46 protein-coding genes, 1 riboswitch and 1 other annotated feature (1 of these 48 only partly in view) are annotated in these 57,671 nt (G+C 46.5%); of the genes, 16 read left to right on the plus strand and 30 right to left on the minus strand.

The features are described from left to right. Nucleotides 1–38 precede the first annotated feature (38 nt). Nucleotides 39–260, plus strand: a complete 222-nt coding sequence (locus M3N64_RS03995; RefSeq protein ID WP_249098372.1) for a NifU family protein — start codon at nt 39–41, stop codon at nt 258–260. A gap of 165 nt (nt 261–425) precedes the next feature. Here M3N64_RS03995 and M3N64_RS04000 read toward each other — a convergent pair whose 3' ends face one another. From M3N64_RS04000 to M3N64_RS04010, 3 genes are all read right to left on the minus strand, one after another. After that, complete coding sequence (locus M3N64_RS04000; protein ID WP_249098375.1) at nt 426–1,382, minus strand: YutH/CotS family kinase-like spore coat protein; 957 nt, start codon at nt 1,380–1,382, stop codon at nt 426–428. Between the two features lie 137 nt (nt 1,383–1,519). After that, the gene (locus tag M3N64_RS04005) at nt 1,520–2,287 is read right to left on the minus strand and encodes a TIGR01457 family HAD-type hydrolase (protein WP_283163282.1); all 768 of its coding nucleotides are present in this window, start codon (nt 2,285–2,287) and stop codon (nt 1,520–1,522) included. 253 nt (nt 2,288–2,540) lie between these two features. Next, entirely contained in the window at nt 2,541–2,831 is a 291-nt protein-coding gene (locus M3N64_RS04010; RefSeq protein WP_249098377.1) for a YutD family protein, read from the minus strand. 310 nt (nt 2,832–3,141) lie between these two features. Between M3N64_RS04010 and M3N64_RS04015 the strand changes: the two genes are divergently transcribed. Continuing rightward, nucleotides 3,142–4,122, plus strand: coding sequence for a M23 family metallopeptidase (locus tag M3N64_RS04015; protein WP_249098380.1), 981 nt, complete (start codon nt 3,142–3,144; stop codon nt 4,120–4,122). Between the two features lie 4 nt (nt 4,123–4,126). Here M3N64_RS04015 and yunB read toward each other — a convergent pair whose 3' ends face one another. The 15 genes from yunB to M3N64_RS04090 form a co-directional block, all read right to left on the minus strand. Beyond that, complete coding sequence (yunB, locus tag M3N64_RS04020) at nt 4,127–4,945, minus strand: sporulation protein YunB (RefSeq protein ID WP_249098383.1); 819 nt, start codon at nt 4,943–4,945, stop codon at nt 4,127–4,129. A gap of 103 nt (nt 4,946–5,048) precedes the next feature. After that, nucleotides 5,049–5,351: a YunC family protein gene (locus M3N64_RS04025; RefSeq protein WP_249098386.1), complete on the minus strand. Its 303-nt coding sequence runs from the start codon at nt 5,349–5,351 to the stop codon at nt 5,049–5,051. A 210-nt stretch (nt 5,352–5,561) separates the two neighbouring features. Beyond that, complete coding sequence (locus tag M3N64_RS04030) at nt 5,562–6,929, minus strand: bifunctional metallophosphatase/5'-nucleotidase (protein ID WP_249098390.1); 1,368 nt, start codon at nt 6,927–6,929, stop codon at nt 5,562–5,564. 182 nt (nt 6,930–7,111) lie between these two features. Then, on the minus strand, nt 7,112–8,515 hold the full coding sequence (sufB, locus tag M3N64_RS04035; RefSeq protein WP_249098393.1) for a Fe-S cluster assembly protein SufB: 1,404 nt from the start codon (nt 8,513–8,515) through the stop codon (nt 7,112–7,114). Nucleotides 8,516–8,684: 169 nt separating this feature from the next. Further along, the gene (sufU, locus tag M3N64_RS04040) at nt 8,685–9,137 is read right to left on the minus strand and encodes a Fe-S cluster assembly sulfur transfer protein SufU (protein ID WP_249098396.1); all 453 of its coding nucleotides are present in this window, start codon (nt 9,135–9,137) and stop codon (nt 8,685–8,687) included. After that, nucleotides 9,127–10,347: an aminotransferase class V-fold PLP-dependent enzyme gene (locus M3N64_RS04045; RefSeq protein WP_249098399.1), complete on the minus strand. Its 1,221-nt coding sequence runs from the start codon at nt 10,345–10,347 to the stop codon at nt 9,127–9,129. The genes sufU and M3N64_RS04045 overlap by 11 nt, the downstream gene beginning before the upstream one ends. Further along, nucleotides 10,347–11,648 (minus strand): Fe-S cluster assembly protein SufD, encoded by a 1,302-nt coding sequence (sufD, locus tag M3N64_RS04050; protein WP_249098403.1) that lies wholly within the window; start codon nt 11,646–11,648, stop codon nt 10,347–10,349. The genes M3N64_RS04045 and sufD overlap by 1 nt, the downstream gene beginning before the upstream one ends. 27 nt (nt 11,649–11,675) lie before the next feature. Next, nucleotides 11,676–12,458 carry a Fe-S cluster assembly ATPase SufC gene (gene sufC, locus M3N64_RS04055; protein ID WP_249098406.1) on the minus strand — a complete coding sequence of 261 codons (783 nt, stop codon included), beginning with the start codon at nt 12,456–12,458 and terminating at the stop codon, nt 11,676–11,678. Between the two features lie 729 nt (nt 12,459–13,187). Further along, a complete protein-coding gene (locus tag M3N64_RS04060; protein ID WP_249098410.1) occupies nt 13,188–14,006 on the minus strand; it encodes a MetQ/NlpA family ABC transporter substrate-binding protein in 819 nt (272 codons plus the stop codon). 63 nt (nt 14,007–14,069) lie between these two features. Continuing rightward, entirely contained in the window at nt 14,070–14,735 is a 666-nt protein-coding gene (locus M3N64_RS04065; RefSeq protein ID WP_249098413.1) for a methionine ABC transporter permease, read from the minus strand. Continuing rightward, nucleotides 14,728–15,723 carry a methionine ABC transporter ATP-binding protein gene (locus M3N64_RS04070; RefSeq protein ID WP_368389889.1) on the minus strand — a complete coding sequence of 332 codons (996 nt, stop codon included), beginning with the start codon at nt 15,721–15,723 and terminating at the stop codon, nt 14,728–14,730. Before M3N64_RS04070 ends, M3N64_RS04065 begins: the two co-directional genes overlap by 8 nt. Nucleotides 15,724–15,906: 183 nt before the next feature. Then, nucleotides 15,907–16,018: riboswitch (SAM riboswitch) on the minus strand. 317 nt (nt 16,019–16,335) lie between these two features. Continuing rightward, nucleotides 16,336–17,295: an anti-sigma factor domain-containing protein gene (locus M3N64_RS04075; RefSeq protein WP_438270991.1), complete on the minus strand. Its 960-nt coding sequence runs from the start codon at nt 17,293–17,295 to the stop codon at nt 16,336–16,338. 9 nt (nt 17,296–17,304) lie between these two features. Further along, nucleotides 17,305–18,063: an RNA polymerase sigma-I factor gene (gene sigI, locus M3N64_RS04080; protein WP_249098418.1), complete on the minus strand. Its 759-nt coding sequence runs from the start codon at nt 18,061–18,063 to the stop codon at nt 17,305–17,307. A gap of 564 nt (nt 18,064–18,627) precedes the next feature. After that, on the minus strand, nt 18,628–19,008 hold the full coding sequence (gene gcvH / locus M3N64_RS04085) for a glycine cleavage system protein GcvH (RefSeq protein WP_249098421.1): 381 nt from the start codon (nt 19,006–19,008) through the stop codon (nt 18,628–18,630). 108 nt (nt 19,009–19,116) lie between these two features. Beyond that, complete coding sequence (locus M3N64_RS04090) at nt 19,117–19,476, minus strand: Spx/MgsR family RNA polymerase-binding regulatory protein (RefSeq protein ID WP_249098425.1); 360 nt, start codon at nt 19,474–19,476, stop codon at nt 19,117–19,119. Nucleotides 19,477–19,637: 161 nt separating this feature from the next. Here M3N64_RS04090 and M3N64_RS04095 point away from each other — a divergent pair, with 161 nt between their 5' ends. The 5 genes from M3N64_RS04095 (at nt 19,638) to M3N64_RS04115 (ending at nt 24,419) form a co-directional block, all read left to right on the plus strand. Continuing rightward, nucleotides 19,638–19,916 carry a hypothetical protein gene (locus M3N64_RS04095; protein WP_249098429.1) on the plus strand — a complete coding sequence of 93 codons (279 nt, stop codon included), beginning with the start codon at nt 19,638–19,640 and terminating at the stop codon, nt 19,914–19,916. Continuing rightward, nucleotides 19,916–20,251 (plus strand): spore coat protein, encoded by a 336-nt coding sequence (locus M3N64_RS04100; RefSeq protein ID WP_249098588.1) that lies wholly within the window; start codon nt 19,916–19,918, stop codon nt 20,249–20,251. Before M3N64_RS04095 ends, M3N64_RS04100 begins: the two co-directional genes overlap by 1 nt. Nucleotides 20,252–20,544: 293 nt before the next feature. Beyond that, nucleotides 20,545–22,518, plus strand: a complete 1,974-nt coding sequence (locus M3N64_RS04105; protein WP_249098431.1) for a S9 family peptidase — start codon at nt 20,545–20,547, stop codon at nt 22,516–22,518. A 273-nt stretch (nt 22,519–22,791) separates the two neighbouring features. Beyond that, nucleotides 22,792–23,607: a CAP domain-containing protein gene (locus tag M3N64_RS04110; RefSeq protein ID WP_249098434.1), complete on the plus strand. Its 816-nt coding sequence runs from the start codon at nt 22,792–22,794 to the stop codon at nt 23,605–23,607. Between the two features lie 152 nt (nt 23,608–23,759). Next, nucleotides 23,760–24,419, plus strand: coding sequence for a GDSL-type esterase/lipase family protein (locus M3N64_RS04115; protein ID WP_438270995.1), 660 nt, complete (start codon nt 23,760–23,762; stop codon nt 24,417–24,419). Nucleotides 24,420–24,628: 209 nt separating this feature from the next. Here the strand turns inward: M3N64_RS04115 and nrdF are convergent, their stop codons facing one another. From nrdF to gltB, 7 genes are all read right to left on the minus strand, one after another. Next, the gene (gene nrdF, locus M3N64_RS04120; protein ID WP_249098441.1) at nt 24,629–25,609 is read right to left on the minus strand and encodes a class 1b ribonucleoside-diphosphate reductase subunit beta; all 981 of its coding nucleotides are present in this window, start codon (nt 25,607–25,609) and stop codon (nt 24,629–24,631) included. Between the two features lie 103 nt (nt 25,610–25,712). Further along, the gene (gene nrdE / locus M3N64_RS04125) at nt 25,713–27,818 is read right to left on the minus strand and encodes a class 1b ribonucleoside-diphosphate reductase subunit alpha (RefSeq protein ID WP_249098444.1); all 2,106 of its coding nucleotides are present in this window, start codon (nt 27,816–27,818) and stop codon (nt 25,713–25,715) included. Continuing rightward, nucleotides 27,781–28,164 carry a class Ib ribonucleoside-diphosphate reductase assembly flavoprotein NrdI gene (gene nrdI, locus M3N64_RS04130; RefSeq protein WP_249098448.1) on the minus strand — a complete coding sequence of 128 codons (384 nt, stop codon included), beginning with the start codon at nt 28,162–28,164 and terminating at the stop codon, nt 27,781–27,783. The genes nrdE and nrdI overlap by 38 nt, the downstream gene beginning before the upstream one ends. Before the next feature lie 518 nt (nt 28,165–28,682). Next, the gene (locus M3N64_RS04135; RefSeq protein ID WP_249098451.1) at nt 28,683–30,836 is read right to left on the minus strand and encodes an RNA degradosome polyphosphate kinase; all 2,154 of its coding nucleotides are present in this window, start codon (nt 30,834–30,836) and stop codon (nt 28,683–28,685) included. Nucleotides 30,837–30,847: 11 nt separating this feature from the next. Further along, nucleotides 30,848–32,365, minus strand: a complete 1,518-nt coding sequence (locus M3N64_RS04140; protein WP_249098454.1) for a Ppx/GppA phosphatase family protein — start codon at nt 32,363–32,365, stop codon at nt 30,848–30,850. 442 nt (nt 32,366–32,807) lie between these two features. After that, the gene (locus M3N64_RS04145) at nt 32,808–34,247 is read right to left on the minus strand and encodes a glutamate synthase subunit beta (RefSeq protein ID WP_249098456.1); all 1,440 of its coding nucleotides are present in this window, start codon (nt 34,245–34,247) and stop codon (nt 32,808–32,810) included. A 55-nt stretch (nt 34,248–34,302) separates the two neighbouring features. Continuing rightward, the gene (gene gltB, locus M3N64_RS04150) at nt 34,303–38,850 is read right to left on the minus strand and encodes a glutamate synthase large subunit (protein WP_438270992.1); all 4,548 of its coding nucleotides are present in this window, start codon (nt 38,848–38,850) and stop codon (nt 34,303–34,305) included. Between the two features lie 193 nt (nt 38,851–39,043). Between gltB and gltC the strand changes: the two genes are divergently transcribed. Beyond that, nucleotides 39,044–39,949, plus strand: coding sequence for a glutamate biosynthesis transcriptional regulator GltC (gltC, locus tag M3N64_RS04155; RefSeq protein WP_249098460.1), 906 nt, complete (start codon nt 39,044–39,046; stop codon nt 39,947–39,949). Nucleotides 39,950–40,221: 272 nt separating this feature from the next. On the opposite strand, the gene lipA is transcribed toward gltC, so the two are convergent. Together lipA and M3N64_RS04165 are read right to left on the minus strand one after the other, a co-directional pair. Further along, the gene (gene lipA, locus M3N64_RS04160; protein ID WP_249098463.1) at nt 40,222–41,151 is read right to left on the minus strand and encodes a lipoyl synthase; all 930 of its coding nucleotides are present in this window, start codon (nt 41,149–41,151) and stop codon (nt 40,222–40,224) included. 36 nt (nt 41,152–41,187) lie between these two features. After that, nucleotides 41,188–42,006 (minus strand): lipoate--protein ligase family protein, encoded by an 819-nt coding sequence (locus M3N64_RS04165; protein ID WP_249098591.1) that lies wholly within the window; start codon nt 42,004–42,006, stop codon nt 41,188–41,190. Between the two features lie 447 nt (nt 42,007–42,453). Between M3N64_RS04165 and M3N64_RS04170 the strand changes: the two genes are divergently transcribed. The 5 genes from M3N64_RS04170 to thrB all read left to right on the plus strand — a co-directional run bounded on the left by M3N64_RS04170 (nt 42,454) and on the right by thrB (nt 49,645). Further along, complete coding sequence (locus tag M3N64_RS04170; protein ID WP_249098467.1) at nt 42,454–45,519, plus strand: DEAD/DEAH box helicase; 3,066 nt, start codon at nt 42,454–42,456, stop codon at nt 45,517–45,519. Between the two features lie 3 nt (nt 45,520–45,522). Beyond that, a complete protein-coding gene (locus M3N64_RS04175) occupies nt 45,523–46,089 on the plus strand; it encodes an SWIM zinc finger family protein (RefSeq protein WP_249098471.1) in 567 nt (188 codons plus the stop codon). Between the two features lie 301 nt (nt 46,090–46,390). After that, entirely contained in the window at nt 46,391–47,677 is a 1,287-nt protein-coding gene (locus M3N64_RS04180; protein WP_249098475.1) for a homoserine dehydrogenase, read from the plus strand. Nucleotides 47,678–47,681: 4 nt separating this feature from the next. Then, entirely contained in the window at nt 47,682–48,740 is a 1,059-nt protein-coding gene (gene thrC / locus M3N64_RS04185; protein WP_249098478.1) for a threonine synthase, read from the plus strand. Next, on the plus strand, nt 48,737–49,645 hold the full coding sequence (thrB, locus tag M3N64_RS04190) for a homoserine kinase (RefSeq protein ID WP_249098480.1): 909 nt from the start codon (nt 48,737–48,739) through the stop codon (nt 49,643–49,645). The genes thrC and thrB overlap by 4 nt, the downstream gene beginning before the upstream one ends. 178 nt (nt 49,646–49,823) lie before the next feature. On the opposite strand, the gene M3N64_RS04195 is transcribed toward thrB, so the two are convergent. Further along, nucleotides 49,824–50,663, minus strand: coding sequence for a MurR/RpiR family transcriptional regulator (locus tag M3N64_RS04195; protein ID WP_249098484.1), 840 nt, complete (start codon nt 50,661–50,663; stop codon nt 49,824–49,826). A 352-nt stretch (nt 50,664–51,015) separates the two neighbouring features. Here M3N64_RS04195 and hisC point away from each other — a divergent pair, with 352 nt between their 5' ends. The 3 genes from hisC to serA all read left to right on the plus strand — a co-directional run bounded on the left by hisC (nt 51,016) and on the right by serA (nt 55,333). Further along, entirely contained in the window at nt 51,016–52,113 is a 1,098-nt protein-coding gene (hisC, locus tag M3N64_RS04200; RefSeq protein ID WP_249098594.1) for a histidinol-phosphate transaminase, read from the plus strand. A 143-nt stretch (nt 52,114–52,256) separates the two neighbouring features. Next, nucleotides 52,257–52,494, plus strand: a binding site (T-box leader). Nucleotides 52,495–52,575: 81 nt separating this feature from the next. Further along, on the plus strand, nt 52,576–53,736 hold the full coding sequence (locus M3N64_RS04205; RefSeq protein WP_249098487.1) for a pyridoxal-phosphate-dependent aminotransferase family protein: 1,161 nt from the start codon (nt 52,576–52,578) through the stop codon (nt 53,734–53,736). Beyond that, a complete protein-coding gene (gene serA / locus M3N64_RS04210) occupies nt 53,729–55,333 on the plus strand; it encodes a phosphoglycerate dehydrogenase (RefSeq protein ID WP_249098490.1) in 1,605 nt (534 codons plus the stop codon). Before M3N64_RS04205 ends, serA begins: the two co-directional genes overlap by 8 nt. 363 nt (nt 55,334–55,696) lie before the next feature. Here the strand turns inward: serA and coaW are convergent, their stop codons facing one another. Together coaW and M3N64_RS04220 are read right to left on the minus strand one after the other, a co-directional pair. Further along, nucleotides 55,697–56,512, minus strand: a complete 816-nt coding sequence (gene coaW / locus M3N64_RS04215) for a type II pantothenate kinase (protein ID WP_249098494.1) — start codon at nt 56,510–56,512, stop codon at nt 55,697–55,699. A 534-nt stretch (nt 56,513–57,046) separates the two neighbouring features. Continuing rightward, on the minus strand, nt 57,047–57,671 hold the 3' portion of the coding sequence (locus M3N64_RS04220) for an HAD family hydrolase (protein ID WP_249098498.1). 524 nt of this gene lie beyond the right edge of the window; only the last 625 of its 1,149 coding nucleotides appear in the window; its start codon lies off the right edge, out of view; the stop codon is at nt 57,047–57,049.

Below are 57,671 nucleotides of genomic sequence, written 5' to 3' on the forward strand. Positions count from 1 at the left end.
TATAATAACATTAAATGCAACAGTTAGGGAGTGTCTTTATGTATCAGCAGGTTGAAGAAGTATTGGAAAAACTCCGTCCTTTTCTGCTGCGCGATGGCGGTGATGTTGAGCTGCTCGATGTTGCGGATGGCATTGTTCGCGTCCGTCTGCTCGGTGCATGCGGCAATTGTCCAAGTTCAACGCTCACATTGAAGGCAGGGATTGAACGGGCACTCGTTGAAAATGTACCCGGTATTAAAGAACTGGAACAGGTTTTTTGAAAATAGCCGACGAAATCAAACCACGCCTGATGCATGTGCAGGCGTGGTTGTGTATTTGTGCAGCCTTTTTCACAGAAACTGTTCAATTTACTGTTTACATTTCGGCCTTCAGCCAATCCATGTGCATAACACTCTGATTATTTAACCTGGACTTTCAAAAAATAATCATTTTTTCAGCCATTCTGGTGCATACAAATTCCCTTCATAGCGTTCAGAAAGGAGACGCAACAGCTGTTCATAATCCTCTGCCTTTTCCTCGTTTTTCAGTAAGATCAGATCAAGCCGCTGGGTCTCCATTGATTCCGCCTGATAAAAATAGCGCTCACAGCATTCCATATAAGAGAGAGGAAAAAGCAGCCGTCCATACATTTTGCGCACGACCGATTCAGAAAGCGGAAATCGAGCTTCATAATCATCCAGAAACGCTTCGGCCTGTGCCTGCAGATCGCGTGAAGCATTGCTCCACGCGATGTTACGCAACCATTCTGCCACATCTCTTGACCGATCGTCGACAACCCATAAAGCCGGATTTTCCGGCGTATCGGGCGCATAATCGATAAAGCGATAATGCCCGATGCTAAGCGGATCCGGATCTGGAAAATCAATTGAAGCATCGACCTGCATCTGTATCGCATTTTCAGCGCACCCTAGAAAATAAGGGAAACTGTCGATAAATATTTTTTCAAAACGTGACTGTTCCGATTGTTTCTGACAGGTGTCATAACTTTTTTCCAAGGCTGCCAGCCGTTTTTCAAAATCTTCGATTCGAGAAGCGGCTGGTGTTTCCGGAAAGGCGTGCGGATCTATTCCGGAGGTTTGCAGATGCATTTCTGCCAGCCGGGTGGCTGCAGTTGATGGCGCATCCGTTCGGACTTCATTCGGAATGCGCATCAAAACCCATGACGCACCGTTCAGTTCTGTGTCAAAACGGCCTTCATGATTGCGAATCGGCTGGCAGACCGGCAGATGGCTGCTTTCTGAGAGATAGTCTGCCCATTGTGCCAACCCTTCCAGATTGTGATGATAAAATCCGTTCAGAGGATGAAAAAAGAAACTTGTGCCGAGATCGCGATCTTCTAAATCGTAGTAGTGAGCTGCAACGGATTGCCAGTCTGTACGCACACGTAACCGCCTCTCTCCACCTTATTCTATCCTCTTAGGATCTTACTCCCGCACCCCGCTTTTCATGACTTTTCTTTTCCCGGCCCGGACTTGCTTCGATTCCCGCTGATGCCTTAAACGCCGGACACTTTTGGAGGTCAGAGTACCCATTCACTGAGCGATTCTAAAGCATAGGTTGGTTGAACACGCTTCGTCTTCAAAGCTGCCTGCGAAGTCACGCCAGTGTGCACGAGCAGCGTATCAAGCCCTGCATTTATTCCGGCCATGATATCTGTATCGTAATTGTCACCGATCATTAAAGTGTGTGCCTTCGTTGTACCCAGTTTTTCAAGTGCCATTTCAATGATAATCGGTTCCGGTTTACCGATGAAAATTGGCCGGACACCCGTGGATACGCTGATTACCGAAGTCAGCGCACCGTTTCCGGGGACAAGTCCGCGCTCATTCGGGAGCGCAACGTCAGGGTTGGTGGATACCAGAACTGCTCCGGAGCGTACGGCAAGACAAGCTTTTGCATATTTCTCATAAGTAATTTGGCGATCCATTCCGAAAGCGACAAAATCCGGATGCTCTTCATCATAGGAAAAACCTGCTGTTTCCATTGCCTGCTTCAGTCCCTGTTCGCCTATGTACAGGACATGCGCATCCGGTTTCCGGCTTTTAATATAGCTCGCCGTCGCGATACTTGTGGTCAAAACATCATCCGGAGTGCATGGGATACCGAATCCACTTAACTGATCAGCAACCATTTCTTTTGTCCGTGTAGAATTGTTCGTTACAAACAGATAGCGCAATCCTTTATTTTTTAATTTCTTGATAAAGTCGACGGCTTCGGGTATTTCTTTTTGTCCCCAATAGACTGTGCCGTCCAGATCAAGCAAAAATGCGTCGTAGTTTCGCAACATGTCTTCCTCCGTTTATGAAGTCATCATTAACAGATAAATCACTATAATGAATTGGCTGATTTTGCGCACACTAACTGACAGTACCTGTCAAAACACATGCTGATGAGAAAAACCGGCATATCCAGCCCGTTTCACGTTCTCTAGCATGATTTAATGGTCTATGTTTGCATCGGCACTGTGGCTGCTTGCCTGCCGCGGGCATGAGCTCCCTTGTGTTTTCCTTATGCAGGCAATGACAGGACTGCTTCTTCATTTAATGATTTTCGATTTTTTTCAAAACAAAATAAGCACAGCCAAAGCTGCAATATTCAATAATATAGTCAACAAGTGTGCCTATTTTTGTATCAAACGTTGACTTGGGGTTTTGATTTTCATAAAATCCGCGAAGCCTTAACTGCTCATAGCCCCAATCGCCAACGATGTAATCAAATTTGTTCAGAATATCGCTGTAACGCTTTAAAAAAGCTTCTTCATTCCAGCCATTCCGGACATTCTCGACAACTTCATATTTATGGTGGTCAACTGTTACAATCGGACTGGTCAATCAAACTTCCTCCTTCTTTGTTACAGGCGACAGAGCTTGCGGGTTCCTCGCTGGCCGACAGAATGGCGCGTGGCAGAATATCACCGTCCGCATACCCTCCATTATAGCAGATCATATAAATTTCGTGAAAAGAGGTTGGAAAAACCAGTCCATCCAGACTACCGAGTTAGATTGTCTCTGCTTCTTTTTACAAGCATGGACCTTCTCAAAAATACGTGACTGGTTTATTCAGCGAACCGAAAAATGAACGATAAAGTTTAAATGGCACCACAAATAAAAAAATCAAAAGTGAAAGGATCGTTATTCCGTCATGGAAGCAAAGTTACATAATCGGGTCATTCTGATCATTATCCTGCTTATCTCAACATCATTGTTCAGTAAGCATGCTGAAGCTTCCCTGCTTGATCAGGAGCGTAAAGCATTGTTTATGAAAACTGCCGCGCTGACAGGCGTACGCTGGAGCATTATGGCTGGATGTGATCAATACGCACGCAATATTGATATGCTGGAACCTGATAAAAAAACTGCCGACGACCTGATTCACCTCTCATTCAGTAAAACAGAATGGGCAGGGCCGCTGAATCCCGATACAGATGATCAGAACCCGCGGACCATTGCTCTATTCGGAGGCATCGGGAAAGACGGCAACGGTGACGGACGCGCAAAGCCAGACGACGCGGAAGATCGTCTGTACACGTTCGCTGATCAGATTGCTCAAGCAGGTCCGGGAACGGAAAATACACGGATCGGTTTATGGATGATTTATCAAAGAGGCAAGGCAGTCGATTTAATCGAAGACTTCGCCCGACTTTTTGAGCGCGCTGATCCTGATGAATTAATGAAACATGCCTTCCCGATACCGAAAATGTATAATTATGATTATGCATCGACATGGGGAGCAAAGCGTGGCTGGGGCGGCAACAGAATCCATGAAGGGACGGATATTTTTGCCGATTACGGAACACCGGTTCGCGCAACCGCTTATGGTATCGTCGAACTGATCGGATGGAACAAATATGGCGGATGGAGAATCGGCGTTCGCGACCTGCACGGCAATTATCATTATTATGCGCATTTAAATGGTTATGCACCCGGCCTGTATCATGGCGCAATCACCAAGGCAGGTCAGGTGATCGGATATGTCGGCAGTTCGGGGTACGGTCCGAAAGGAACCATGGGCAAATTTCCGCCGCATCTGCACTATGGTCTGTATCGTGATAACGGGAGGAAAGAGTATTCAGTCGATCCGTACCCGGCGCTGCGCAGCTGGGAACGTCAGTCAACCAGATAATCGGTTACTTACTGTCTTCTTTTTTCTTATCACTTGGTTCTTCGATCGGGACAGATGTAGAAATACCGGAACCGTTCGAACTGTAGAAATGAGGCACATCCAGATTCTGTTGCTGAAACCCGATTGGAATATGCTGGGCAATCGTTTTCGTTTTCATTTCAAACGGGACAATCACATCGACCTTTACTTTGACATCGACATACATGAATAAAACCGTATTGTTAATACCGATATTTTTATATTCCCATTTAATATCACTTTCAACATTGCTGACTACATCCATTTCAACTGGGACTCTCGGGCCGTAATTGCTAAGAAGGGCATTATTCAATATCTGCCCCAGTGGAATATCGGCTACCAGTGCTTCTCCGTGATGATTTTTACTGTAAACAAGATCATCGGCATGGCCGTTTGTCAGTGAAATTCGTCCTTTTTCCGCTGCACGCAGAAACCAGAGAATTCGATTTGATATCAATCCCTTGAGCCGATTAGCCTCCTGCGTGTTCAAATCAAAGTTACTCACCCGTTTTTCATTCGTGTAATGAACATGAAACAGTTTATTTGCATTGAAATCCGGCACTTCATTCGGATCATTTTTTCCTTGCAGATTGGTCAGCACATTCTCGCCAATTCCATAATTGATCGCATAATTTGCAACCTGTTCCGTTTGCGTCAGCGCAATACTCATGACTGCAGGCTTCATTTTTTCATTCACAAGCCACAGTGCGATTGCCGTACAGAGAGAGAAAATAATGAGGGACAGAAGCAAAGTGCGCTTGATCGACATCGTTTTGCGTCTGTAACGTCGGTTCGGCTTAAACATGACAACCCTCCTCCACATCATTTATATGACTGTGAAGAAGCATTCAGTCTTTTTTCTGCAAACAAACAGGCCCTTTGCTGAAAAAGGCCATAGATCCATATATTCAGTTCAGCTTCTTTAGCGCATCGATACCAGACATCCCCACATGAACGCCTGCCTTCTCCGCACCAATCGTTACTTCAGCAAGTGGCGCATGAAGCAAATCATCTAATGTACGCACACCAACCGCTTTTCCTGCAAGCACATTTCGATCTGCCAGCTTATCGTTCAGCAGCCGCACATCCAGCGCGCCGCACATAATATATCCTTTCTTCCCGGTGATCATCAGCAATGTCGTTTTCGGCAGTGAGACACTGACGCCCTGATAAAGTTCGCCTTCAATTGTAAAAGGCTGCACATCAATCATGATTCATCCTCCTCTCATCGTCTATCCTATGGAAAAGAGAGGAATGGGGTGACTGCCTTTTTATTTTGTCATTTTAAAAACCAGGCAAAAAACACCTGGTTCATAATCTCCGGCCACGATTTATTTTATGCTTTTGCCTCGGCGCCGCGGGCAGCTGGAATGTCCGTCAGGTACAAGGTCGATAAAAAGGAACCAGACTATGTCCGGTTTTTAATATTTTTCACCTAATTGCCATGCAAGTAAATCACGCAACGTTTCAGGTAAGTAGAACTGCTGCTTCGCCGTAACTATCGGCGGCAGAAATGAGCCAAGGGTAAACATGTCGATGGTCCCAATGCTGTATCGTTTTTTGGTTACAATCTTTTCGCTCCCAATATGGATATTCACCGGATGATCTTCTTCCAGATCATATGTGAGATTGCTGAATACGAGGCGTCCAAGCATTTTTCCGCGAAAGCCGAATCCTTTCAATTCAAAAGTCTGAAAGTCCTTCCTCAAGCCGATACGGATCATATCAATGATTTCGCTGCCGGTCACTTTTACCCGGCATGGATTGATCGGATGCGGACAAATTCTGTGGATCGTGTACCGCGTCACCGGTCCTTTGGGAATGCGGTCCAAAATAACTCCGGCGTTCACCATACCGATGTCGGCATGACACCACAGCCGCAGTGCGTCAGCCATGATGTCAGTTAACTCAGATGGATGAAACCAGTCGGCCTGCAGATCATGATCAGGGATAGCAACGACCTCCTGCATATTGGCAATGCCGCGCTCAGTCAGCGCCGCCACTTCAGTCGCCGCTCCATGATCAGACGGCGCGCGAAGGGTGATGAGCGTCGCGCCTTTATAGGCAATCCGCCTGTTTTGCTCATCATAATCAACGACAATATGCCCGGCATAACGAAGATATTTTCCTGCCTGCGCAATCAACGTGCTGCCGACCCACTTGCCTTCCTCAAGAACATGATGCGTATGCGCACCGATGATCACGTCAATGCCAGTCATTTCTTCAGCAACTTTTTCATCAAAAGGCAGACCGACATGGGACATGAGCACAAGGACATCCACCTGTTCCCGCAGTCGTGGGACTAAACACGACAATTCTGCGTACGGATCACGAATCGTCCAACCGAGTTGATTATAAAAATGTGGAAATGCCGCCGTCAATCCGATCAGTCCGACTTTTACACCGTTCATGTCTTCAACGGTGTAAGGCAGGCACCATTCCGGACGGCATCCAGATTCCTGATCATACAGATTTGCAAGAATGACTTTGAAATGCCGCATTAAATAGGTGTTTCCCAGTTGTTCCTTAGTAAAAGTGATTCCTTCATTGTTACCAACAGTCACATAATCGTAACCGGCATCGTTGAGTAACTGTACATTTCCCACGCCAAGCAGGCCTTCTGTCATTGGATTTACACGATCCATATGATCGCCGAGATCCAATGTAAGACATGGTTCTCCCGCCTCTGCGATTCTGCTTCGCTCCTGCTTCAGATAGCGTACGAGGCTGCCCCAGTGATCCAGGTGACTGTGAATATCGTTTGTATGTAAAAAATGGAGTGTGATCAAGTACAAGCCTCCCAATAAAAGACACCCTATTCAGAACAGACGTATTTATTTTAGCGTCAGAGCTCCTGTTACTGTCAAGGAGGATTCTGGTTTTTAACGCAAAAAATACAAAACCTTTCAATACGCACAAACGGCATATTGAAAGGTATGCAAGGCTTATTTTTGTTCTGACATCCCGCCGGTCAGCCAATCGAGCCTTCCATGTTATATTTGATCAGCCGATTCATTTCGACCGCATATTCCATTGGCAGTTCTTTTGTGAACGGTTCAATGAAGCCCATGACAATCATTTCGGTTGCTTCCTGCTCGGTCAATCCGCGACTCATTAAGTAGAAAAGCTGTTCTTCAGATACTTTGGACACCTTCGCTTCATGTTCCATTGAGATATCTTTATTTAAGACTTCATTATAAGGAATCGTATCCGAAGTGGACTGAGCATCCATGATCAGCGTATCACACTCAATGTGTGAGCGTGAATTTTTCGCGTTTGGAGCAAAATGCACTTTCCCGCGATAAGTCACATTCCCGCCATTCTTGGCAATGGATTTTGAAATGATGGTTGACGATGTATTCGGTGCCATATGGATCATTTTCGAACCTGAATCCTGATTCTGTCCTCTCCCGCCGATCGCTATCGTCAATGTACTTCCGCGAGATCCTTCACCCTTAAGCACAACAGAAGGGTATTTCATCGTCACGGCAGACCCGATATTGCCGTCTACCCACTCCATGGTCGCGCGCGCTTCACAAATGGCACGCTGCGTCACCAGATTATACACATTATTGGCCCAGTTCTGAATCGTTGTGTAGCGGCAATAGGCGTCCTTGCACACATATATTTCAACAATCCCGCTGTGAAGTGAACTTGTTGAATAAACGGGCGCCGTACAGCCTTCGACATAATGAACCGAGGCTCCTTCGTCTACGATAATCAACGTCCTCTCAAATTGCCCCATACTCTCAGAATTGATGCGGAAATAGGCCTGAAGCGGCGTCTTGCAGACAACGCCCTTTGGAATATAAACGAATGAGCCCCCAGACCAGCATGCGGCATTCAATGCAGAAAACTTGTTGTCCGCGTAGGAAATGACCCTTCCAAAATACTTTTTAAAAAGTGCCTCATGCTTTTGCAGAGCCGTGTCGGTATCCAGAAAAATGACCCCGTCCTTCTCCAGATCTTCTTTCATGCTGTGATAAACCACTTCGGACTCATATTGCGCAGACACGCCCGCTAAATATTTGCGCTCCGCTTCAGGAATGCCCAGTTTATCAAACGTATCCTTAATTTCATTCGGTACTTCGTCCCAGCTGCGTCCCTGATTTTCAACTGGCTTAACATAATAAGTCAGATCGTCAAAGTTCAGACCGCTCAGATCCGCACCCCATTGCGGCATCGGTCGTTTATAAAAATGCCGCAGCCCCTTCAGGCGGTAATTGAGCATCCATTCCGGTTCATTCTTCTTTTTTGAAATCTCACGGACAATATCCTCGGTCAATCCACGTTTTGTGCGGAATACAGAGACATCTTTTTCACGGAATCCATATTTATATTCCTCAATCTCGGGCAGTTGCTGTTCTGTGGCCATTGCGGTTCCTCCTTTTGATTTGCTTATCCTGTCAGGCGACATTTGCCGGCATCAGGAAAAAATGCCGCCTATTTTTTCTGTTTCACTTTACCAAAATCTCCATGCTTCCTTGATCTGAAAAAATATATTTGAATGGATATTCTTAAGTTTACCATGATTCGCAAAATAATTACTTATTCTGGGCTTCGTTCACTTCACGCAATGCCTTTTCAACAGCCTTCCATGGAAGTGTAGCACATTTAATTCTAGCCGGATATTGCGACACACCATGCAGCGCTTCTGCATCACCCAAGTCAAGGTCATCCTGATGATCCCGGCCTTGAACCATTTCAGAGAAATCAAAAGTGAGCTGATGTACTTTGTCTATTTCCAATCCCTTGATTGCCTCAGTCATCATTGAAGCGGATGATTGGCTGATGGCACATCCGGAACCCAGGTATTTAACATTAACTACTTTATTGTCTTTGATCTCAAGCGATACCTGAATTTTATCACCGCACGACGGATTGTTCATACTGACCGTAATGCAGTGATCCCCATCAAGCGTACCGCGATTTCTTGGCTTCTTGTAGTGATCCATAATCACTGATCGGTACAGCTGGTCAAGATTATTAAACAACATGTCCAAAGAACTCCTTCGTCTCTTGAATAGCCCTGGCCAAATAGTCGATCTCATCTTCAGAGTTATAAAAGTAGAAGCTCGCGCGAACCGTTGACTCACATTTCAAACAGCTCATCAGCGGTTGGGCACAGTGATGACCGGCACGGACAGCAATTCCTTCCGAATCGAGCGCGGTCGAAACGTCATGTGGATGCACGCCGTCGATATTAAAAGAGACCAGACCCGAACGCTTTACCGGTCCATACAGTGTGACTCCGTCAATCGAAGAAAGCCGATCATATGTCTTTGCGGTTAGCTGTTCCTCATAACGCTGAATGGTACCCATACCAATTTGCTGTAAATAATCAATCGCGGCACCAAGTCCGATTGCGCCGGCAATATGTGGTGTACCAGCTTCCAGTTTCCAGGGAAGATCCGCCCATGTCGCGCTCTGAAAGCCAACTTCATCGATCATCTCACCGCCGGTCTCCACCGGTTCCATTGCTTCAAGCAAAGCCTGCTTTCCGTAGAGAACACCGATTCCTGTCGGTCCGAGCATTTTGTGACCGGAAAAAGCGAAGAAATCCGCATCCATATCCTGAACGTCAATAGCCATATGTGGTGTGCTTTGCGCGCCGTCAACGATCATAATGGCACCCTGTTCATGAGCGATTCTGGCAATTTCTTTAACAGGATTAATGGTGCCGAGCACGTTGGATACTTCCGTGACAGAAACAATCTTCGTTCGGCTGTTCACCGATTGTCTGACCTTTTCAAGATCCAGTGTCCCGTCATCCTCCATTGGAAAATAACGCAGTACCGCGCCCGTCTTCTTCGCCACCTGCTGCCATGGGATCAGGTTGGCATGATGCTCCATCGGCGTAATAATGATCTCATCACCCGCACCAAGCCGCGCCAGACCATAACCGTAAGCCACCAGATTGAGACTCTGAGTCGTACCCGTTGTGTAAATAATTTCCTTTTCGCTTTTGGCATGGATAAAGTTGCGGATTTTCTCACGGGCTTCTTCATAGCGATCTGTCGCCCGAGTCCCCAGCGTGTGCACGCCGCGGTGGACATTGGAATTGTAATGTTCATAGTAGTCAACCATTGTCTGAATGACTGATCTTGGTTTTTGAGATGTAGCCGAATTATCAAGGTAAACTAATTGATGCCCGTTCACCTGCTGCGTCAAAATCGGAAAATCTTCTCGAATTGATTGAATGTCCATCAGCCAACTTTCCTTTCTATTAAAGTAGTCAGCTGATCACGTACTGTATCAATAGGCAGTAAATCGACAATTGGGGCCAGGAAGCCCTCGACGATCAACTTTTCCGCGACCGCCTGCTTAATTCCGCGGCTCATGAGATAGTAGAGCTGATCAGGATCAACGCGGCCAACCGAAGCTGCATGTCCTGCAATAACATCATATTCGTCAATGAGCAGAATCGGATTCGCATCACCGCGTGCCTGATCACTGAGCATCAGAACGCGCTGAGTCTGTTCACCGTCAGCACCTGAAGCCCCGCGCTCAATTTTCGTTCTTGCATTGAAAATTGAATTGGATGCGTCCATTTGTGCTGCACGAACAAGCAGCTGACTCTGCGTCGCCTTGCCGACATGTCGGACATAATTATCAAAATTCTGCTTCTGACTGCCGCTTCCAACGCTGACCGCTTTGATATCCGCCGCCGCACCGTCCCCTTCCAGGTTGGTTGCATTTTCGGAAAGTGTATTACCGTCATTCATCTGTCCGAGCGCCCATTGGATCCGCCCGTCTCTGGCGATTTCCGCCTGACGGCTGACATAGGTCACCATTTGCTCCGTGAATTCATCGACTGCGCCGAAGCGAACCTGAGCATTGGCCTTGGCAACGACTTCATCGACAATATTGGCCGCCCCTTCACCGACCGCCTGATCTGACAGGTAACTTTCCACAAAAGTAACAGAACTGTTTTCTTCCGCCACCACAAGTGTATGCGCGACAAGTCCGGAAGAAGGCGCGTCCTGATAATAAACCGTCTGAAAGGGTTCAGAAATGGTCACATTTTTAGGTACGTAAAGAAAGGTTCCACCGTTGACAACTGCTGCGTTCAGAGCAGTCAGCCGATGCCTGTCAATCGGTGTCGTCTTAAAATAATAATTGGCAACGAGCTCGCCATACTCACGAATCGCTGTTGCTAAATCGGTATAGATAACGCCTTGTTCTTTTAAATGCTCAGCTACGTGGCTGTATACCGGCACACCGTTGACATGAATCAGGACGTTGCCTGCGTCACGGGGCATCACCTTCTGAACAGGTTGCGGCAGCTCACTCAACTGACTGCCTGCACTGCTCCGGATCTGATAATTAAAATGAGTAAAATTCCAATCAGCAATCCGGGTTTTTTCCGGGGCTGGCAGCGGAAGTTCTTCAGCATGCGCCAGCCCTTTTAATCGTATATCTGAAAACCATTTAGGTTCATTTCGTTTCTCAGCAAATTTTGATATTTCTTCCGCATCGAATGGAAGATCTTTCACTTGTATCGACATGTACACCCCTCCTTACAGGATCAATGATCAGGCTTCAACGGTTTCATCATCTTTAATGCCAAGTTCAGCCTTCATGCCGTCATAGCCTTCTTTTTCAAGTTGAAGCGCAAGTTCAGGACCGCCGGTTTTCACAATACGGCCATTCATCATAATGTGCACCTTATCTGGCCTGATATAATTCAACAGGCGCTGATAGTGAGTAATAATCAGGCAGCCGAAGGTTTCAGAGCGCATCGCATTAACACCTTTGGCGACCCACTTCAATGCGTCAATATCCAGACCGGAGTCGATCTCATCAAGAATCGCAAATTTGGGTTCAAGCATCATGAGCTGCAAAATTTCATTACGCTTTTTTTCGCCGCCGGAAAAACCTTCGTTCACATAACGCTCAGCAAATGACTGATCCATATCGAGCATCTGCATTTTTTTATCCAATGTCTTGATGAACTTCATCAGCGGAATTTCATTGCCCTCTCCGCGTCTGCCATTGATAGCAGTTCTCAGGAAATCGGCATTAGTCACGCCGCTCACTTCGCTCGGATACTGCATAGCGAGAAACATGCCAGCGCGTGCCCGTTCATCAACTGCCATATCCAGTAAATTCTCACCGTCAAGCAGTGCCTCGCCGGAGGTAACTTCATATTTCGGATGCCCCATCAGCGCTGAAGCAACGGTTGACTTCCCAGTCCCGTTCGGCCCCATCAAGGCATGAATCTCTCCGCCTTTCATATCTAAATCAAAACCCTTGACAATGGATTTCCCCTCAACAGAAACATGAAGGTCGTTTATCTTCAATTCCGGAATGGTCATTTCATCAGAACCTCCAATATAAATAGTCAAATTACGGAATGAAATCCGTTCTCAATCTATTCTCATTATCATATTATATCAGATGTAAATAGATAGCAACCCAAACGAAGGTGATTGCCGTACCCGTATTATACCGCTATTTGCGATAATCATAATAGAAAAAAGTATCAAAAACACAAAAAGGAATGATTTTTCTGCGCATACACTTTCTGGCCCCATTTTCAACGCTTCACCCTATCCCGCAAAAAGTACGGCTTACTGAGAAAATGAAACAGAAATCTTCCTCTGTGTGCCCAGTATTCACGTTATTAGAAAAACCGGGCAAAAAGCGCCCGGTCCTTACTTCCGCACAATGCGGTGGCTTTCGCGTTGCATACAGGACGTACTTTCACAGGATGCCGTTTGACTGCGATTTACTGACCATTCAGCACGATTTACCGGTCAGCGCGCGCTTTCACAGTTTTCGACCAGAGTCGTTGATTTATTTATTTTGTTGGCATCGGCGCTTCAGTTGCCCGCTTGCCGGGGCGATCCGGAAGCCTCCACGGGGCAGACAAATTCCTGCGGGGTCTTCCAAGGCTCGCTGATCAGCGGGGAACGCTCCGCAGGCGCCAGCGCACTTTCGTATCTGGCTTACACTTTTATGCTTAGCTAAAATCTTATAATTTTTTACCTGCAGAAAAGCCGCTCAGTTTGTTCACTGAGCGGCTTTTCTAAATCAGAGGCGAGTCATTCGGAAACCGGCAGAACCGCACCCTTATATTTCGTATTAATGTAATTCTGAATGGTTTTTGAATGAAGCACTTTAACTAATTCTTTTATCGCCTTTTTATTTTGATCGCCTTTTCGCACAGCGATGATATTCGCATACGGTGACGAAGCACCTTCAAGAATCAGCGCATCCTTTTTCGGCTGCAGTTTCGCCTGAAGCGCAAAGTTAGTATTAATGGCATACAAGTCTGCCGCACCATTTCCATACGCTTTCGGAAGAATCGCCGGATCAATCGGCTGCAGGAACTTCAAGTGTTTGATATTATCAATATCTTTCAGAGTCGCAGCCACTGGATCGATACCTGACTTGATTTTCACCAGGCCCTTGGATTGAAGCAGAAGAAGAATACGTCCCTGTTCCGCTTTATTATTGCTGATCTGTACGGTTGCCCCATCTTTTATTTCGCTGACATCTTTATATTTTTTGGAATAAATGCCGAACGGTTCAATGTGAATTTTGCCGGCATTGACTAAATCAGTATGATGCTGTTTGTTGTAGAGATCAAGATATGGAATGTGCTGAAAATAGTTGGCATCCAATTGTTTTGAGGCCAGCGCCTTATTCGGAAGAACATAATCCTGAAATACTTTTACTTTCAGATCAATTCCTTTTTTCTTAAGCAGCGGTACTGCTTTTTTTAAAATTTCGGCATGGGGAACGGCGGAAGCGCCGACCGTCAGTGTCTGATTTTTTTCTTTGCTTCCTGCGGATTGCCCGCATGCGGATAAAATGAGTGCAAGTGTCAGAAGAACAGATAATACAATTCCTTTTTTCATTATTAACTCCCCCGGTTGCATTTAATTTTTTTTTACCATCATCAGCTCTTAACTTATAGCCGTCTATCTCTTGTCTACACGTCGCGTCATTCGATCACCGATATATTGGATCAGAAAAACAATCAGCAAAATAATAATTGTGGCTACAAAAGTAACAACATTATTGCCCGCTTCAAACCCTTCATTGTACGCGATCGTGCCAAGTCCCCCGGCACCGATAACCCCGGCCATCGCTGTATTTCCGATCAAGGCAATGAGCGTCACCGTCATTCCTGAGCTGATCGACGGAAGTGATTCTGGAAGAAGAACCTTCCAGACAATCTGCCAGCGTGAGGCGCCCATGGCCTGTGCCGCTTCGATCACGCCTTTATCTACTTCGCGTAATCCAATTTCAACGAGCCGCCCGTAAAAAGGAGCCGCGCCAATAATAATTGACGGCAATGCCGCAGTCGATCCAATCATCGTCCCGAGAATGAGCTCCGTAAGCGGGATCAAAAGAATGATCAGAATAATAAACGGAATCGAACGGAATACATTGACAAAGGACGCAACAACTTTATAAATCATTGGCTGCTCATAAAGGCCGTCCTTAGCTGTCAGATAAAGCAGAAGACCTAAAATAATGCCGAGCAAAAAGGTAAAAACGCCCGAAATCACAGTCATATAAATCGTCTGTCCTGTTGAAAGCCACATGCTTGCCCAATCAACACTTTGTATCCAATCACTCATGATGCCGAATCACCTCAACCGTTGTACCGCTCAAGCGAAGCCGATCAAGAGCAGCGCTGATATCGGAAGCGGTTCCCTTAAGCGCGAGTGTCACCCCTGTCTCTGCTCCCTGAACGCACGCAGATCCGAGTACTTTTACAGATAAAACGTCACTGCCAAAAAGCACGGACAGATTTTCCTGAAGTTTGCTTTCATTGGAATGAGCTAAGAAAACAATCGTGCCCTCGTCGCGAAAACGCAGTGTCTGCTGCCCATTCAGGCTTCCAGCAAACTCCTTGGTAATTTTCTGAACGGGATGCGAGAAGACTTCGGAAACGGAACCTTCTTCAACAATTCTTCCTTTGTCCAGAACGGCAACTCGATCGCATATTTTTCGGATGACATTCATTTCATGGGTGATCAGGACAATGGTCAGCCCAAGTTTCCTGTTAATATCCGAAAGAAGCGACAAGATGGAGTCCGTTGTTTTCGGATCAAGTGCCGAAGTTGCTTCATCGCACAGTAACACCTTTGGATTATTGGCCAGCGCTCGGGCAATGCCGACCCGTTGCTTCTGGCCGCCGCTTAATTGCGAGGGGTAGGCTGACGCTCTGCCCTCAAGACCGACTAAACGGATGAGTTCCGAAACACGTGCCTCTCTCTGTTTCTTCTTAAGGTTTGTGAGTTCAAGCGGAAAAGCAATATTACCGGCAACTGTACGCGACCAGAGCAAATTAAAATGCTGAAAAATCATACCGATCGATCGGCGCTGTTCACGCAATTCTCGTTCGTCAAGCTTAGTAAGCATCCTGTCCTGAATGATGATTGTTCCTGAAGTCGGCTTCTCCAGCAGATTAATTAAACGAATCAATGTGCTTTTTCCGGCACCGCTGTACCCGATGATACCGAATATTTCACCTTCACGGATAGTCAGGCTGACATCCGACAGTGCACGCACCGGACCGTCCTCTGTCTGATAAATTTTTTCGATGTTGCGTAATTGAATCAAGAAATGTTCACCACTTTTAAAAATAAAATAACTTATCCAATCATTTTAGTGGGGTTATAAACCTGCCACATCATCCTCCTTCCTCAAAGGATCGCAGAAACAGGCACCTGAGAAAGCAGCTTCGCAATCCTTGCTTATTTTTATTAAAACAAAAAAGCCCGTCATGAGAGGACGGGGCTGCCTCTCTCATCTCCCAGAAGATTACCTTCTGCAGGAATTAGCACCTTGACTGCATCGCCTGCAGTCAGGTTGCCGGGCATCATCGGGCCAGTCCCTCCGCCGCTCTGGATAAGAGCATTACTATTTAGTTAAGTGTTAATAATTTAACATGACAAATTAAAACTGTCAAATGAAATCTTCCGTAATCGCTTTGCTCCAATGTCTGCAGGAAAAACTGTTCACGCACGCACTTTGACAAGTCGTGATTCAGAAAACAGGCCGTCCAACCCGTGGTATATTTTTTAATAGCTAAGTTATCCTGTTGTTACGCGCACGAATCAGCCCATTGGTGAAAAGTGCGGACACGTCACATCTCTCATTTTGCCGAAAGGCACAGCGTTTTTGACATGCAAATTAAAGATGTGTTTCACACCTTTGAAAGTAAGCCAATAATCAGCAATAATGTTCAACCACGCCCCCTAAATAATTGTAACTGCTGGTTTCCTGATCTCGAAGCGGACGCTCAGCTCGAAACGGATTTTTAAACAGCGTATCTTCTGCATTGCTATTCGGCATCACCCGTTCAGAACCGCGGCGATTCGAGCCGCCATTTCCGTCAAAATTGGTCAGAGAACGCCATGGCAGCGAAAGGGTGTGTGACACATTTATCAGTTTCTCTGCCGGCAATGTTCTCGCCTCTTCCAATGAAAGTGTCTTTCCGTATGCGTTGGCACGCAAATAGAGCAGATATTTTCCTACGGAAAGTCCGCGTGCTTCCGCAGCCTTCTTGCGTTCAAGCGATGCGTTCAGCCATTCTGTCCCTGCCGCCTTCCAGTACGACAACCGGCTCGCGCCTGTGTTAAATGCATTCACCAGATTCTGTGCAAACATGGATTGCCGTGGCCGGCTGATTTGATCGGTCAAAATCGTCGTAATCAGGCAGTACGGACGCTTATTTGACATCTGTTGCTTATTCACGTTTGCAAACAGCGCAGAACTCAGCTCCTGAAAGCTCATTCCGGGTGCAAGCGGCGTTTCTTTCAGCCACTGTTTTGCTTCGGCATTTAAAGGCTGAACAGAAATCACGCGGAGATTCCGGTCAACGCTTGCTTCAATACTTGCTTTCAAATCAAAATATACATAGGCAGCCACCGGTCCCGAGGGCGCATCCGTACTGTGCGACAGCGGCACAAAACAGAGCAGCGAAAAACCAAGCGCAATAACCGGTGTCAGAATCCTCTTGGGAAGAAAGTGAAAGTGGGCAAGGTGTTTTGCGCGCACCGTTTGTCCAATGGAAAGGTTTGCCGCACGTTTGAGTCTGACTGATCTGAAGTCCCCTTCATTAGTCAGAATGACTGCCCGCCGACCTTTTTTAGACACGAGCACACCCTGATTTATCAGTTTTCTCCCCACCTTTCTCGGTCACTGAACCGCTTCAAGCTCTGGTTCAATATACGACTTTAATGCACTAAACCCGCCAATATAAATCAGCGCCAGTGCTATTATATATTTTCGATTCCTTTCTATCGTTTTCCGACTGCACGATACGAATTGTAACAAATCTTTTATGGGCAGCTGTTTCTTTTTCTTTAGATAGTTCACCAATTCTTTGTGCTCAACCAATCGCTTTGCAGAAACCTTGGCATTTTCGCGTGCATCCGCATGCTTTGGGCAGTGCTTGCTCAGTACATCAAACGTGATTCCGTATTCGAGCAGCAGCAGCTCGTAACTTTCAATCTGTTCCATCCGCTCATTAATTCTGCGCTGCTCCTCATAATGATCAATTGCCGCCTGCTGTTCAATGAAGCTTTCCTCCATCGTATTCTCATCTGCCGGCTTAGCCTGCTCCAAATAAATATGACGCATCTGGCGCGATTCCTTGCGGATAAAATCAATAATTCTCCGACGGATTACCATATCCGCAAAAGTCAGAAATTTGCTTCCCTGCCCTTTCTGATACTGATTAATTGCTTCATTAAAGGCAACCAGCCCGATGCTGAATTCATCCATAGTCTGATCGATAAAACGATTGCATACTTTAGAAACAACCTTTTTAATAAAAGGCTGGTACGATTCGATAATTGAATTACGCAAGGATTCATTGCCCTGCTGCACTTGATATATAGTCGATTCAAGCGAAATATTAAACGCTCCGTCCAGTGACAGTTGGTTCACGCTCATCAAAAACCCACCTCTCGCTTTGGTCACTAACGTTCTGATTATGTTTTAAAAGTTGTACAAACATCCATCTTTTCCCTACCATAACATGTCCTGGCGAAAGGAATGATTATTGTCAAAAACTTTTGTTATACAGTCTGAAAGGTCAGATTAAAGAAAAAATGATTATGGCCTGCAACGGCTGTGCGCCTTTTTCTGTACTGAGATTATTGTATAAGTGCAGCAACAGCACCTTCGCAACATGTGGAACGATGCTAGAAAACTTGGCTTCGCCAAGCCTTTGGCAGGGGCGAAGTCGCCGTCGCGACGGCCATGGACGGCCTAGTGTCCGATAAGCCGCAGGACGCGGCGTTTTTTCGGACCACTTATCCTGTTTTCCTTAAAATGTCTATACTTTCTTATAAAAAAAACAGTATGTTTCTTTAACGGGGGCCAAAATAAAAAACCCTTGTCTCTTTTATACCATGCCGCATCAGGGAAAGGAAAGCGACAATATGGTAACAAAAAGATGACAAAGGCTGTTATTTTTCATGCAGGCATTCAAAAATTCTCTCTTGCTCGATGGAATCAGCCGATCAGTTTTTCGTAAGCTGCCGCATCAAGCAGATTGCCAAATACGGATTCGTCTACAGATTCAAGTTCGATCATCCACGCTTTTTCATAAGGGGACTCATTAACAAATTCCGGTGAATCTTCCAGTTCCTCATTTATTTCTGTCACTACACCACTGACCGGTGCATAAAGCTCGGAAACGGTTTTTACCGATTCAACACTGCCGAATGAATCACCTGCATTGAGTTCGGCACCAACCTCAGGGAGTTCGACGAAAACAATGTCGCCAAGTTCTTTCTGGGCATACTCCGTGATGCCAATTTTAACCTTGCCATCAGCTTCTTTTTTTACCCATTCGTGATCCTTCGAGTACAGTAAATCTGTAGGTACGCTCATTCCTCTGCCTCCGTTTTCAGCTGCTTAATCATTACTTTGTTTCATCAATACCTTTATTATAGCGTAAAAAATGGAAGAAAAAACAGCAGAAATTTTACTGAATGACCATTATACTTTGCCCCACTCATTTTCAAACAATTGTTCATTAAACCCAACGGTTGCTTTATTTTTATCAAAAACAAGCGGACGCTTGATCAGCATCCCATCTTCAGCCAGCCAGTCCAGCCATTTATCCTCGGGCTCGGCTTTTTTTCTCTGGCTGAATCCGCCCGCCCGATAACTTTTTCCGCTTGTATTGAAAAATTTTCCGACAGGAAGTCCGCTTTTTTCGATAATCGCTTTCAGTTGCTCACGATCCGGAGGTTTTTTTGCAATATTGATCTCTTGATACGAAACCGCGTGTTCGTCCAGCCATTTTTTCGCTTTGCGACATGTGCCACAAAGCGGATAACTATACATCGTCAGCATACTTTCCGCCTCCTGACCAGAAAAAACCATTTTCATTTATTATACCCTGGATTCTGTCTGGCACAAAAAAACGGCATCGTTCTGTCAAAATGATTTCAAGATGAGCGGACATAATAAAAAGGAGCACCGCCACCACAAATTTATAGGAGTGTGACTATCACATGAACATGCAGCAACAAAACGGGCAGGCGCCAATGAATTTCGCTCAGCCACCAGCGATACTTTCCACAAAAGATTTACTCTACATTGAAGATATGCTGTCCTGGAACCTGGAGATCATTAAAAAAGCGCATGCCTATGCGTCAATGTGTCAGGATCAGGATGTCATGCAAGCGATGAACCGGACGTGTCAGCTCCATATTCGCCATTATCAAAGCATCCTGAACCATCTTGGCAAGCATGTCCAGACAACTGCTATGGCAGGGGGAATGGCAAAATGATGGAGAAACAGCCAGCACAATCAACGCCCATTCAAAACACCGAAACGCAAGTGCCGAAGAATCAGCAGATGAATGATCGGGATTATTTGAATGATGTGCTTTTGACTGAGAAATATTTAGGCACTTCTTATGTGCACGCCATGCAAGAAGCAAGCCACCAGGCATTGTATCAGGATATTAAAACGGTTTTTGATCAAACCAGCGATCATCAGCGCGATCTTTTTAACCTGATGTTCAATAAAGGCTGGTACAAAATGGAATCACAGGAACCGCAGAAAATCCAGCAGACTCAGCAGCAGTTCACACAATATGCCCAGCAGCAGTTTTCCAAATAATTTATTTCACTTGTTTTAAGTTACCCGCCATCCTGAAAAAATCAGGATGGCTTTTTTCACAAGATAAAGAACTATAACCAGGTCACAACTGGACAGTAAAGCAGAGGATGCGAGACACCTGTGAAACCCGGCAGGAACCTGCAGATTTCTGTCTGTTCGAGGAGGCTTGCAGGGCAATCAACAGCGACAATGCATCCTAAAAGGCATAAAGCAACGGCTCATGCTCACCAAACCATTAAAAGATGCTGTATCTTCAGAAATCACCTATAATTGGGACAAAGGAGGAAATACATATGGAGAAAAAACGACTGATTACAGTTGAGGATTTAACGGCATTCACGTTCGCCGGTGAACCGGCACTTTCACCTGACGGGAAACAAGCCGTGTATGTTGTCACGCAAACCGACTTACAGCAGAACGGTTACACGTCCACTTTATATTACGCAGATGAGAAAACCATTCCCGGTCCGCTCACCTATGCTTACAGCAAAGGACGGTGTGAAAAACACCACAGCCCTGTTTTTTCACATGATGGAAAAACCGTCTACTTCCTCTCCAACCGAAACGGCAGCGACCAAGTATGGCGTATTCGCCTGAATGGAGGCGAGGCAGAATCTGTTACTGACTTTGGCAGCGACGTCATCGATTTTGCGCTGAGCCCGGATGAAAAATTACTCGTCTGTCAATGTATGATCAAGGATAAAACAGAGTACGACAATGAAGACATTACGGTGATTACACGACTCAGATACTTGCAAAATGGCAAAGGGTTTGTTCAGGGAACTTCGGCGCTTTATTTATATACAATTGCAACAAAACAGAAAAAATGCATTACCAATCCGCTTCAGGATGCAGAACTGCCGGCCTTTTCTCCGGATGGTACCCAGCTTTATTTCTGCATGGGAAAACAGAATCCGCAGGAAACCGACTACTTGTTCGATGTTTACAGGCATGATCTCAATCACAGCGAAACGACGTGCATTTATCAGGCAAAAGGATCTATCTATGATATGAAAATTTCACCGGATGGCCGGACCGTCGCGCTTGCGGCGACTGAAGACGGAGAATGCACACCCGAGAATATTACTATTCTTCTTGTACCCGCAAACGGCGGTTCCATAAGAAATCTCACGGCGCATGACCCATTGTCGCTTGGAAATTTCATCGGTACCGATGTCCGCTTTGACGACGGAGCCAATATGATCGCATGGGCAGCAAATGGAGAATCCCTCACCTACCTCGTTCAGGACGGACCAATCAGCGGATTAAAGTCCGTCACTTTGAATGGCACATCCAAATCAGTGTTCATGATGGAAAAGCACGTCATGACCTCATTTACGATGGCCCATGATCAAATTGCCGCTGTGCTCTCCACTCCCTCTTCACCTGGTGATCTCTATTTCCTGGGAAATGGCGACACAATGCGACAAATAAGCGATCATAATCAGGCACTTTTCAGCCAATTGGATATTAGTGAGCCGATTCCGTTTACATATAAAGGCGCGGAGGATTGGCAAATCGATGGTTGGCTCCTCCTTCCTCCTGAATCCGCACAAACAGAGGAAGAAATCCCCGTCGTGCTGGAAATTCACGGTGGACCCGCAAGTGCCTACGGAGACACATTCAACCATGAATTCCAGTGTCTCGCCGCCGAAGGATACGCAGTGGTTTACACGAATCCACGAGGAAGCCGAGGTTATGGGGCGGCATTCTGTGCCGGCTGTTACGGGGACTGGGGAAGAAGAGATAAGCAGGATATTTTAAATGGATTGGATTATGCGCTGGATCATTTTCCTCGGCTCGACCGCAATCGGCAGTTCGTCACCGGAGGCAGCTACGGTGGATTTATGACCAATACGATTATCGGCACAACTGAACGTTTTCGCGCGGCGGTCACTCAGCGATCTATCTGCAATCTGTATAATTTTTACGGAACAAGTGATATTGGTTACTATTTTCTCACCCGTTATTTTAATGGAGCAGATTTATGGACCGAGGAAGAGCTCCTGATGCGTTTCTCGCCGATTCGAAACGCCAATAAAGTGAGTACACCAACCTGCATTATTCACAGCGAGCAGGACCATCGCTGCCCGATCGAACAGGCGGAACAGTGGTATGTTGCATTGAAACGGCTTGGTGTTGAGACTCGCTTTGTTCGTATCAAGGGTGAAAATCATGAGCTTTCCCGGAGTGGGCATCCGAAAAACAGGCTGGTCCGACTTCATGAAATCATGGATTGGTTCAATAGGCATCTGACAAAAGATTGAGCCGGCTGGCAGATATAAAAGTAAATAGATGCAGACAACAACAACCTGAATGACGAACTGCCATTCAGGCTGTTCACATTTCTTGAAAGCATGCGTCACGAATTGTTTGCAGCAAAAATAACTCACCATTAGGTTCTTTTAAAACCCCCTTGGTCGTTTCACGGCTGCCTGCCTGAATCTTCCATGAATCTGGTAACATCATGTAATTCTATCTTTTACCCCATTACAAATCTCCCAAACTCGAAAGTTATGAACCGAGGAGGGAGTTACACAATGAAAAAACAAATCATTGGTTTGACCATCGCGGGGGCGCTGGCTTTGCCGCTCGTGACAGGGGGAGGCCAGGCACAGGCGGCGACATCGCCAAAAGATCAAGTCTGTACCAAGGCCACTACCGAATTGTTTAACCCGTGGAAGCTTCAGAAAGAGCAGATTCCGGATCTGGATCAACTGCTAAAGCAACTCGGCATTTCATTCGACCTGTCGCAACTTCAGGAACAGCTTGACAAGCAGAAAGAGAATGCGGCACCGACAACGGAAGCACCGAAAAAAGACGATACCGCTCAAGCTGAAAAACCTGATCGTTCAAAACCACAAGCCACTGAAGAAACGCAAAAGCCTGAAACACCGACCCAATCAGAAAAACCGGCCAGCGATCAATCATCACAGCCTTCAGAACAGACATCATCAAAAAGTGATCTGAACGCATATGAGCAGAAGGTTGTCGATCTGACCAACCAGGAAAGAACAAAGGCCGGCCTTCAGCCGCTGAAGGCAGACAACAGTGCTCTGTCAAAAATGGCACGCGCCAAATCTCAGGATATGCGGGATAAAAATTATTTTGACCATCAGTCGCCTACCTACGGCTCACCTTTTGATATGATGAAGAAATACGGTATTTCTTATAAGTCCGCCGGCGAAAATATTGCAGCCGGACAAAAAACTCCTGAAGAGGTCGTCCAGGGATGGATGAACAGTCCTGGACATCGCGCCAACATTTTGAATGCCAGCTTCACAACGATCGGTGTCGGCTACGTTGAAGGTGGCTCCTACGGTTCTTACTGGACACAGGAATTCATCGGCAACTAATCCCATCAGCCCCTTGCAAACAATCCCAGAAGAAAAACAGCGTCTCACTGTATTTCACATGTGGACGCTGTTTTTATATATGCTTCTTCGATTTTTTCTTCCACGAACGTGAGCCTTCTCCGTTGAATACACTGGCAGTAAGGAAACGGCTTGTGAGGAGGTGTCTATTGTTGCATGTACGTCCGCTTTACGTTGCTGCCGGCGATTCACTGACCGTCGGAATCGGTTCAACTTTCTTTCAGCCAAACTTTGTTAAATGGTATCATCACGATCTTGAAAGCTTTTATCGGCTGCCTGTTGATCGGCAGGTTTTTGCGAAGAATGGTGCGACAACTGATGACATTCTCAGTATCCTTGCACGCCCTGATGCAGCTGCAGCCATCAAAAACGCTCAGGTTATTACCTTGACCGGAGGCGGCAACGACTTTCTGAGAGCAGGCAGACTGTGGCTGCGCACCGGAAATGCCGAACCGGTTAATCAGGCAATGAAAAGCAGTATAGCCCATTTTGAAGAAATGGTTCGGTTCATTTACAGACTGCACGATAACGATTCGTCTTCGTTTATGGTTCGCATTTTAAACCTGTATAATCCATTATTTTACATTCCTCATACTAATGCATGGCTCGAACAATATAACGAGCGTCTCCAAAGTCTTGAAAAAATTCCGAGCGTTCGTGTTGCCGATATTTTTCATGTATTCGCAGGCCGTGAACCTCAGTTGCTCGGTTTTGATCGGATACATCCGAATCCAATCGGATACCGACTCATGGCCGAGGCCACGTCGGCGCTTGGATTCAAGCAGTTTTACTAGGCCGCTAAAGAATCACGCTGTCTGTCACCGCGGATTGGCCCATCAATCATCGGATAAAGAGCATCTGGTTCCATGTGCCGTTAAGGCAACCATTGCTGTATTCCCCTGCCAAAATCATTGTTTTGTTGGTTGTATTGAGGCAAAATCAGAATCTTACACTTAATACGGAAAACAGAATGCCGACCCTTGCCGCAGGATCGGAATTGTTCTCAGACGTGATCAAATTTAAAATCTTCATCTGTCAGTGGCTCAATGTTCAGCGGAACGACATAGTCGCCTTTCGTTGAAAAAAAGTCATGATTTATCGTGCCCGTATCAATGCCGTTCAGCACAATCTGGCTCACCGGCGCATGATCATATTTATCGTCGTACCCAAGATTCTGCAGCGCGCGGTTGGCATTATAGTATACATAATTCATAACCTCATCCGCCAAACCAATTTTTGAATAAATTTTCTCAGTATACGTCTTTTCCACTGCAATCAGGCGGTCAAGCAATCTTTCGCGCTCTCTGTCTGCTTCCAGGCGTTCACTGTCTGTCAGGTCCTCCCGGTACAGACGCTGAGCAACCATACCGGTGAAACTGCCGTGAATCGATTCATCCTGAATAATCTTGCGGATAATTTCGCCGCTGGCAATCATCCGCCCCTGACCGGACAAAAAAACGGGGTAGAAGAAGCCGCTGTAAAACGAAAAACTTTCAAGAAAAACAGAGGCGGTCATCGCCATATAGCGTTTGAATGGCGTCACATTTTCCTTTTTATCATAAAGATTTTGATACCACTCAGCGATCAGCCGATATTTTTCTTGAAGTTCAGGCTGATTGCTGACCCATTCACCAAGATAATAATTGGTTTCCCGGGACGAGATCAGAGTTGAAAAAATATGAGAATACGATTTTGCATGAATATGTTCCATCATGCCCATCCAGGCAAAAACCGCCTGCTCATGCATGTTATCATGATGAATCGCAATCAACGGCATCCCGTTGTCGCCCTGTTCACGATCAAGTCCTGTAAGCCCTGAGAGAACCTGAACATAGGCTGTGCGTTCATCTTCCGTCATTTTCGACCAATCTGCCAGATCACGTGACACTTTGAATGCTTCCTCTGTCCAGAATTGATTAATATTTTGTTTCCAGTATACCTTGGCAACCTGATTGTCGCCGCTGTTCCAGTTAATAGCCTTCATTGCAACCGTCCATCCTTTGTTCCGCTTAAACAAGCGTATAGGTCTCAGTAGAAATAAATACTTGCGGTCATTGCTTTGCTTTCATTAAAACATCTCCGCACGTTCAAACCGAACAAGCTGTGCACTCTTCAGGAGACAGAAGCTGTGTCCGCGTATAGTAGAGTGATTTCAGTCCTTTTTTATGTGCATAGACATACAGCCTTGCCAGTTGCCGCGTGCTCGTCATGCTGTCAACATAAAGAATCGTTGAAATCCCTTGATCGACATGCTGCTGAATCTCGGCAATCATGTCAATGACGCGAAACTGATTCGTCTGATAAGCCGACTTGTAATACCACATGGTTTGCGGAGACAGGAAGGGCATTGGATAAATCGTTTCGCTGTTCCCATACTTTCGCCGCTCAATAATGTTGACGACCGGCATCACAGAACTGGTTGCATTTTGAACATAACTGATCGACTGTGTTGGAGCGACAGCCAGGCGGTAAGCATTGTATAAGCCATATTGAGCGACCTGTGCTTTCAATTCCGTCCACTCCTCAGCAGTCGGAATATGAATGTCTTTGAAAAGTTCGGCTGCTCTCTCCGTTTTCGGTCCAAAATACTCTTGTTCATACTTCGCAAAGTAAGAACCATCAGCATAATCGGACAGCTCAAACCCCCTGAAAGTCTCGCCCCGCTCTTTTGCAATCAGCATCGACTTTTCAATCGAATAATAATTGACGAGCGAAAAGAACGTTCTGGCAAAATCACGTGCTTCCTCGGATTCATAAGCAAGCTGATTTTTTGCGAGATAACCGTTCAGGTTCATTGCCCCAAGCCCTACTGAATGCAATTCACGATTAGCAAGACTGACACCTGGTGCATTGGCAATCTCAGTCATATCACTGACCTGAGTCAACGCCTCAATACCTGCATGTACTGAGTCACGAATTTTTCCGGACTCCATGACATTGACGATGTTCAGTGAGCCGAGAATACAGGAGACATCACGGCGAATATCGTCCGGAACACTATAATCATTAATTGTCGATGTTTCCTGCAACTGAAAAATTTCCGTGCACAGGTTTGACATTTTAATCTGACCAAGTCGGTGCAGCGGATGATTCCTGTTTGCATTATCCTTGTAAAAGATATATGGATATCCGGATTGCATCTGCATCTGGGCGATCAGGTTCAAAAATTCACGCGCATCAGCACTCTTCTTTTTGACCGCAGGATTGGCAACAAGCTGATCGTACATTTTATCCATATCCATATCATCCAGATGCCTGCCATATGCTTTAAATACGGTGTACGGAGCAAACATATAAAACTGTTTTCCTTCTTCCGCCAGTTCAAAAAATTTACCCGGGACAATAAGTCCAATCGACAACGTCGACAGACGAATATCTTCATCCGCATTTTCCTTTTTCGTATCAAGAAATTCCGGAGCATCCCAGTGAAAAATATTTAAATATGCGGCACCGGCACCCGGGCGCTGACCTAACTGATCCGCATAGGAGAAGCCGAGCTGAAGCTTGCGCGCAACCGGCACTACTCCCTTGGCGACGCCCTCGACTCCTTTAATCGCCTCGCCGCGCGCCCGAATTTTTGACAGATTGAGTGCGACGCCTCCGCCGATTTTCGACAGCTGCTGTGAAGTGCTCTCTATGTAATTAATCGAATTGAGCGAATCATCAGCTTCAATCAGAAAACAGGATACCATCTCACCGCGCCGCGCCTTCCCCGCATTGAGAAAGGTCGGTGTCGCCGGCTGGTAGCGCTGTTCCATCATGGCACGCATAAACCGTACGGCTTTGTCATAGTTTCCATGTGCGAGGAAAAGAGAAGCGATCGCGATTCGCTCATCATAATTTTCAAGATAGTGAGATTTGTCATTGGTTTTCATTGCATAGTCGCGATAAAATTTACTTACTGCCATATAGGACTTAAATTGAAAATTATATTCAGCAGCCATATGATGCAGCTGTTCAATTTGCCATTCTTCGTATTCCGAAAAAACATCGTAATAATAATGCTCATCTACAAGATAATGAAGTCGCTCAAGCACACTCTTAAAATGAATGGTTTTTGCGCGCACTTCCTCCATAAAAACGCGAATGGCTTCTTGATCCTTATCTAGACGATAAAAGCCGCCTTCTCCACGTGTCAGCACTTCATTATTTAGTTCAGTGTACGATTTCGACTTGATTGCTTCGTTCGGCAAGTGCCTTCACCCTCTCTCTAAATTCAGCGACATCCTGATCCGTACCGCCAAGTTCAAATTTATATAAAACAGGTACATTGTACAATTGAGCAATTACGTCTGCAGCATGTGCAAAATTCCGGCCCCAGTTCCGATTACCACTCGCGGCAACAGCCACAAGATAACGACTGTTTTTTTGCAGAAATGCTTTTACCTGCTCCGGGGCATCGCCAAAGCCAATTGTATTGGTGACTAAAACAAAAGGTTCGTGCACTTGATCGACATTGCCAATCGACTGATGGTCAAGCCCCGTCTTACTCAAAAACCTTTTGACGTTGCCAGTCATGGTCTCGTATAAAATACGCAACGGATGTCCCTCCTTTCATTTAAAAGAACATATTTCGTCTTCAAATATCACAATATATAGTTTATGTTAAATAAGATACCACAATATATAGTTTCGTTCAAGCTGGAAAATCCGACAGATAAAAAAACTCTACTTAATCTTACGGCACGTTCCGTGTTGTTTCAATAAGAAAATCGGGCCGTGTCATCCCCGGACAAGTGCAAAGCCCTTGTCGCGCTGATAAACATTAATCCTCAAAAATTTTAAACTTTTTTAGAAAACTTGGCTTTGCCAAGCTTCTGGCGAAGGCAAAGACCGTAGTTGCACTTATACTATAATCCGCTGAATTTTAAACTTTCTTATAGTATTAGAAAACTTGGCTTCGCCAAGCCTTTGACACGGGCGAAACCGCCGTCGCACTTATACTATTTCCCTTAAAATTTATATACTTTCTTATCGCGTACAAAAAACGCAACCGCCATCCCTGCATCTCGTTTACTGCAGGGAAGCCAGGCTGCGCCAAAATACAGCAAATTATTTTATGATTCATCGGTATCCGATGAAAACAGTTCAGTTGTATGACTTTTAATCGGCGTAAACGTCCGTGTATCATGAATCGCGTGTTCACGTCTCAATGTCCGTTGTTCCGCCTGTTCAGCGAGATATTCTTGAACATTGAAAGGCGTCTTTCCGCGCCGGTCAGGTTTTTCATAATGATGATTACTGCCAAGTATCCGTGTCTTGACATTGTCACGCATCATCAGATCAAAAATATCAATGATTCTCGTCTTAATCTGTTCATTTTCAATCGGGAACATTAATTCCACACGTCGATTCAAATTTCTCGGCATCAGATCGGCACTTGCGAGAAAAACCCGGGTTTCTCCTCCATTACCAAATAAATAGATACGGCTGTGTTCCAGATAGCGTCCGACAATTGAATGTACTTCAATGCGATCACTGATACCGGGAATACCCGTCCTCAGGCAGCAGATACCTCGAATGAGCAGCTGAATCGTTACACCGGCGGCCGATGCGCGATACAAAGCTTTAATCATTTCTTCGTCTGACAGAGCGTTCATTTTCGCGCGAATAAAAGCCGGCCTGCCCGCCTGTGCATTTTTAATTTCAGTTTCGATTAAATCCATCAAGCTGTCGCGCAGCCACAAAGGAGCCATCACAAGCTTATGGAAATAAGGCGGCTCTGAATAACCGGACAGCATATTAAAAACATTGGATGCGTCAACACCCATCTGCTCGTTGCATGTGAGCAGCCCCATATCTGTGTAAAAGTGTGCGGTAATGTCATTGTAGTTACCGGTACCGAAATGCATATAGCGTTTAATTCCATCTGTTTCCCGGCGCACCACGAGCGCCATTTTGCAATGCGTCTTCAGGCCGACCAGACCATAGATCACATGGCATCCAGTCTTTTCCAGTTTCTGTGCCCAGTTAATATTGTTTTCTTCATCAAACCGTGCTTTCAATTCTACGAGCACCGTCACTTGTTTCCCGTTCTCGGCGGCCTTTTCCAGATATTTAATAATCGGTGAATTGCCTGAGACTCGATACAATGTCATTTTGATTGCCAGTACCTGGCGGTCCCTCGATGCCTGACGAATCAGTTCAATGACCGGATCAAAAGATTCATAAGGATGGTGCAGAAAGATGTCGCCCTCACGCATCGCATCAAATATAGAACGTTCAAGCAGGTCATAGTGAACATACGGACGATGAGAAGGATAGACCAGTTCCCCTGGTTCTTTGATCTGCCCCGCAAGTTTGGATAAAAACGTCAAATCAATCGGTCCATTGACCCGATAAACATTTTCCGCACTGACTGCAAGACGTTCAAACAATTTGGCAACGAGACGATCACTGATTCCTGCCTCCACATCAAGGTGAATGACATTTCCTCGTTCACGCAGCCTCAGCTGTTTTTCAATTTCCTTGAGCAGATCTTCAGTATCCTCCTCATCCACTTCAAGGTCCATATCCCGGATGACGCGGTAACAAGCGGCCTCATCAAGCTCGTAGCCGACAAAAAGCTGGCTGAGATGGCGGCGAATAATATTTTCAAGCAGAATAAAACTGGTGTGTCCCTCTTGATCCGGGAGTTTAACAACCCGTGGAAGCACATTAGGTACCTGAACGGTAACAAACTCACGGTGTGCAGCTGTGCTGTCCTTTTTATGAATGAATGCCGCAATATTAATGCTCTTATTCAGAATAAGCGGAAAAGGCCGTGACGAATCGACAGCCAGCGGTGTGAGCACCGGGTAGACTTCACGATTGAAGTAATGATCGATAAAATCGAGCTGTTTCTGCGATAACTCGGCAGGTTCGAGAATATGGATACCATGCTCATTAAGCAACTTTTTCAGCATTCGATTGTAAGTCGTATACTGCTGATTAATCATCTGATGCGCTTTTTCACTGATGGCTGTCAGCTGCTGATCCGGCCTCATGCCGGAAGGGTCGGCCTTATGGTAACCGACATTGACCATATCGATCAGCGAAGCAACACGAACCATGAAGAACTCATCCAGATTGCTTGCGGTAATCGACAGAAACTTTACGCGTTCCAGCAGCGGATTCTCTTTATCCCTCGCCTCTTCAAGTACACGTTCATTAAAAAGCAGCCAGCTCAACTCACGATTGCTGAAATATTCCTCACGATCAAAATTATCCATTGTAAATCACCTTATCCTCTTAAAATCGGCTTTAGGCCAAATACTTCTTCAAAATAAGCGGATTTGTCTTTAAAAGTCTGTTTTTCAAGTGACAGATCATCATCAGAACGTGCAGTAATGATCACTTGATCATTTTTCAGAGACACAGCAATCCGCTCCACCTTTTGCTGCCTGCTGTCGTCAAGCGCATCCGCAATACGGAGCAGTGCTGATAATTTGGCAGCCACCAAACGTCTTGCTGCCGGCAGCTTTTGAAAAGCGGAGGCGTCACTTGAAGGAGTCTCAGCGCTGTGATATCGGGCAATGATGGCGACAATTTCGCGCTCATGTTCGGAGATCCCGATAATTTCAGATGACTGGATAATATAATAAGAATGAATATAGTGGGCATTCATATCGATATAGCTTCCTGTATCCTGAAGAATTGCCGCCAGCTGAAGCAACAGCCTGTCCCTCTTGTCGAGTCCATGCAGCCTTCTTAAACGATCAAACAAATGGAGGGCAAAATGTTCCACAGTACTGATATGCTCCGGATCACAGTTATACCGATCCGCGATATTACGTGCGGAGACAATGATGTCCTCAGTAAATGAATGATTTAAGACATTTCGATGTGTCTTCAGAAGTTCGTGAACAATCAGGCCATCGGCAAGATCTGCATCCGACAGCAGGATACTTTCGGCCCCTGTAATTTCAAGAGTAATTTTTAAAATCATTGCGGACGGAAGCAGCTGTGAAGCCGCATCATAAGGAAGCGTATATTCCTTTGCAAGCACTTTGGGTGGGATCGCCAAAATATGGCGGTACAATTCCGTAAATCTTTTTCGACTGATCGTGTCCGTGCCTCCACCCATAAACGTCCGTTTAAAAGCTAACAGATCCGTACCGACAAGTACAAAATTACGGATCACCACTTCTTTTGGCGCAAATTGATGATATCCGTCAATCTTGCTTCGAATATAGTCTTCCATAATCTCAACATAGTCACTGGTCTTGCTCTCCAAATCCCCCATTAATTCGCGTATGCGGAGCGGTCCGAGCTTTATATTTCTGGAAAAAATAAAATGGCCGCTATTATACACGGTCAGTTGCATGCTGCCTGAACCAATGTCAATCAGCATGGTTCCCTGTCTGATCAGTTCATTGAAAGTATCCGTGTTATAGGCAACTGCCTGATTATGAAGAAAACGTTCTTCCGCATTGGCAAGCCATTCAACGGTAAGCCCCGTTTTTATTCGGATCTGTTCCTTAACATACTCCGCATTTCTTGCTTCCTGGACAGAGCTTGCGGCAACCGCCCGATACTCCGTAACGCCAAAATCATCCATAATTTGTACAAAGCCGGCAAGCTGACCACACGCGCGATCGACGGTTTGAAATTCAATCATGTGATGATTATAAATATCCGCCCCAATCGAAACATCTGCTTTAACGTACTCAATAATTGATGTATTCGTCAGATCTGCAATTTTCAGCACAAGTGTCTGCAGCCCGACGGTAATTGATGCGAACAGTTTATGTCGCGCCACCGCCCTCACCCCATAATCAATATCTCTTTTTCCAAAATCAAGCACTTAGTATTTATTATACGTTATATTGGACCAGGTATGAAAACCCAATCCCATAATTTACGAAAATTTTACATGATCTATTCAGCGAAAAGAAAACGAACGGCTGACTGGCAATCCGAACACCCGTAACCCATCTGCATTTTCCCTGGCTACAGTTCAATCAACAGGCAAAAGACATGGACGGTGAGGCGTTGCATGTTTCTTAAAAAGCCTTTTTAGAAAACCTGGCTTCGCCAAGTCTCTGGCAAAGGCAAAGATGCCGTCGCATATATACATAAGCCGCCGAATTTCAAACTTTCTTATAGTAGTATAAAAAGAGTGCCCTAAAGCGAAAACTCACTTTAGTGACACTCACAGGAATTAATTGATCTTTTGAATTTACGAGAAAGAAGGCCGTTGATCATTGTTCATCCAGATACAGATCAACCGCAGCAGCCGCTTTTCTTCCTTCTTCAATTGCCCACACAATCAGACTGGCTCCCCTGCGCACATCGCCTGCTGCAAAAATGCCAGGCTGGTTTGTCTGATAGCGGAACGGATCGGCCTTAACGACCGGTCGTGATGAACTGCGCACCACATTAAAATCTTCAAATACTCGATCTTCAGCGCCCTGGAAACCAATTGCGATCAGGACCAGGTCTGCCTTCCAAGTCTTCCTTTCAGTTTCGTTATGATTTTTAAATGAACCGGTAATCAGTTCACGTACATGACCATTTTCATCACCGACGAACTGCTTAGTCTCAACATAATACTCACGCGGATCTTTGCCCAGCACCTCGACGGCTTCTTCATACGCATAATCAACCGAAAACACATTCGGATGTTCCGGCCATGGATTGTTTTCCGAACGCTGATCCGGAAGCCGGCCATGTTTGCCGAATTGGACAACACTTTTACATCCCTGGCGGATTGCTGTAGCAACACAGTCTTCGCCTGTATCCCCGCCACCGATGACAATCACATGCTTCCCTTTTGCTTGATCATCGCCCTTTAAGGGCTCTCCATACAGCAAATGCCGGTTGCTAGCCGTTAAATACTGCATTGCCGGTAAAATGCCTGCCAATTCACGGCCTTCAAGGTGTACATCACGAGGCTTTCCGGCACCGGTACAGAGAACAATTGCGTCAAACGTCTGCTTTAATTCTTCGACACCGATTGTATTGCCGACGTCCACCTTGGTTTTAAAAATGATCCCTTCTTCTTCCAGCAAACGGATCCGGCGATCAACAACGTCCTTCTCGATTTTCATGCTTGGGATGCCATACATCAGTAAGCCGCCCGGCCGATCCGACCGTTCAAAAACAGTCACTTCATGGCCAATCTTATTCAACTGATCAGCACAAGCGAGCCCCGCAGGTCCGGAACCGATAACAGCTATTTTTTTGCCGGTCCGTTTCTTCGGCGGTTTCGGAACAACCCAGCCCTCCTCGAATGCACGATCAATGATCGCTCTTTCAATCGACTTAATCGATACCGGATCACTGATAAAACCGGCAGTGCATGATCCCTCGCACGGTGCCGGGCAGGCTTTCGATGTAAACTCCGGAAAATTATTCGTTTTCGCTAACCGGTCATAGGCTTCTTTCCATAAACCACGATAGACAAGATCATTCCATTCGGGAATCAGATTGTGGATTGGGCAACCGGCAGTGCCTCGATTAAGCTGCACACCGATCTGGCAGTAGGGTGTGCCACAATCCATGCAGCGGGCCGCCTGATTTTTCACGTCTTTTTCCGCAAGCGGAATTTTATACTCGTTCCAATCATGAATGCGTTCGGACGGTTTTCGTTCTTTTTGATTCTGTTTCTCTATATTCAGAAAACCCATTAATTGTCCCATGTGTCAACTTCATCCTTTCAAAAATTGATCCTTTTGATGAAAATCCGCACTTAGCTCAGACAGGTAAATACGTAGAGTTGCGGACATTGAGTTTTCCCTGCTTTTTCAAATCGAACGCCCGTTCCTTCGCCTGTTCTCCGTTCAATCCCTGAGATTCGCACTGTTCAATCTGCTCAAGTATCGCTTCATAATCACGTGGAATGACTTTAATCATCCGCTGGACAGTGGCTTTCCAATTTAAAATCGCCTGTTCCGCTCTGGGGCTTCCCGTGTGATCAAAGTGGTTCTTGATAAGCCGGTAAACAGTGTCCTGTTCCTTCTCTCCAGTAAGTGGTTCAATATTTACAAGTTCTTTATTGATTCGGCGTATCGTCTGATCCGGATTTCCTTCCGGGAGAATATAGGCAGTACCGCCAGACATTCCAGCTGCAAAATTTCGACCGATGGAGCCCAAAACAACGACTTTGCCCCCGGTCATGTATTCACAGCCATTCTCTCCAACGCCCTCAATCACCGCATCGGCACCGCTGTTACGTACACAGAAGCGTCCGCCCGCACTCCCGCGCACATAAGCCTCTCCGCTTGTTGCCCCAAACAAAGCAACATTGCCTGCCATGGCCTGTGCTTCTGAACCCATGTCGGCAGATGCCTCTGATTTAATGATAACCTTTCCGCCGGACAGACCTTTTCCTACATAATCGTTGGCGTCCCCGGTCAGAATCATGGTTACTCCCTTGGGAATAAAGGAAGCGAAACTTTGTCCCGCGCTTCCGGTAAAAGACAGCGTAATCGTATCCTCCGGAAGTCCTTTGCCTTCAGTTGCACGGGAAATGAAATAACCTAATGTTGATCCGACCGTTCGATCAGAATTTTTCAGCTTGTAAACCAGATGAACCGGCCGTTTATTTTCAATCGTTGACAGGCAGGTCGCTACCAGATTACGTTCATCGAATCTCCGTTCCACATGATGCTCCTGGGCGCGTGCAAAATGACGTTTGCAAACATCACTTTCTGCCTGATAGAGCAGGTCGGACAGATCCAGTGTCCGCGCCTTCCAGTGACTGTGTACTTCCTTCTTAATCCTGAGCAGGTGCGCCTGACCAATCACTTCATCAAGAGATCGATAGCCAAGCTGTGCCAGCTGTTCGCGAATATCCTGAGCAATAAAAGTCATAAAATGAATGATGTGTTCTGGTTTTCCCATAAAATTCTTGCGCAATTCCGGGTTCTGCGTTGCAATACCGACCGGACAGGAATCCAAATGACAGGCGCGCATCATGAGACAGCCAAGAACGACAAGCGGTGCAGTGGCAAAGCCGAATTCTTCAGCCCCCAGACATGCAGCAACCAGCACATCACGCCCGGTCATCAATTTACCATCCGTTTCCAGACGAACACGATCGCGAAGTCCGTTCTTCATCAATGTCTGATGGGCTTCGGCCAGTCCGATTTCCCAGGGAAGCCCCGCGTGCTTAATGCTTGTTTTTGACGCTGCGCCTGTACCCCCGTCATGACCGCTGATCAGGATCACATCCGCCTTGCCTTTGGCAACACCGGCCGCAATGGTGCCTACGCCGCCCTTGGCCACCAGTTTTACACTGATTCTGGCCTTCGGGTTGCTCGATTTCAAATCATAAATGAGTTGTGCCAAATCTTCAATTGAATAAATATCATGATGCGGCGGTGGTGAAATTAACGCTACACCAGTAGTCGCATGGCGAGTACGGGCAATCCACGGATAAACTTTGCCGGCAGGAAGTTGCCCGCCTTCTCCCGGTTTCGCGCCCTGTGCCATTTTAATCTGCAGCTCGTCTGCTTCGGACAAATAATAGCTGGTCACACCAAACCTTGCGGAAGCGACCTGCTTTATGGCGCTTCTTCGCCAATCTCCATTCGACTGACGAAGAAAGCGCTCTGCGTCCTCGCCGCCTTCACCACTGTTACTTTTCCCGCCAATGCGGTTCATGGCAATCGCCATTGCTTCATGAGCTTCCTTACTGATTGATCCGTAAGACATAGCTCCTGTTTTAAAACGCTTCAAAATATTTTCTACGGATTCGACTTCATCCAGTGGGATCGGCTCTCGATCTTTTTCAAAAGTGAGCAGGCTGCGAATGGTTGAAAACGGTGCATGATCGACCATTTTTGCATACTCTTTATAAAGCTGATAGTCATTTGTACGTGCTGCCTGCTGTAACGTGTGAACAATCAATGGCTCAATTTTATGCTGCTCTCCGCCTTGCCGCCATTGCAGCGTACTGCCTGGATCCAGCGGTTTCATCTCGCCCTTTCTGTTTTCCGCTACCGCTTTTTTGTGACGCAGTGCCGTCTCAATTTCGATTTCTTCCAAACCGATACCGCCAATTTGAGACACTGTTCCTCTAAAATATTTTTGAATCAATTCATTCGAAAGTCCAAGCGCTTCAAAAGTCTGTGCACCTCGATAACTCTGAATTGACGAAATGCCCACTTTGGACATAATTTTCACGATGCCTGCCACAAGTGCCTTGATATAATTCTGTTCAGCCTTTTCTTCTGTGCCATCTAAATGCCCGGTGGAAATCAACGAATGAACCGTATCAATCGCCAGGTAAGGATGGATGGCATCCGCCCCATACCCAAGCAAAGCGGCGACCTGATGGCTGTCCCTCGGTTCACCCGAATCAACAATCAGACTGATCTGTGGCCGTGTCCCCTGCTCAATCAAATGATGATGCAGCGCGCTGACTGCCAGCAGAGATGGAATCGGCAAGTGTTTTTCATCAACGTTGCGATCTGAAAGAATGATTAAAGAGACACCCTTGTGAATCAGCTGATCAACCTGCAGAATCAGCTGGTCAACGGCTTTAGGCAGTCCTAGACTGCCTTCCTTACTCAAATAAGTTAAGAAAACCGTCTGTGTTTTCAAATTCTGGTGATGCAGATCCTGAAACGCCTTCCGGTCAAGAATCGGATGCCGCAACCGAATTTGCGGGGTAATCTTCTGGTTGGAAGGAAGCAGGCTGATCTGCGGACCGAGCCAGGTCACTTTGGACATGACACGCGCCTCTCGTATTGCATCAATCGGCGGATTGGTCACCTGTGAAAACCACTGCTTAAAATAATCAAAAAGCAGCTGTGATTTATTGGACAGTACGGCAAGCGGTGTATCATTGCCCATCGATCCAGTCGGTTCCTTCCCCTTTTCCGCCATCGGCTGAATGGCCTTTGTGACATCTTCATAGGTATAGCCAAATACCTTTTGCTGAAAGAGTCGCTGAGCATCAGGAAGCACAACACCCGCACCATTCCCTCCTGTCAGCTCAACGACCGATTTTTTCAGCAGATCGGCATAATCAACGGATAAGCAGATTTTCTTTTTTAATTCATCGCTCGGAATGATGCGCCCTTCTTCAGTGTCGATCAGGAGAAGCTGCCCTGGTTTCAAGTGACAGCGTGCCTTGATATTTTCGGGATCCAGATCCGCAACGCCGACTTCTGAAGAAAAGACGACTTTATCATCATTGGTGATATAATAACGTGCCGGCCGCAGTCCGTTGCGATCCAGAATCGCCCCGATCTGCTTCCCATTACAGAAACCAAGCGCCATCGGACCATCCCATGGTTCCATGGCCCTGCTGTGAAATTCATAGAAATCCCGTAAATATCCGGGGAGTTCTGTATCACCTTCCCATGGCTCCGGTACCATCATCATCACTGCGTGCGGCAGTGAAAAACCGTGGTACGTCAAAAATTCGAGCACATTATCGAAGATGGCCGAGTCGCTTCCTTCCGGATCAATAATTTGCGGAAGCTTGCCCCCGTTCAACGTTTTCGCTTTCGCATTAAACCAGCTCATATTGCCACGTATTGTATTGATTTCCCCGTTGTGTACAATCATTCGGTTTGGATGCGCACGCTCCCAGCTTGGAAAAGTATTCGTGCTGTACCTTGAGTGGACCAGAGCAAGTGCGGAAACAAAACGTTCATCTTGCAGATCTGTATAAAAAGCCGACACCTCTTTTGCCCGGAGCATTCCCTTATATACAAGAGTCCGACTTGAGAGGCTGGCAACGTAAACTTCGTCTTTCAGTTTAGCTTCTATCGCTTTACGAAGTAAATACAGCCTGGAATCCAGTTCAGATCCGGAGTCCTGATTGGCCGTTCCGATAAACATCTGATACATATATGGTGCTTTACTTCTCGCCAGTCGGCTGATTTCATTCTCATCAATGGGTACATCACGTTCGCCATATAGCCTTAAATTACGCGCAGCAATGCAGGCTTTAATTTTGCCGATCGCAACCAAACGGCTTGATCGATCCTGCGGCATAAAAAACATACCGACCCCGTAATGACCTGCTTCAGGAAGTTTAAACGTGCATACTTCCTGAAAATAACGGTCGGGTATTTGCACAAGAATACCGGCACCGTCCCCGGTCTTTCCATCCGCTGCTTTTCCGGCACGGTGATCCAGCCTTGCCAGCATTTCAAGTGCGGTTCTGACAATTTCATTAGATGCCCTTCCTTTAATATCTGCATACAATCCAATACCGCACGCATCATGTTCAAATTCGGGGCGGTAAAGTCCTTCCGGCTTCTCTCTCGTCTGAGCCTGGCTCATCATAAACCTCATCCTTCCTTCTGTTTGCAATCCCGCATCGTATATGTGCGATTTTTCTGAAAAATTTCTATCTCTGTATATTCGATATGAGACCAAATGTATGGTGCTTACATTCTACTCTTTTCATATTATTCTTTACAATATATAATTTAGAATAAATTAATCTCATTTTCAGATGAATGGGGCTTTCAAAATGGAATTAAGACAGATTCAATACTTTATTGAAGCTGCAACAAGAGAACATATGACACAGGCTTCAGAAGCACTCCACGTAGCACAGTCTGCCATCAGCCGGCAGATTTCCCTGCTCGAAGATGAGCTTGGCGTCGCGCTTTTCACCAGAAAAGGCCGCAATATTCAGCTGACACATGCCGGTAAACTATTCCTGAGGCATGCCGAACGTGGATTAAGTGAATTCGAAACAGCACAACAGAAAATAAAAGAATATCTCAATCCTGATTCAGGACTGATCCGTCTTGGTATTTCGACCAGTTTGTCAGTACACACGCTTCCGGTCGTCCTTCGGGATTTTCATCAGACACATCCTGGCATCAATTTCCAGCTTCATCAGGGGACCGTTCCCTACCTTATTCATCTGATTGAACAGGGCAGTATCGACCTCGCCTTTGCATCGCCAGTGCCGAAGCAGCATGAAAGTGTACGCAGCAGCATTCTGTACACCGAACAAATGGTGCTTCTGATCTCAAAACAGCATAAAAAATCCGGAAACGCATCCATTTCGCTAAGCCAGCTTAAACATGAGCGGTTTATCACCTTTCGCAGCAAGCTTTCGCTTCGGGAATTATTTCTTGACGCTTGCAAACAGGCGGCTTTTACACCAAACATCGTTTTTGAGGGCGAAGATATGGATACGATTAAAAGTCTGGTTGCCTCAAATTTCGGCATTGCTCTTATGCCGGAAAATGCCGCCGCCTATAACCTTCCAGATAATGTCTCTGTTGTTCAGCTCAGCACACCGAAGCTCACGCGCTCAGTCGGGATCATTCGCCCGAGCGACCGTGATCTTGCTCCATCAGAACACATTTTCTCGCTGTTTATCGACGAATTCTATGACCGGCTCTACCGTTTTGGTCAGTAAAAAAATCGGGTAAAAACGCCTTGCTCGCTTGCCGCGAGTGCACCGCAGGCATCTCACACCTCCGCTTTGATGCTTAGACATGATGCTGTTTTTTGTTCTGGTATCGAGTAAAAATTTATAGCTTCTTATTTTGTTAGAAAACTTGGCTTTGCCAAACCTCTGGCGAAGGCAAAGATGCCGTCGTACTTATGCTATCATCCGCTAAATTTTAAGCTTTCTTATAGTATAAAAATACCGGATGCCGCTTTTTAAAAGAGCGGCATCCGGTGCTTTTATTCGGCTTTCGTCTCTTCTTCCGTTTGCTGAATCAGGTGATCATGACGGCGCCGCGATTCTTCGTCAACCTGCTCATCCGCATGATACGAGGAACGGGCGAGCGGACCTGCTTCGCAATGTCTGAAACCTTTTGACAAGGCAATGTCTCTAAGCTCGTCAAACGCTTGCGGTGAATAATAGCGAATGACATCCAGATGTTTACGCGTCGGTTGTAAATATTGACCAATGACGAGAATATCAACACCATTCGCTCTTAAATCATCCATCGTCTCGATAATTTCTTCTTTCGTTTCGCCAAGGCCGACCATGATGCTCGATTTGACTGGTGTATTCGGGCTCAGTTCTTTCACCCGTCTCAGGACGGCAAGTGATCGGTCATACGTCGCGATCGCGCGCACACGTTTTGTCAGCCTGCGCACCGTTTCTATATTGTGGTCGAAAATATCCGGTTTTGCCGCCATTAATGTCAGAATACTTTCATCGTCGCCCTTCATATCCGACGGGAGCACTTCAATGGTGCAATAAGGCGCTTTTCTTCTGATCGCACGAATGGTTTCAGCAAATACAAGCGCGCCTCCATCTTTCAGATCATCACGCGCAACCGCGGTCACCACAACGTGGCGAAGACGCATCTTGCTCACCGAATCCGCTACACGTTCCGGCTCGAGCAAATCAAGTTCAGTTGGCCTCCCCGTCTTAACAGCACAGAACCGGCACCCTCTCGTGCAAATATCGCCTAAAATCATGAATGTCGCTGTTCGGCGCGACGCCCAGCATTCATGGATGTTCGGGCATTTCGCCTCCTCGCATACCGTATGCAGCCGCTCTTCCCTCATGAGATGCTTGATATCCCGGTAATCGTGATTTGTATTGATACGGATTTTCAGCCACTCTGGCTTTCTTAAATAAGTTCCATGTTTATCCATAATCCTTCCTCCTTGTTTATAACGCGGGTGCCTGCCTCACCTTGATCTGTTCCATTGCTCTGTTTTATATTTCTGCTCCAGCTCAAGAACAGCACGTTCATCGTCGTCCGTCCAGTCCAAAGGGTGCAAAGTAATGCCCAGTCCCCTTTCAAACCCTTGATAAAAGGCGCTTTTTACCTCGCCCAGTTCAACTTTGCGGCCAAGGAGTGATTCAAGGCTGACCGCCTTTCTGGAAAATGCCTCTTTCGCTCGTTTTTTAATCCGTTCATTTGCATAACAAAAGCAGTCAAACAGTTCATCTTCATCGACTGAAATCGGAATGGATCCATGCTGCAGAATCATTCCTTTCTGCCTTGTCTGTGCACTGCCTGCCGCTTTCCGTCCTTCAACAACAAGCTCGTACCAGGAAGCTTCCTCAAAACATACCGGTGAATGCGCGTTGCCGCCCTTGGATTCGGGAACGGCCAGATTCGCGTCCAGCCCTAAAGCCCTGAACCCTTCAAGCAGGCCGCGCGAAAGCACCCGGTACGCACCGACAACAGAATGCGGCATACACGGATAGTCTTCCGGAAGCACCACACTGTAAGTCAGTTCATCATGATGGAGTACTGCAAGCCCGCCAGTTAAACGGCGGACACAGTCAATATGGTGTGCTCTTGCTCCATCCCAGTTAATTTTTCCCTCAGTTTTTTGAAAGTATCCGATCGAAAGTCCCGGTGGATCCCAACCGTAAAATCGAAGTACAGGCTGCTTTCTTCCGTTTGCTCCGCATTTAAGTAAATATTCGTCCAGCGCCATATTATAGGCTGGCGTGTGGATGCCGGAGTCAAGGAAAAACCATTCATTTACATGCATGTTCATAGGTCATCCATCCTTAATCAACCCTCGCCATTCTTAATAGCCGCCTCGCTCATCCGCCAATTTTCCGAAAAGCACGCCAGATGTCAGCGCTCACATCGCAGAGCAGGACTATGTTAATAAATCCTGCTGCTCTTTACCAGAAATTCCGGTTCGGTTTACTGCAAAATCGGATACGGATTGGGCGCCCAAAATGAATTAACACCTGAGGTATAGTTGCACATCTCTTCGTGTCATACTGCTTGATAAAGCACTTAACCTGCTTCCTATTCATCATAACAGGAACAGCCTGCCAATGCATCGATGATTGAACAAATAGAAACGTCATTGTTTGCAGTATCTTTCTTGATCTTACCTGTGCTACACTGGATTAGATAAGGATCAGGCCATGAAATCACTTAAATTAGGGATTCCGATCTTACGGATTAAGGAGATCTTCATTTAATGGATCGCTTGCTTCAAATGACTTTTTTACCCCACATTGAACATACGTGGAATTTTTTCATCTGGTTTACGGGCAGAGATGGGCGCGCGCTCCCCTTCCCCAACCGATTACAACATCCAGATTCATTTCCTGCGTGGCTGGAAGAAAATTCGTCCTTCCCTTTTCTCCCTTATAAAGCAAAATTTGTTGATGAAAAAACGGTTGTTGAAGGTGCCATCATGCCGATGGCCGGTGCCTATCGACTGATTCGCAGCAATGCCGTTTCTGAATATAAAAATGCGCTATATCCTGGCAAGACCATACAATGGTTTCGGCAAATCTCAGAAGCTGTAGATATTTTATTGGAAAAAGGACTGTTTTATCCTTATTTCTATCACCTGAAACGGGGTAGGAATGAACAATGCTTCTACTGTCACTGGATGCCGGATACGCGCACGCTCACTGAAAGCGGCCTTTTCGCCGATTGGCTGCGACGGCTGCCGCAGCTCGCCTTTTCCATTGACAGACTCCAGGATCAGAAGGTCCAGCAATGGCTCTATTTGATTTTCATTTACTGGCTCAATGCGTTGATCCGTGCCAGACACAAAACTTCATTATCAGACGAGTCGCCCGCGGTGGAGACGCATGATATATTAATGAACAAAATAACCAATGGAAATCCGCTGTCTGGGACAGAAGAACCGTGGCTAATCACTGCCGATCCATCTTTAATTAAAGAGGCGGAACGATTCGAACTTGAAATGGCCGGTTGGATTCAGCCTGTGCTTTCCGCGCAATCAGATTCCTGGTCACAGGCACTGCTCAGTTATAAACGCGAACAAGCAGAACGCTTTTTCCGTCCTGAAGCGATCAACATCGTGCTTCGTCCGGAAAATCCCGATGATCCGTTCTCAATGTACGCCATTTGGGATTATGAGATTCAGATTGCCGGCTGGCAAAACGGAAAACGCGTGAACCGTTCAATGAAAGAAGCAGAAGAGCTTCTTTCCCTTGATCCTGAACACTGGTTTTCAAAACAGTTAACAATAATTAAAAAGCAGGTCCCTGAAGCCGTCTATTCCCTACTTAAAGATACAGCAGAGGGCCACTTGTCCGTGCAGGCGATTTCGCAGTTATACGAATATGCGCAGGCTCTGGAAACGGCTTCCATTCACGTGCTGTTTCCTGATCACCTGACCATCAGGCACGCAGAACCGGTCACGGTTGATCTTGACATTCGTCGTCAGGATACCGAAAAAGACGCTGCTTTGTTCAGTTTACATACATTGATCAGCTATGACTGGCGCATCGCGATCGGCGATATTGAATTAAGCGCCGAGAAATTCAGACAGCTTGTCAAAACAAATCGGCCTTTTATTAAAAAAGGAAATCAATGGATACATCTGTCCTACGGGCAGCTGAGGCAAACTTATGAAGAGATAACAGACACAATGAATCTCATTGGAACAAAAGCCGTGGCCGCGTCTGCTTTAAAAATCGAGGCAGCCCGACGCCGAAAACGGAACAGTGCAATCACCGTCCATCTTGACAAAGCGTTTGGCAGTTATCTGCATCAGCTGTTAAAAATGCCGACACGCACCTTGCCACTGCCGGATAACTTTATCGGAAACCTGCGTCCGTATCAGAAAAAGGGCTATACGTGGCTCGTTAATCTGCGCCACCGGCATGTAGGCGGATGCCTGGCTGACGATATGGGGCTTGGTAAAACCGTTCAGACCATTGCCTATCTGGATCATTGCAAACAGCAGCGGCAGACATCCGAATCGGCAAGCTCTGCCGCCCCATCGCTGATCATTTGCCCGACATCACTTGTTGCAAACTGGAAACATGAATGCGCCGTTTTTTCGCCGCAACTTGATCTCTACATTCATCATGGTATCCACCGGCTTCACGGCACGGCCCTGCTTGATCGGCTGCGTACTTGCGACGTGGCCGTGACGAGCTACGCAATCTATACGAAAGAAGCGGCACAGCTGCTCACGTTGCACTGGAATAGCGTTATTCTTGATGAAGCGCAGGCAATAAAAAATCCGCATGCTCAAAAGACGCGTGCGCTGCGCATGATTCAAGCGGAGCATCGGCTGGCACTGACAGGCACACCCATTGAAAACCGGCTTGAGGAACTATGGTCAATCATGGATTTTCTGAATCCCGGATACCTTGGCACGCTGGATCGCTTTCGAACCCGATTCATTCATCCGATTGAAAAGAAAAACAGCCGTTCCAAATCGAATCAACTGACACAGATCATCCGTCCTTTCCTTCTTCGCCGTGAAAAAACCGACAAACGTGTCATCCGTGATCTGCCTGAAAAAATGGAAACAAAACAGATCTGCAATTTAACCAAGAGGCAGGCTTCTCTTTATCAGTCAATCGTGAATAAGCTTGAGCAAACGGTATCGGAAACCGGCGGCATCCGGAGGAAGGGGTTAATTTTATCCGCACTGACTAAATTAAAGCAAGTATGCGACCATCCCGCTCTTGTCAGTGACCAGCCTGATTCGAGTGTGAACGCGCAGCCGGCATCTGGAAAACTGAACCTGCTGTTTCACCTCCTCGACCCCCTTTTTCAGCAAAATGAAAAAGTGCTTTTGTTTACACAGTACGTAAAAATGGGGAAGATTTTGCAGGCAGAAGTTCAGAACCGATATCCGGATATGCCTGTATTCTTTCTTCACGGCGGTCTGAGCGGTGAACAGCGCCAAAAAATGATTGATCGCTTTCAAAATTCATCGCCACAAAAAATGCTGTTCATTCTTTCTCTGAAAGCGGGCGGTGTCGGAATTAACCTGACTGCGGCGCGGTATGTCGTGCATTATGATCGCTGGTGGAACCCGGCAGTCGAAGAACAGGCGACCGATCGCGCTTACCGCATCGGTCAGAAACGAAATATTTACGTATATAAACTGATCTGTGAAGGCACATTGGAAGAACAGATAGATCTTCTGATTGAAAGAAAAAAAGGCCTGCAGAAACAAATACTGAGCGGCAGTGACTCATGGCTGACTGAAATGAGCGATCAGGAACTGCTGCAATTAATCCAGCTACATGAGGGGGCAGTATGAATAATGGGAAGGAAACTGAGCTTTCGTAACGCATATCTTGCTGACTGGCTTTCTTCATATGCCGCGGTGGCCGGTCGCAGTGTTTTTGAACGTGGCATTCTGCTGTTCGACAGGCATCGGGTTTGGGATTATCATGTATCTGCAAATCGATTGCACGCGAGTGTTGAAGACATTCACAGCACGTTCTTTCAAGTGAAAGTCATCTGGAAGGCAGACCCCTCCACGCGTGCTCTGCCTCCTGATCTTAAGAAACTGCATGTTCATTGTTCCTGCCCTTCCAGAAAAACATATTGTGAACACATAACCGCTGCGATGATCTATTGGATCATGCGTCTTGACAAGACCGAGCCGGCCCACTTCAGCATCAATGGTATCGATACAGGCGACAGTCCTGATTACCGAAACCGTCTGAATCGCCTGAGAAAGCTTACCGCATCGGAGCTTCCAAGCTACTCGCACTTCGATGCAAGTAAACTTGTATTGCGGCCGGATCTTCAAATCAACGCAGAACAGATCATGCAGGAAGTGATGGCCCATTCCGCGCACCGTTCTGATTTCGCACATGAATGACGCATGCGCACCCGTGCAACAAAAAGCTTTTTAACAAGGGCTTTCATTCTGCTCTTTCCGGTAGTCCTGCACTCATTTTTTCATGGAATTAATCTCTTATTTTCATATCATTGACAGGTTTATCCTGAAAAATAGTCTTGTTGTCACACTTTCTTCGGGTTATAATGCAAGGTACATAACTTCATACGGCTATTAACTGAAAAATAGAAAAGTGCAGGTTATTGCGACATTGCGCTGTCCGCGTTCTAATCTGCTTTTTTTCGTGATCGCAGTGCTTGCTGCAAACGAGGAGTGATAAAAATTGAAGAGGGTGTCCGTAGGCTTGCTGGGATTCGGTACGGTCGGCACGGGTGTAGTTCGTCTGCTCGCAAAAGACACTGAACGCCTTGAAGAACGTGCAAACTGCGAAATACATATCGCAAAAATACTTGTCAGGAATAAGAACAGAGCAAGAAAAGTGCTCATCGATAATCGAACATTAACCACGGATGCTTATGAAATTCTGGATGACCCGAACATTGACATCATTATTGAACTGATCGGGGGCATTGAGCTTGCTTACCGCTACATCCTTCGGGCACTCAGGAATAAAAAAAACGTCATTACTGCGAACAAGGATCTCATGGCTTCCTATGGGGAAGAATTACTTCTGGAGGCACGTACGCACGGATGTGATTTGTATTATGAAGCGAGTGTTGCCGGAGGCATTCCTATTTTACGAACGCTGACTGACGGTCTCTCGGCGGATCGGATCCAGAAAATGATCGGCATTGTGAACGGTACGACAAATTATATTTTAAGCAAGATGAGCAGCGAAGGACTATCATACGAAAAGGCGCTTTCGTCTGCGCAGCGCCTTGGATTTGCTGAAGCCGATCCGACCTCGGATGTTGAAGGGCTGGATGCCGCCCGAAAAATGGTTATCCTCAGCCATCTTGCTTATTCAATTCCGGTCAGACTGGATGATGTCAAAATTATCGGCATTACCGATGTGTCCCGAGAAGATATTGTTTTTGCTAAAAAACTTGGGTATACAATTAAACTGGTCGGTATTTCAGAAGTCAACAACGGAGCCATCGATGTCCGTGTCGAGCCCACCCTTCTTCCGGACGGTCATCCCCTCGCTTCGGTTGAAAATGAGAACAATGCGATCTATGTGTATAGTTCGGCACTTGGTGAAACGATGTATTATGGTGCCGGTGCCGGTGAAGGACCGACCGCCGTCTCTGTTGTTTCCGATTTGCTGTCGGTCATCCGAAATATGAAGCTCGGCATTACGGGAAATCATATTTTCCTTCCAAAGAGGGAGCTGCGGCCCCGTAAAGAAAATCTTGTTGAAAGCCAGTTTTTTGTCCGCTTGCATATGAAAGACGAGCCCGGATCCTTCTCCAGGCTTACCGATCTTTTCAAAGACCGGAGAATCAACATCAGCAAACTCTATCAGGAACCGATTCCGGGACGCGACGTTGCGGAAGTAGCCATTGTTACGCATATTACCAATAAATTGCTTTTTGAGACAACGTTTGACATGTTAAAAAAACTGGATGTCATTGTAAACGCAAAATATTTCCGCGTTGAAAGGGGTTAATTTCATGGTTTGGAAAGGCTTAATGGAGAAGTATAAGGATGTTCTGCCAATCACCGACAAAACACCGCGCCTGACTCTGCTTGAAGGAAACACGCCGCTCATCCCGCTTGAAAAGCTGTCTGAGTCGCTCGGCTGTGACATTTACGGAAAATTCGAAGGATTAAATCCAACCGGAAGTTTTAAAGATCGCGGTATGTTTCTTGCTGTCGCTAAAGCGAAAGAAAGTGGCAGTACCGGTGTCATCTGTGCTTCCACCGGCAACACATCGGCATCCGCGGCAGCATACAGCGCCCGCGCTGGAATGGACTGCATCATTGTCATTCCAAAAGGAAAAATCGCACTTGGCAAACTGGCACAGTCCGTAATGTACGGCGCAAAAATTTTCGAGGTAAACGGAAATTTTGACCAGGCACTTGACATTGTCCGCTACACAGGTGAACATTCCGATTTTACGATTGTCAACTCGATTAATCCATACCGCCTCGAGGGTCAGAAAACAGGCGCTTACGAAATTGTTGAACAGCTTGGAACAGCTCCGGACATTCTCTGTATTCCTGTCGGCAACGCAGGCAATATTTCCGCATACTGGAAAGGTTTCAAAGAATTGCGTGACATGCGTCACATCGCTACGCCTGAAATTCATGGATTTGAGGCAGAAGGATCAGCAGCTATCGTCAAAAATAAAGTCATCGAACACCCGGAAACCATTGCGACCGCCATTCGCATCGGCAATCCGGCAAGCTGGAAACTGGCCGTTGCCGCCGAAAAGGAATCCGGAGGTGAAATTGATTCAGTTACCGATGATGAAATTATTGCTGCATACAAGCTGATCGCGCGCACAGAGGGTGTGTTTGCAGAACCTGCTTCCTGCGCTTCCATTGCCGGATTAATAAAGCACGTCAAGGCTGGCAAAATCAGAAAGGGATCAAAGATTGTATGTATCCTGACCGGAAACGGACTGAAAGATCCTGCAACCGCAATGGACACGCTGACCATTGAGCCCACTATAATCGGAGCAGCCGCCTCTGCCGTCGTTGACCATTTGCAGAAGGTGGCCAAATGAGCAGTCCTGCTGCATTCCAGATCAAGGTTCCGGGCAGCACCGCGAATCTTGGACCGGGGTTTGACTCAATCGGTCTTGCCATTGACCGGTATCTGATCCTGAATGCTTCGAAATCAAATGCATGGCGTTTTTATTACGTGAACCAGCCAGCGTTCCACCCGTCACTTGAAAGCAATCTGATCTATATGACTGCAAAGGAGCTCGCAGAGGAACACGGGAAAACATTGCCTGCCTATTCCGTGGATGTGTATAACGACATCCCGCTCTCACGTGGACTAGGCAGCAGCGGATCGGCAATCATCGCAGGCATTGAACTTGCTGACTTTCTGCTGAATCTTAATCTTTCAATTGAGGAAAAATCGTGGATTGCCTGCCGCGCAGAAGGTCACCCGGACAATGTCACCGCCTCGCTTTACGGGGGAATGGTCGTTTCCACACAATCGAAAACCAAGGTTGCCAGTGTTTTGCTGCGTGCGCCCGACTATGACTTTGTGACAGTCATTCCCGACTTTGAACTGAAAACAGTCAACGCGCGAAAAGTTTTACCGGAAAACCTCTCTTTTAAAGATGCCATTGAGGCAAGCAGTATTGGCAACGTGCTGGTTGCTGCGCTGCTGACCGGAGACGGAGCGACTGCCGGAAAAATGATGGAAAGCGACAAATTCCACCAGCCATACAGATCGGAACTGATACCGGATATGGAGAAAATCACGCAAATTGCACGAAAGAACGGCGCATACGGCACCTTCTTAAGCGGTGCCGGTCCCACGGTCATGTCACTGGTCGATCACGATAAAAGCGCACAGGTCTGTCAGTGCCTGCAAGAGGCTTTTCCAGACTATGAATGTACTGTGCTTCGACCAGTTGGCGAGGGAGTGCGCACCCATATTGTAGCGCCAGAATAGATTGCTGGATTCAAGGGACATAGAAACCTCCTCAATTGCTCACACTAAAGTAATCGAGGAGGTTCTTTTTTATGAAAGTAAAAATCGCCTGGGGTTTCATCATTCTGTTTGCCGCTATTCTCGGCTGCCTTTATATACTTTTTATTGTTCGCCATTCCATGCTGTAATAAGCTGCCGATCAGCCTTGAGCATACGCGTTCACGAACTGACGGTCTGTTAACCGTACATTTTTGCGTTCATTCATGACACTGACAAACAATGCGTCAATCATCGTCACCTGTGCAGCACGTGCGACATACGACTCCGATCGAAAATCGGTCGGAACCGAAACGGTATGCATAGCCACATCCATCAATTCAGCCAGTGCGGATTTCATGAATCCAGTGATTCCGATCGCGGGACAATTTCTTTGCTTTACTGTTCTTGCAACCTGAACGAGATGCTTATCCGTTGCCGAATAGGAAATAAATACAGCCGCATCATGCTCCGTCAGCTGCGAAGCTGACAGCATCTGAAACTCTCCGTCTCCGGGAGCATATGTCATGATTCCTGCACGCACGAACTTCCTGTGTGCCTCCTGGGCGATTAATGCGGAACCGCTGCTTCCAAAAAAAGCAATACGTTCTGAGTGGGCTAAATAATTAACCGCTTTCTTAAATGCTTCACCATTCAGAATCTGATACGTATTTTCCAGGGTTCGAATATTATCCTGAAAGACCTTCTCAGCCAGATTCAGAATCGAGTCCTTCTGTTCCTCATCTTTTTCGGTAAAGCGTTTGCTTCGGGCAATGTCCGCCGCAAGTACGATTTTCATTTCCTGAAAACCTTTGAAGCCGAGACGCCGGCAAAGGCGAAACACAGTCGCATCGGCAACTTTGATCCGTGCCGCGACCTGATTGATACTGCTATGAATCGTCTCTTTTGGATCCTCTAAAATATAATCGGCTATTTTGCGTTCCTTTTCACTTAAGTGCGGATATGCGGACTGAATACGAACGATACATTGACTTTCTGTCATTATCAATCACCCCTTAATCTATGTTTTTATTGTACATCAAACGCTTTCATTTGAAAATAAATTTCTGCAAACGTTTTCTTTTGTCACGATTTGTTAACTTTTTTCATCAAAACACTGGCCATAATCAAATTGGCTGTTTACCTCTCCCCCGCTCACACTAAAATTTCTGCAGCGTATTGCACTGTTTTTCAGTAACACAAAGACGCAGGATTTGACGATTAAGAATCGCTTACTTTTTCATATGACTTGTGATCATTCCTGACACAGCCTTTACATTCTTCTCATTCCATGCTTCAATGGAGTGGATGCAGATGATTGACAGCGATGACAATAACGGGGGTAATGAAGAGTGATGCAATCCATATTCAAGAAAAATCTGGAAAAATTAAGCGCTTATCAACCCGGTCCATCAACGGATGAGATAAAAAAGATGTATGGTTTGGAAAAGGTCGTCAAACTGGATTCCAATGAAAATGTTTATGGCGCTTCGCCAAATGTCCAAAAAGCGATTATCGAAGACGCACTTTTCCCCGAGCTTTATCCGGACTGCCGGAATTCCGACCTCAGGGATGAACTGTCTAAAAGGCTTTGCGTGCACTCGGATCGTTTTCTGTTCGGTGCCGGTCTGGATGAAATCATTGTTTTAATAAGTCGTGCCTTTCTTGACGCATCCAGCAGCATAGTCATGGCATGGCCAACCTTTTACGAATACTATTGTCACGCGCAAATTGAAGGCGCGGCAACGAAGAAAATCCCATGCACGCCTGATGGAAAGCATGATTTGCAAGCCATGCTCAGGGCCATCGATGGAACGACAAAAGTCGTATGGATCTGCAATCCGAATAATCCGACCGGTACCTACTTAACCAAGGATGAGCTGGACGCTTTCATCGAAGCCGTTCCTAAAAATGTGCTGATTGTCATTGACGAAGCCTATATCGATTTTGTGACCGCGAAAGACTTTCCCAATGGTTTGAACTATCTCAATGCTTTCGAAAACGTACTCGTCTTGCGTACCTTCTCAAAAGCATACGGGCTTGCCTCTTTCCGCATTGGCTATGCGATCGGAAGCTTACGCATCATCGATGAAATCAATAAAGTACGTCCTCCTTTTAACAATCCGAGGCTTAGTCAGGTCGCTGCACTGGCCGCGCTGAGAGACGATGCTTTTAAAAAGGATTGTATTAACAAAAATCGCAAAGTTTTGGCTGAAACCGCCATATTTTTAAGAAAAAAAGGTATTCAGTTTTTTGACAGCCAGGCAAACTTCATTTACATAAAAACGGATCATCCAGAACAGGTCGCTTTATATTGCAGAAAACATGGATTCCTGATCAATTCTTTTCAGGACGGCGTGCGTGTAACAATAGGAAAATCAGAAGATATGAAGCGTTTTTTGCCCATACTCGAAAAAACGCTGCTTGACCGTGTGACCGAGTCAAGTATTTAACCTTTTGCCGTTCTCGAAAAAATATCAGAAAACTCTCTAATCCTGAAAAATTTTCCGTTTTCTTATATTGCAAAAAATTGGTCTTTACAAAAAACTGGTTTGCTGTTACAATTTGGACACAATCAATGATGCAAATGAAAATCAAATTTGCGATGATGGAGACAGCAGTCGCCGTGAAATCCGTCCCAGAGAGCCGGACTTAGCTGAAAACCGGTACGTCTTCTGACGATTGAGCACTCCAGAGCAGATCCGCAGAAAGCTGGTATATACCCAGTCAGTATGTGGACTCGGTGAAATACCGTTATCTTCGTTAATGAAGGCCGCCAATGATTCTGTCCTGGCGGTAAATGAGGGTGGCACCACGATAATCACGTCCCTCGCAGCATTTTTCATGCTGCGGGGGACGTTTTTATATTTTTAACTGTTCCCGCAAGTCAGAGATAACAGGAAGGATGAGCTTAAATGTTTTTAGATCAGACCTATTTGTTTACGCCCGGGCCGACGCCGATTCCGAATCAGGTAAACGAAGCTATGGCACGGCCGATGATCGGACACCGCAGTCCGGATTTTTCCGTTTTGATTGAAGACGTGGCAACAAGACTTCAGCCTGTGTTTGGAACAAAGCATCCGGTTGCCATTCTGACTAGCAGCGGTACCTCGGCGCTTGAAGCGGCCGTTGTTAACACAGTCCACGAAGGCGATCATGCGATTGTGATTGTTGCCGGATCATTTGGCGACCGATTGGCATCGATTGCCGAAAACTATGGGGCAACGGTCCACCGCTTACCCATCGAATGGGGAAAATCCTGTTCACCCGAACAGCTGGATGCCTTTATCGACAATTTGGAAGGAGTACCGATCAAAGCCGTGTTTGCGACGTTTAACGAAACGTCAACCGGTGTGTTGAATCCGATTCACACACTGGGTCAGGTAGTGAAAGAAAAAACGGACGCACTGTTCATCGTCGATGGCGTCAGCTGTATCGGCGCCGTTCCGGTTGATATGGAAAATGATCATATCGACCTGCTCGTGACCAGTTCGCAAAAGGCGCTGATGCTGCCGCCGGGTCTTGCTTTCGTGGCCTTCAGCGACCGAGGACTGCAAGCCATTCGCGAATGTCCCGAACGTCGATTTTATCTTGATTTGAAGCGTTATGTCGACACCTATGAGAAACAGAAGTCAACACCGTTTACACCGGCTGTTTCTCTGATTCAGGGTGCGCAGGCCGTATGTGCAATGATTGAGGACGAGGGCTGGGAAAATGTAATCCGGCGTCATCTTCTGCTCCGTGATATGATGCGTGCCGGTCTGCGCGCGCTGGATCTCCCGCTGCTGACAACGGAAGAAGACGCCTCGCCAACCGTAACCGCCGTTCGTCCGGAAACCGTTTCAGCTCCGGACATCCAGAAAGCATTAAAAAAAGATTTTTCCATCACGATCGCCGGCGGACAAAAAGATTTGAAAGGGAAAATTTTTCGGATCGGCCATATGGGCTACTGCACTCCGTTTGATGTGCTCAAAGTGCTGAGTGCACTTGAACTGACGCTTGCAAAGTTCGGACAAAAACCGCGGTTCGGAGCTGCCGTTAAGAAAGCCGAGGAGGTTTATGCACAATATGTTTAAAGTCATCGTTACCGATCCGATCAGTGAAACTGGGATCCGCTCATTAACCAATCATCAGGAATTTGAAGTCAGCCAGAAAACCGGTCTGGACCCGGATGTGCTTGCCGAGCAGCTTAAAGACTATGACGCGTTGATTGTACGCAGCCAGACGCAAGTTACACGCGACCTGATTCAATCCGCTGACCGGTTAAAGGTTATCGCCCGTGCCGGTGTCGGCATTGATAACATTGATATCGATGCCGCTACGGAAAAAGGCATTATTGTCATCAATGCCCCAGCCGGAAACACGATTGCCGCGACCGAGCATACAATGGCAATGATGCTTGCCCTTGCCCGCAATATTCCGCAGGCATACGGCTCACTGACATCCGGAAAATGGGACCGGAAACGCTTTAAAGGCGTGGAGCTTTATCAAAAAACGCTTGGCGTTGTCGGCATGGGCAGAATCGGAACGGAAGTCGCCAGGCGCGCAAAGGGCTTTCAAATGAACATTCTCGGCTATGACCCCTTTCTTACCGAAGATCGAGCCAAAAAGCTTGGAATTATTAAAGCAAGCCTGGGTGAAATCGCTGCACAAGCTGATTTCATTACCGTACACACGCCGCTGACGCCGGAAACGAAAGGATTAATCAATGCGGATTTTCTGGCAAGAACCAAGGAAGGGGTGCGTATCATTAACTGTGCCCGTGGCGGAATCATCGATGAACAGGCGCTGGTGCGTGCGGTCAACGATGGACAGGTTGCCGGAGCAGCGATCGATGTATTTGAACACGAACCTCCGGAAAATACCGGACTGACACAAAATCCAAGGATCATTGTGACACCGCATCTCGGCGCCTCAACAGCAGAGGCTCAGGAGAAAGTTGCGGAATCAGTCAGTGAAGAAATCGTTGCGATCTTCACATCCGGCAGCGTCCAGCATGCGATTAATCTGCCACATGTCTCAGCATCCGTGGAGCGGAAAATCCGCCCCTATCTCACGTTAAGCGAGCAAATGGCTGAATTTCTGATGCAGATTTTCAAAAAGGCTCCGGAAAAAATTAATATTAATTATTACGGCGAGCTTTTTCTGGAAGATACGGGGATGCTCACACGCCAGATGATTAAAGCACTGCTCTCCTACTATCTGGACTCTTCCATTAATATTGTGAACGTGATGCAAGTGCTCAAGGCGCATGGCCTCTCCTACAGCGTTCAGAAAAATGCAGCGCACAAAGGATTTACAAATTTTATTGAGCTGGAAATTGCCAATGGTGATGATCACGCGACAATTGCCTGCACGTACCTGCCCGGATTTGGCGGGCGTATCGTTTCCATCAACGGCTACCGGCTTGATATGGAACCAGAAAAGTATCTCCTCTATATCGACCACCAAGACGTACCCGGCATGATTGGGAGCGTCGGTTCAATTCTCGGTGAAAATCATATCAACATAGGCAGTATGTATGTGGGACGGCAAGCCGTTGGTGGCAACGCCATTATGGTGCTGACTGTTGACCGGCCGGTTTCCGATGCACTGCGTGATCAGATTTTGGGCATCCGTGCTTTGAATGATGCCCAGTTTGCAAAAATCGACATTGAACAATCCGCTGACTAATTGATTATATGCCCCTTAATAAACAGTCTGTCTCCCAGGGGGACAGGCTGTTTATTAACTTGTCTTTACCAAATTGCATGACTTACTTGCAAAAAAGATATTTGCCGGACCAAAAAATCTTATTCAATGGAAAGTTCTGGCTGTAACATCGGATTATGAAGTGATTTCCTTACGTGTTCGAAAATACGTTACACGTTTGAAGCTCTTTATTACGATTCTGGAATTTTGCTACGTCTTTCCATGATTTTGCTACATGTTTGATGGGGTAGATACAACTAGTAAATGGGTTAGCCTTTGGGTTCAATCGTTACAAGTGTAACTCCCTTCGTTCTAACTTCGATTCCAATTTTGGGACTCTTTTCCTTAGGAACAGGCGGCACCGATGGCACCACAATAAGCACCGTGCCGTGGTATCATTGCTGTTATTCCCCACTCCGCACAGTATCGCTTGACAATCTCCGTCAGCAGCTCGTTTCCCGAAAATGTGCTGCCTGCAAAAATCACTGTGTTCACCCCAGCCCTCTGTGCCGCCAGAATACTGAGTGAGGTAACCGTTTCTGCTACAAGGCCAATGACAGAAGCGATCTGGTCTTCAGGAGATGATGAACTACTGTCTTTAGACACGGCCCCGAAATTGCTCGCAGTCAGATCGCCGGCAATTGGAGGCTCTTCGCCTTCATATATCCGTGCGACTGTCAAATCAATCATGGTTCTCCTGCCTCGCGACGCGTATTGGATCAAGGTGTCAAAATCATAGATACCGGTAAGCAGCCCCGATAAACCGATGATTGTACCGCCACCAACGCCGCTGCCCCCCATCCAGTCAATTTTCCCGCTGTGGACATAATTCAGCGATGTTCCGGTACCGACATTGGTAAGCAGAAACGCATCCGGAACCACGTCGCGCTCATATGCAATCAACTGACGCGCTCCCTCAGCCGACACTGCAAATTCCGGAAAAATCACGCTCGTCCGGCCACGCAGCCTCTCTTTCAGCTTACCCGCCTTTCCCCCTGTCAGATGAATGGAACGCTCAGAGGAAATGAGATGAAGCCATTCCGCACACGCGTCAATCTGGGACAGCGGGAAAGAACGATAGATCCATTTTTCCTCTCTATGCACTGCGGCTTTAATTAACGTTCCGCCAGCATCTACGCCAATTCGATCAGCTGTTGACACTATGGTTCCCCTCTTCCCCATCACCATGATTTTTATTAATAGGCCTGACTGATTTTTCTCACTTTTATCTTTGAAAACTTGGCTTTGCCAAGCCTCTGGCGAAGGCAAAGATGCCGTCGCACTTATACGATAATCCGCTGAATTTTAACCTTTCTTATTAAGAAAAACCGGGCATAACCCGGTCCTTACTTCCGCACAAAGCGGTGAATTTTGCGTTGCATACAGGACATATGCGCACTTAGCGAAAGTTCCTTTTACTCCTGTAATCGAATTTGGGTTCATGTCTTTACAGTACTGAATCGGCACTTCAGTTGTTTGCTTGCGCGCGGGCGATCTGGAAGCCTCCTCAGGCAGGCCAATTCCTGCGGGGTCTTTCCTGGCTCGCTGATCAACAGGAACGCTCCGCAGGCGCCAGCGCACCTTTGCTTTGATTCTCGGTAGGACACTGGTTTATTGGTTTTCATATGGGTCAAAAATCTTATACTCTTATCTTGATAAAAAACGGGCGGCTTGCCCGCCTTACTTCTGATTCATTTATTTTTCTAAAAGCTCAAAAACCAGGTCCTTGATATCCGCTACCGAATCAAGGATAAAATCAGCGCCGTTTGCTGCAAGTTCTGTACGCGCCTTCTGACCGGAAAGTCCGGTCAGCACACCGGCAAACCGGCAGCCAATCTGTTTGGCGCAAAGCAAATCGGCAAGTGAATCACCGACAATCAGCGTTTGCTCTCCGTTCGGCAGTTTCTCAGGCTGGCGCACGGTCCAGCGTTTCATTTCACTGTCTTTCCCATAAAATGAAGCAAGGTAGGTAAACGGATGCGGTTTTGCCAGCGGCGCAGCATCGTATCTGCGTTCCGCATCCAGTACATCATCGGCAGTCACTATATGATTCGGATCCAGCTCGTCAATCCAATGCAAATAGGTAAAAGGACGGACTGTCTCCAGCCTCGGACGCCCGGTTGCAATGCCAACGCGGAGACCAGACTCGCTGAATGAACGAAACATGCGGCGGATATAATCAGGGGCCGCCAGTGTAACTTCTTCATTCATAAATCCTTTTTTTCCAGTCTGCACAGAAGGTTGACCTGTTGCCGCAAGTACATGCTCATCTCCGATATACCATTCCTGAGAAGCATGTTCGCCAACATGCCACAAGGCG

This window comes from Sporolactobacillus mangiferae (assembly GCF_023336505.1).
Lineage (GTDB): Bacteria > Bacillota > Bacilli > Bacillales > Sporolactobacillaceae > Sporolactobacillus > Sporolactobacillus mangiferae.

Bases quoted from the DNA above. Each gene is read 5' to 3' on its own strand.
- M3N64_RS04025 (WP_249098386.1), bottom strand. From the start codon at position 5,351: ATGATTGATGTGCAGCCTTTTACAATTGAAGGCGAACTTTATCAGGGC.
- M3N64_RS04175 (WP_249098471.1), top strand. From the start codon at position 45,523: ATGGGAAGGAAACTGAGCTTTCGTAACGCATATCTTGCTGACTGGCTT.
- M3N64_RS04205 (WP_249098487.1), top strand. From the start codon at position 52,576: ATGTTTTTAGATCAGACCTATTTGTTTACGCCCGGGCCGACGCCGATT.
- nrdF (WP_249098441.1), bottom strand. From the start codon at position 25,609: ATGAAGGCTATTAACTGGAACAGCGGCGACAATCAGGTTGCCAAGGTA.
- M3N64_RS04065 (WP_249098413.1), bottom strand. From the start codon at position 14,735: ATGAGTGATTGGATACAAAGTGTTGATTGGGCAAGCATGTGGCTTTCA.
- M3N64_RS04060 (WP_249098410.1), bottom strand. From the start codon at position 14,006: ATGAAAAAAGGAATTGTATTATCTGTTCTTCTGACACTTGCACTCATT.
- hisC (WP_249098594.1), top strand. From the start codon at position 51,016: ATGCAATCCATATTCAAGAAAAATCTGGAAAAATTAAGCGCTTATCAA.
- M3N64_RS04095 (WP_249098429.1), top strand. From the start codon at position 19,638: ATGAACATGCAGCAACAAAACGGGCAGGCGCCAATGAATTTCGCTCAG.
- serA (WP_249098490.1), top strand. From the start codon at position 53,729: ATGTTTAAAGTCATCGTTACCGATCCGATCAGTGAAACTGGGATCCGC.
- M3N64_RS04195 (WP_249098484.1), bottom strand. From the start codon at position 50,663: ATGACAGAAAGTCAATGTATCGTTCGTATTCAGTCCGCATATCCGCAC.
- gltC (WP_249098460.1), top strand. From the start codon at position 39,044: ATGGAATTAAGACAGATTCAATACTTTATTGAAGCTGCAACAAGAGAA.
- M3N64_RS04005 (WP_283163282.1), bottom strand. From the start codon at position 2,287: ATGTTGCGAAACTACGACGCATTTTTGCTTGATCTGGACGGCACAGTC.
- thrB (WP_249098480.1), top strand. From the start codon at position 48,737: ATGAGCAGTCCTGCTGCATTCCAGATCAAGGTTCCGGGCAGCACCGCG.
- sufB (WP_249098393.1), bottom strand. From the start codon at position 8,515: ATGGCCACAGAACAGCAACTGCCCGAGATTGAGGAATATAAATATGGA.
- M3N64_RS04100 (WP_249098588.1), top strand. From the start codon at position 19,916: ATGGAGAAACAGCCAGCACAATCAACGCCCATTCAAAACACCGAAACG.
- M3N64_RS04090 (WP_249098425.1), bottom strand. From the start codon at position 19,476: ATGCTGACGATGTATAGTTATCCGCTTTGTGGCACATGTCGCAAAGCG.
- yunB (WP_249098383.1), bottom strand. From the start codon at position 4,945: ATGTTTAAGCCGAACCGACGTTACAGACGCAAAACGATGTCGATCAAG.
- M3N64_RS04145 (WP_249098456.1), bottom strand. From the start codon at position 34,247: ATGGGACAATTAATGGGTTTTCTGAATATAGAGAAACAGAATCAAAAA.
- sufU (WP_249098396.1), bottom strand. From the start codon at position 9,137: ATGTTGTTTAATAATCTTGACCAGCTGTACCGATCAGTGATTATGGAT.
- M3N64_RS04105 (WP_249098431.1), top strand. From the start codon at position 20,545: ATGGAGAAAAAACGACTGATTACAGTTGAGGATTTAACGGCATTCACG.
- M3N64_RS04015 (WP_249098380.1), top strand. From the start codon at position 3,142: ATGGAAGCAAAGTTACATAATCGGGTCATTCTGATCATTATCCTGCTT.
- sigI (WP_249098418.1), bottom strand. From the start codon at position 18,063: ATGAGCGTGAACCAACTGTCACTGGACGGAGCGTTTAATATTTCGCTT.
- M3N64_RS04135 (WP_249098451.1), bottom strand. From the start codon at position 30,836: ATGGATAATTTTGATCGTGAGGAATATTTCAGCAATCGTGAGTTGAGC.
- M3N64_RS04045 (WP_249098399.1), bottom strand. From the start codon at position 10,347: ATGGACATTCAATCAATTCGAGAAGATTTTCCGATTTTGACGCAGCAG.
- gltB (WP_438270992.1), bottom strand. From the start codon at position 38,850: ATGAGCCAGGCTCAGACGAGAGAGAAGCCGGAAGGACTTTACCGCCCC.
- sufD (WP_249098403.1), bottom strand. From the start codon at position 11,648: ATGTCGATACAAGTGAAAGATCTTCCATTCGATGCGGAAGAAATATCA.
- sufC (WP_249098406.1), bottom strand. From the start codon at position 12,458: ATGACCATTCCGGAATTGAAGATAAACGACCTTCATGTTTCTGTTGAG.
- M3N64_RS04170 (WP_249098467.1), top strand. From the start codon at position 42,454: ATGGATCGCTTGCTTCAAATGACTTTTTTACCCCACATTGAACATACG.
- M3N64_RS03995 (WP_249098372.1), top strand. From the start codon at position 39: ATGTATCAGCAGGTTGAAGAAGTATTGGAAAAACTCCGTCCTTTTCTG.
- lipA (WP_249098463.1), bottom strand. From the start codon at position 41,151: ATGGATAAACATGGAACTTATTTAAGAAAGCCAGAGTGGCTGAAAATC.
- thrC (WP_249098478.1), top strand. From the start codon at position 47,682: ATGGTTTGGAAAGGCTTAATGGAGAAGTATAAGGATGTTCTGCCAATC.
- M3N64_RS04110 (WP_249098434.1), top strand. From the start codon at position 22,792: ATGAAAAAACAAATCATTGGTTTGACCATCGCGGGGGCGCTGGCTTTG.
- M3N64_RS04165 (WP_249098591.1), bottom strand. From the start codon at position 42,006: ATGCATGTAAATGAATGGTTTTTCCTTGACTCCGGCATCCACACGCCA.
- gcvH (WP_249098421.1), bottom strand. From the start codon at position 19,008: ATGAGCGTACCTACAGATTTACTGTACTCGAAGGATCACGAATGGGTA.